Annotated in this window: 65 protein-coding genes (2 of these 65 cut by a window edge); 55 read left to right on the top strand and 10 right to left on the bottom strand. The window is 70.4% G+C overall.

Annotated elements, in window-relative coordinates:
* The 5 genes from ACGFXC_RS12700 to ACGFXC_RS12680 all read right to left on the bottom strand — a co-directional run.
* A protein-coding gene (locus tag ACGFXC_RS12700) for a hypothetical protein (protein WP_393712114.1) crosses the window boundary here: on the bottom strand, positions 1 to 180 show its 5' end (the start). It extends 852 nt beyond the left edge of the window; 180 of the gene's 1,032 nt are visible here — the first part of the coding sequence; the start codon lies at positions 178 to 180; its stop codon lies beyond the left edge, outside the window.
* A 16-nt stretch (positions 181 to 196) separates the two neighbouring features.
* A complete protein-coding gene (locus ACGFXC_RS12695) occupies positions 197 to 2,338 on the bottom strand; it encodes a hypothetical protein (RefSeq protein ID WP_393712112.1) in 2,142 nt (713 codons plus the stop codon).
* A complete protein-coding gene (locus ACGFXC_RS12690) occupies positions 2,335 to 3,108 on the bottom strand; it encodes a hypothetical protein (RefSeq protein ID WP_393712111.1) in 774 nt (257 codons plus the stop codon). The genes ACGFXC_RS12695 and ACGFXC_RS12690 overlap by 4 nt, the downstream gene beginning before the upstream one ends.
* 110 nt (positions 3,109 to 3,218) lie before the next feature.
* The gene (locus ACGFXC_RS12685; RefSeq protein WP_393712109.1) at positions 3,219 to 3,926 is read right to left on the bottom strand and encodes a Crp/Fnr family transcriptional regulator; all 708 of its coding nucleotides are present in this window, start codon (positions 3,924 to 3,926) and stop codon (positions 3,219 to 3,221) included.
* A gap of 104 nt (positions 3,927 to 4,030) precedes the next feature.
* A complete protein-coding gene (locus ACGFXC_RS12680) occupies positions 4,031 to 6,523 on the bottom strand; it encodes a YfhO family protein (protein ID WP_393712107.1) in 2,493 nt (830 codons plus the stop codon).
* 400 nt (positions 6,524 to 6,923) lie between these two features.
* On the opposite strand from ACGFXC_RS12680, the gene rpsL reads away from it, so the two are divergent.
* The 41 genes from rpsL (at position 6,924) to glmM (ending at position 35,955) form a co-directional block, all read left to right on the top strand.
* Entirely contained in the window at positions 6,924 to 7,295 is a 372-nt protein-coding gene (rpsL, locus tag ACGFXC_RS12675; RefSeq protein ID WP_007265893.1) for a 30S ribosomal protein S12, read from the top strand.
* Positions 7,296 to 7,297: 2 nt separating this feature from the next.
* The gene (gene rpsG / locus ACGFXC_RS12670) at positions 7,298 to 7,768 is read left to right on the top strand and encodes a 30S ribosomal protein S7 (protein WP_007265894.1); all 471 of its coding nucleotides are present in this window, start codon (positions 7,298 to 7,300) and stop codon (positions 7,766 to 7,768) included.
* A gap of 39 nt (positions 7,769 to 7,807) precedes the next feature.
* A complete protein-coding gene (fusA, locus tag ACGFXC_RS12665; protein WP_393712104.1) occupies positions 7,808 to 9,937 on the top strand; it encodes an elongation factor G in 2,130 nt (709 codons plus the stop codon).
* Positions 9,938 to 10,087: 150 nt separating this feature from the next.
* Positions 10,088 to 11,281, top strand: a complete 1,194-nt coding sequence (gene tuf / locus ACGFXC_RS12660; RefSeq protein ID WP_281204230.1) for an elongation factor Tu — start codon at positions 10,088 to 10,090, stop codon at positions 11,279 to 11,281.
* A gap of 222 nt (positions 11,282 to 11,503) precedes the next feature.
* A complete protein-coding gene (locus ACGFXC_RS12655) occupies positions 11,504 to 12,652 on the top strand; it encodes a hypothetical protein (protein WP_393712102.1) in 1,149 nt (382 codons plus the stop codon).
* 463 nt (positions 12,653 to 13,115) lie between these two features.
* Entirely contained in the window at positions 13,116 to 13,424 is a 309-nt protein-coding gene (gene rpsJ / locus ACGFXC_RS12650; protein ID WP_003948644.1) for a 30S ribosomal protein S10, read from the top strand.
* Positions 13,425 to 13,438: 14 nt separating this feature from the next.
* Positions 13,439 to 14,083, top strand: coding sequence for a 50S ribosomal protein L3 (gene rplC / locus ACGFXC_RS12645; RefSeq protein WP_007265899.1), 645 nt, complete (start codon positions 13,439 to 13,441; stop codon positions 14,081 to 14,083).
* A 4-nt stretch (positions 14,084 to 14,087) separates the two neighbouring features.
* Positions 14,088 to 14,738, top strand: a complete 651-nt coding sequence (gene rplD / locus ACGFXC_RS12640; protein ID WP_030008466.1) for a 50S ribosomal protein L4 — start codon at positions 14,088 to 14,090, stop codon at positions 14,736 to 14,738.
* On the top strand, positions 14,738 to 15,061 hold the full coding sequence (rplW, locus tag ACGFXC_RS12635; RefSeq protein WP_030154694.1) for a 50S ribosomal protein L23: 324 nt from the start codon (positions 14,738 to 14,740) through the stop codon (positions 15,059 to 15,061). Before rplD ends, rplW begins: the two co-directional genes overlap by 1 nt.
* Before the next feature lie 39 nt (positions 15,062 to 15,100).
* Entirely contained in the window at positions 15,101 to 15,937 is an 837-nt protein-coding gene (rplB, locus tag ACGFXC_RS12630) for a 50S ribosomal protein L2 (RefSeq protein ID WP_008739715.1), read from the top strand.
* Between the two features lie 12 nt (positions 15,938 to 15,949).
* Positions 15,950 to 16,231, top strand: coding sequence for a 30S ribosomal protein S19 (rpsS, locus tag ACGFXC_RS12625; protein WP_361913648.1), 282 nt, complete (start codon positions 15,950 to 15,952; stop codon positions 16,229 to 16,231).
* Between the two features lie 43 nt (positions 16,232 to 16,274).
* The gene (gene rplV / locus ACGFXC_RS12620; protein ID WP_214946990.1) at positions 16,275 to 16,622 is read left to right on the top strand and encodes a 50S ribosomal protein L22; all 348 of its coding nucleotides are present in this window, start codon (positions 16,275 to 16,277) and stop codon (positions 16,620 to 16,622) included.
* Entirely contained in the window at positions 16,622 to 17,461 is an 840-nt protein-coding gene (gene rpsC, locus ACGFXC_RS12615) for a 30S ribosomal protein S3 (RefSeq protein WP_007265905.1), read from the top strand. Before rplV ends, rpsC begins: the two co-directional genes overlap by 1 nt.
* Positions 17,462 to 17,466: 5 nt before the next feature.
* The gene (rplP, locus tag ACGFXC_RS12610) at positions 17,467 to 17,886 is read left to right on the top strand and encodes a 50S ribosomal protein L16 (protein ID WP_030026326.1); all 420 of its coding nucleotides are present in this window, start codon (positions 17,467 to 17,469) and stop codon (positions 17,884 to 17,886) included.
* On the top strand, positions 17,886 to 18,110 hold the full coding sequence (gene rpmC, locus ACGFXC_RS12605; RefSeq protein ID WP_008739703.1) for a 50S ribosomal protein L29: 225 nt from the start codon (positions 17,886 to 17,888) through the stop codon (positions 18,108 to 18,110). Before rplP ends, rpmC begins: the two co-directional genes overlap by 1 nt.
* A complete protein-coding gene (gene rpsQ, locus ACGFXC_RS12600) occupies positions 18,110 to 18,391 on the top strand; it encodes a 30S ribosomal protein S17 (protein WP_030008467.1) in 282 nt (93 codons plus the stop codon). Before rpmC ends, rpsQ begins: the two co-directional genes overlap by 1 nt.
* A gap of 106 nt (positions 18,392 to 18,497) precedes the next feature.
* Positions 18,498 to 18,866, top strand: coding sequence for a 50S ribosomal protein L14 (gene rplN / locus ACGFXC_RS12595; protein WP_008739701.1), 369 nt, complete (start codon positions 18,498 to 18,500; stop codon positions 18,864 to 18,866).
* Between the two features lie 2 nt (positions 18,867 to 18,868).
* The gene (gene rplX / locus ACGFXC_RS12590) at positions 18,869 to 19,192 is read left to right on the top strand and encodes a 50S ribosomal protein L24 (protein WP_351821600.1); all 324 of its coding nucleotides are present in this window, start codon (positions 18,869 to 18,871) and stop codon (positions 19,190 to 19,192) included.
* Positions 19,192 to 19,743: a 50S ribosomal protein L5 gene (gene rplE / locus ACGFXC_RS12585; protein ID WP_030154702.1), complete on the top strand. Its 552-nt coding sequence runs from the start codon at positions 19,192 to 19,194 to the stop codon at positions 19,741 to 19,743. Before rplX ends, rplE begins: the two co-directional genes overlap by 1 nt.
* 5 nt (positions 19,744 to 19,748) lie before the next feature.
* Positions 19,749 to 19,934 (top strand): type Z 30S ribosomal protein S14, encoded by a 186-nt coding sequence (locus ACGFXC_RS12580; protein ID WP_003956452.1) that lies wholly within the window; start codon positions 19,749 to 19,751, stop codon positions 19,932 to 19,934.
* A 222-nt stretch (positions 19,935 to 20,156) separates the two neighbouring features.
* On the top strand, positions 20,157 to 20,555 hold the full coding sequence (rpsH, locus tag ACGFXC_RS12575; RefSeq protein WP_007265911.1) for a 30S ribosomal protein S8: 399 nt from the start codon (positions 20,157 to 20,159) through the stop codon (positions 20,553 to 20,555).
* Between the two features lie 20 nt (positions 20,556 to 20,575).
* Positions 20,576 to 21,115: a 50S ribosomal protein L6 gene (gene rplF / locus ACGFXC_RS12570; protein ID WP_351821604.1), complete on the top strand. Its 540-nt coding sequence runs from the start codon at positions 20,576 to 20,578 to the stop codon at positions 21,113 to 21,115.
* A 2-nt stretch (positions 21,116 to 21,117) separates the two neighbouring features.
* Positions 21,118 to 21,501, top strand: coding sequence for a 50S ribosomal protein L18 (gene rplR, locus ACGFXC_RS12565; protein ID WP_030026334.1), 384 nt, complete (start codon positions 21,118 to 21,120; stop codon positions 21,499 to 21,501).
* 45 nt (positions 21,502 to 21,546) lie between these two features.
* Positions 21,547 to 22,149: a 30S ribosomal protein S5 gene (gene rpsE / locus ACGFXC_RS12560; RefSeq protein WP_351821608.1), complete on the top strand. Its 603-nt coding sequence runs from the start codon at positions 21,547 to 21,549 to the stop codon at positions 22,147 to 22,149.
* Positions 22,149 to 22,331 (top strand): 50S ribosomal protein L30, encoded by a 183-nt coding sequence (rpmD, locus tag ACGFXC_RS12555; protein ID WP_053682614.1) that lies wholly within the window; start codon positions 22,149 to 22,151, stop codon positions 22,329 to 22,331. The genes rpsE and rpmD overlap by 1 nt, the downstream gene beginning before the upstream one ends.
* A 2-nt stretch (positions 22,332 to 22,333) precedes the next feature.
* Positions 22,334 to 22,789, top strand: coding sequence for a 50S ribosomal protein L15 (gene rplO, locus ACGFXC_RS12550; protein ID WP_053682613.1), 456 nt, complete (start codon positions 22,334 to 22,336; stop codon positions 22,787 to 22,789).
* A 189-nt stretch (positions 22,790 to 22,978) separates the two neighbouring features.
* Positions 22,979 to 24,292 carry a preprotein translocase subunit SecY gene (gene secY / locus ACGFXC_RS12545; RefSeq protein WP_351821610.1) on the top strand — a complete coding sequence of 438 codons (1,314 nt, stop codon included), beginning with the start codon at positions 22,979 to 22,981 and terminating at the stop codon, positions 24,290 to 24,292.
* Positions 24,292 to 24,939, top strand: a complete 648-nt coding sequence (locus ACGFXC_RS12540) for an adenylate kinase (RefSeq protein WP_393712095.1) — start codon at positions 24,292 to 24,294, stop codon at positions 24,937 to 24,939. Before secY ends, ACGFXC_RS12540 begins: the two co-directional genes overlap by 1 nt.
* 93 nt (positions 24,940 to 25,032) lie before the next feature.
* Positions 25,033 to 25,884 (top strand): type I methionyl aminopeptidase, encoded by an 852-nt coding sequence (map, locus tag ACGFXC_RS12535; RefSeq protein ID WP_393712093.1) that lies wholly within the window; start codon positions 25,033 to 25,035, stop codon positions 25,882 to 25,884.
* A 142-nt stretch (positions 25,885 to 26,026) separates the two neighbouring features.
* Positions 26,027 to 26,248, top strand: coding sequence for a translation initiation factor IF-1 (gene infA, locus ACGFXC_RS12530; RefSeq protein WP_003956442.1), 222 nt, complete (start codon positions 26,027 to 26,029; stop codon positions 26,246 to 26,248).
* A 74-nt stretch (positions 26,249 to 26,322) separates the two neighbouring features.
* Complete coding sequence (gene rpmJ / locus ACGFXC_RS12525; RefSeq protein WP_003956441.1) at positions 26,323 to 26,436, top strand: 50S ribosomal protein L36; 114 nt, start codon at positions 26,323 to 26,325, stop codon at positions 26,434 to 26,436.
* 200 nt (positions 26,437 to 26,636) lie between these two features.
* The gene (rpsM, locus tag ACGFXC_RS12520; protein ID WP_351821620.1) at positions 26,637 to 27,017 is read left to right on the top strand and encodes a 30S ribosomal protein S13; all 381 of its coding nucleotides are present in this window, start codon (positions 26,637 to 26,639) and stop codon (positions 27,015 to 27,017) included.
* Positions 27,018 to 27,071: 54 nt separating this feature from the next.
* Positions 27,072 to 27,476 carry a 30S ribosomal protein S11 gene (gene rpsK, locus ACGFXC_RS12515; RefSeq protein ID WP_003956432.1) on the top strand — a complete coding sequence of 135 codons (405 nt, stop codon included), beginning with the start codon at positions 27,072 to 27,074 and terminating at the stop codon, positions 27,474 to 27,476.
* A gap of 137 nt (positions 27,477 to 27,613) precedes the next feature.
* Positions 27,614 to 28,636, top strand: a complete 1,023-nt coding sequence (locus tag ACGFXC_RS12510) for a DNA-directed RNA polymerase subunit alpha (protein WP_008739666.1) — start codon at positions 27,614 to 27,616, stop codon at positions 28,634 to 28,636.
* 97 nt (positions 28,637 to 28,733) lie between these two features.
* On the top strand, positions 28,734 to 29,225 hold the full coding sequence (rplQ, locus tag ACGFXC_RS12505; protein ID WP_393712090.1) for a 50S ribosomal protein L17: 492 nt from the start codon (positions 28,734 to 28,736) through the stop codon (positions 29,223 to 29,225).
* A gap of 104 nt (positions 29,226 to 29,329) precedes the next feature.
* Positions 29,330 to 30,181, top strand: a complete 852-nt coding sequence (gene truA, locus ACGFXC_RS12500; protein WP_393712088.1) for a tRNA pseudouridine(38-40) synthase TruA — start codon at positions 29,330 to 29,332, stop codon at positions 30,179 to 30,181.
* A gap of 53 nt (positions 30,182 to 30,234) precedes the next feature.
* Positions 30,235 to 31,854 (top strand): ABC-F family ATP-binding cassette domain-containing protein, encoded by a 1,620-nt coding sequence (locus tag ACGFXC_RS12495; RefSeq protein ID WP_393712086.1) that lies wholly within the window; start codon positions 30,235 to 30,237, stop codon positions 31,852 to 31,854.
* A 113-nt stretch (positions 31,855 to 31,967) separates the two neighbouring features.
* Positions 31,968 to 33,224, top strand: coding sequence for a glycosyltransferase family 87 protein (locus tag ACGFXC_RS12490; RefSeq protein ID WP_393712085.1), 1,257 nt, complete (start codon positions 31,968 to 31,970; stop codon positions 33,222 to 33,224).
* A 234-nt stretch (positions 33,225 to 33,458) separates the two neighbouring features.
* Complete coding sequence (gene rplM, locus ACGFXC_RS12485; protein ID WP_073912858.1) at positions 33,459 to 33,902, top strand: 50S ribosomal protein L13; 444 nt, start codon at positions 33,459 to 33,461, stop codon at positions 33,900 to 33,902.
* A 42-nt stretch (positions 33,903 to 33,944) separates the two neighbouring features.
* Entirely contained in the window at positions 33,945 to 34,460 is a 516-nt protein-coding gene (gene rpsI, locus ACGFXC_RS12480) for a 30S ribosomal protein S9 (protein ID WP_266574493.1), read from the top strand.
* A gap of 136 nt (positions 34,461 to 34,596) precedes the next feature.
* Entirely contained in the window at positions 34,597 to 35,955 is a 1,359-nt protein-coding gene (gene glmM / locus ACGFXC_RS12475; RefSeq protein WP_393712082.1) for a phosphoglucosamine mutase, read from the top strand.
* Between the two features lie 15 nt (positions 35,956 to 35,970).
* Here glmM and ACGFXC_RS12470 read toward each other — a convergent pair whose 3' ends face one another.
* On the bottom strand, positions 35,971 to 36,936 hold the full coding sequence (locus ACGFXC_RS12470; protein WP_393712081.1) for a DUF389 domain-containing protein: 966 nt from the start codon (positions 36,934 to 36,936) through the stop codon (positions 35,971 to 35,973).
* Between the two features lie 19 nt (positions 36,937 to 36,955).
* A complete protein-coding gene (coaA, locus tag ACGFXC_RS12465) occupies positions 36,956 to 37,975 on the bottom strand; it encodes a type I pantothenate kinase (RefSeq protein ID WP_393712079.1) in 1,020 nt (339 codons plus the stop codon).
* 270 nt (positions 37,976 to 38,245) lie between these two features.
* Between coaA and ACGFXC_RS12460 the strand changes: the two genes are divergently transcribed.
* The 7 genes from ACGFXC_RS12460 to tsaE all read left to right on the top strand — a co-directional run bounded on the left by ACGFXC_RS12460 (position 38,246) and on the right by tsaE (position 45,792).
* Entirely contained in the window at positions 38,246 to 39,031 is a 786-nt protein-coding gene (locus ACGFXC_RS12460; protein ID WP_393712077.1) for a hypothetical protein, read from the top strand.
* Positions 39,032 to 39,148: 117 nt separating this feature from the next.
* Positions 39,149 to 40,996: a glutamine--fructose-6-phosphate transaminase (isomerizing) gene (gene glmS, locus ACGFXC_RS12455; RefSeq protein WP_393712075.1), complete on the top strand. Its 1,848-nt coding sequence runs from the start codon at positions 39,149 to 39,151 to the stop codon at positions 40,994 to 40,996.
* A gap of 18 nt (positions 40,997 to 41,014) precedes the next feature.
* Positions 41,015 to 41,386 carry a holo-ACP synthase gene (locus tag ACGFXC_RS12450; protein WP_393712230.1) on the top strand — a complete coding sequence of 124 codons (372 nt, stop codon included), beginning with the start codon at positions 41,015 to 41,017 and terminating at the stop codon, positions 41,384 to 41,386.
* 56 nt (positions 41,387 to 41,442) lie between these two features.
* The gene (locus ACGFXC_RS12445; protein ID WP_393712074.1) at positions 41,443 to 42,843 is read left to right on the top strand and encodes an NAD(P)H-hydrate dehydratase; all 1,401 of its coding nucleotides are present in this window, start codon (positions 41,443 to 41,445) and stop codon (positions 42,841 to 42,843) included.
* Positions 42,844 to 42,935: 92 nt separating this feature from the next.
* Positions 42,936 to 44,072, top strand: a complete 1,137-nt coding sequence (gene alr / locus ACGFXC_RS12440; protein ID WP_393712073.1) for an alanine racemase — start codon at positions 42,936 to 42,938, stop codon at positions 44,070 to 44,072.
* Positions 44,073 to 44,090: 18 nt separating this feature from the next.
* Positions 44,091 to 45,272, top strand: coding sequence for an alpha/beta fold hydrolase (locus ACGFXC_RS12435; RefSeq protein ID WP_393712072.1), 1,182 nt, complete (start codon positions 44,091 to 44,093; stop codon positions 45,270 to 45,272).
* A complete protein-coding gene (gene tsaE / locus ACGFXC_RS12430; RefSeq protein WP_393712070.1) occupies positions 45,229 to 45,792 on the top strand; it encodes a tRNA (adenosine(37)-N6)-threonylcarbamoyltransferase complex ATPase subunit type 1 TsaE in 564 nt (187 codons plus the stop codon). Before ACGFXC_RS12435 ends, tsaE begins: the two co-directional genes overlap by 44 nt.
* Positions 45,793 to 46,263: 471 nt before the next feature.
* On the opposite strand, the gene ACGFXC_RS12425 is transcribed toward tsaE, so the two are convergent.
* Positions 46,264 to 46,821, bottom strand: a complete 558-nt coding sequence (locus ACGFXC_RS12425; RefSeq protein ID WP_393712068.1) for a hypothetical protein — start codon at positions 46,819 to 46,821, stop codon at positions 46,264 to 46,266.
* Between the two features lie 168 nt (positions 46,822 to 46,989).
* Between ACGFXC_RS12425 and tsaB the strand changes: the two genes are divergently transcribed.
* Genes tsaB through ACGFXC_RS12400 form a run of 5 tightly spaced genes read left to right on the top strand, consistent with a single transcriptional unit; the run spans position 46,990 to position 50,274 of the window.
* A complete protein-coding gene (tsaB, locus tag ACGFXC_RS12420) occupies positions 46,990 to 47,652 on the top strand; it encodes a tRNA (adenosine(37)-N6)-threonylcarbamoyltransferase complex dimerization subunit type 1 TsaB (protein WP_393712066.1) in 663 nt (220 codons plus the stop codon).
* Positions 47,649 to 48,158 (top strand): ribosomal protein S18-alanine N-acetyltransferase, encoded by a 510-nt coding sequence (gene rimI / locus ACGFXC_RS12415; protein WP_393712064.1) that lies wholly within the window; start codon positions 47,649 to 47,651, stop codon positions 48,156 to 48,158. The genes tsaB and rimI overlap by 4 nt, the downstream gene beginning before the upstream one ends.
* On the top strand, positions 48,151 to 49,290 hold the full coding sequence (gene tsaD / locus ACGFXC_RS12410; protein WP_393712063.1) for a tRNA (adenosine(37)-N6)-threonylcarbamoyltransferase complex transferase subunit TsaD: 1,140 nt from the start codon (positions 48,151 to 48,153) through the stop codon (positions 49,288 to 49,290). The genes rimI and tsaD overlap by 8 nt, the downstream gene beginning before the upstream one ends.
* Positions 49,287 to 49,559: a hypothetical protein gene (locus ACGFXC_RS12405; RefSeq protein WP_393712061.1), complete on the top strand. Its 273-nt coding sequence runs from the start codon at positions 49,287 to 49,289 to the stop codon at positions 49,557 to 49,559. The genes tsaD and ACGFXC_RS12405 overlap by 4 nt, the downstream gene beginning before the upstream one ends.
* 58 nt (positions 49,560 to 49,617) lie before the next feature.
* Positions 49,618 to 50,274 (top strand): hypothetical protein, encoded by a 657-nt coding sequence (locus ACGFXC_RS12400; protein WP_393712059.1) that lies wholly within the window; start codon positions 49,618 to 49,620, stop codon positions 50,272 to 50,274.
* 8 nt (positions 50,275 to 50,282) lie between these two features.
* Here ACGFXC_RS12400 and ACGFXC_RS12395 read toward each other — a convergent pair whose 3' ends face one another.
* Positions 50,283 to 51,461: a methyltransferase domain-containing protein gene (locus ACGFXC_RS12395; RefSeq protein ID WP_393712058.1), complete on the bottom strand. Its 1,179-nt coding sequence runs from the start codon at positions 51,459 to 51,461 to the stop codon at positions 50,283 to 50,285.
* Positions 51,462 to 51,551: 90 nt separating this feature from the next.
* Between ACGFXC_RS12395 and ACGFXC_RS12390 the strand changes: the two genes are divergently transcribed.
* Complete coding sequence (locus ACGFXC_RS12390) at positions 51,552 to 52,496, top strand: polysaccharide deacetylase family protein (protein WP_393712057.1); 945 nt, start codon at positions 51,552 to 51,554, stop codon at positions 52,494 to 52,496.
* Positions 52,493 to 53,377 (top strand): polysaccharide deacetylase family protein, encoded by an 885-nt coding sequence (locus ACGFXC_RS12385; RefSeq protein ID WP_393712056.1) that lies wholly within the window; start codon positions 52,493 to 52,495, stop codon positions 53,375 to 53,377. The genes ACGFXC_RS12390 and ACGFXC_RS12385 overlap by 4 nt, the downstream gene beginning before the upstream one ends.
* Before the next feature lie 79 nt (positions 53,378 to 53,456).
* On the opposite strand, the gene ACGFXC_RS12380 is transcribed toward ACGFXC_RS12385, so the two are convergent.
* A protein-coding gene (locus ACGFXC_RS12380; RefSeq protein ID WP_393712055.1) for an FtsW/RodA/SpoVE family cell cycle protein crosses the window boundary here: on the bottom strand, positions 53,457 to 54,186 show its 3' portion. 671 nt of this gene lie beyond the right edge of the window; 730 of the gene's 1,401 nt are visible here — the last part of the coding sequence; its start codon lies beyond the right edge, outside the window; the stop codon is at positions 53,457 to 53,459.

Below are 54,186 nucleotides of genomic sequence, written 5' to 3'. Positions count from 1 at the left end.
GGGCGGGCGGAACTCCACGTGATCGCCCTCGTGGGTCGCGTAAACCAGACAGTGGTCGAAGTGGGTGTGGCGCTTGCGGCGCAGGTCCCAGCGGGCGAGTTGGCGGACGCTGATGACCGGGTCGGTCAGCTCCGTGTGCCGGTCGGCGGCCTGCAGCCAGTCGAAATGTGCGGGGGACATCTGGGGCTCCTTGGGGTCAGGCCCGGTACAGGGCCGTGAGGAGGTCGTCGGCCGAGGCCGGGCGCGGGCCGCCGTCGTCGCCGCGGACCGTCCGCAGGAGGTGCTGGATGCGCTGTCGCGCCGTGGTGTCGTCCGCCAGCTTCGGAAGCAGGTCGGCGAGGGCCCAGGACGTGGCGACGTCCCGGTCTGCCGCGAGGATCCAGGCCCGGAGGACATCCAGCGCCTCGGTGGTGAACGACGGGTCGCCGAGGCAGGCCCTCCACAGCCTGGGGATCCCGTGGGCGGCGGGTGTTCCGTCGAGGCGGGCCTGCCGGTAGGTACGCAGGACGAGAGGCATGTCGGGTGCTTCTTCCGCCGTGCGCCGGCAGGCGCCGAGGAACCCGGCCACGGAGATCTGGAACACCGAGCGGTGGTCGTCCAGGGTCCGCAGGACTTCGCAGAGCACGTCCTCGGCCTTCTCGGAGAGCAGCAGGAGCTCGATCGACTGGGCGATCTCGCTCTCCAGCGGCCCCGGCCCGGACTCGTCGGGGACGTACTGTTTGCGGGCCTGCACGCGCAGCGCGGCGAGCGCCTCGCGGGCACGTTCGGCCCCCAGCAGGCCCTGTACGCGGATGCCCACCCAGGAGAGGTTCGGGTCGTTGTCGGCGGTCCAGCTGTCGGTGATCCGCAGGATGTTCGGTGCTCCCACACGGTGCGCCAGAGTCAGGGCGCTGACCGCGCCGACCCGCTGCTGGGCGTTGCGGGACACGGCCCAGGGCTCGATGACCAGGGCCATCGCGGACGGCAGGTCGGTGAAGGCGAGCGCCCCCACGGTGGCCGCGGCCCGGGTGCGGACGAAGGGCCGGCCGTCGACGATGAGCTTCCCGAGCCAGGCGACCAGCGCGGGACGGGCCGAGGGGTGCCCCGTCCAGACCTCGCGCAGCAGGACGAAGGCGGTGCGGCCGTCCAGGAACTCGGCCTTGAGCTGTTCCACGGGACCCCATTCGGTCATCTCCCGGTCGGGGTAGGGCCGGGCGCGGGCCGTCCTCAGCCGGTTGAGGATGTGGGTGCCGAACACGGGGACGGCCTTGGGCAGGCCGGAGTTGACGGTGGCCTGGAGCTCCTGGAACAGGAGGTCGCTGAGCTCGGCGGTCAGGGCGTACGGGCCGGCGTCGAAGGCGGCGAGAGCGATGAGGAAGGCCTTCTCCCGCAGGTGGAGCGTGTCCTCGTCCGCCTCGAACCATTCGCGCACCTGTTCGTCCAACAGTCCGGCCGTGGTGTCGCGGAGATCCTCTTCCCGGATCTCTCCTGACGCCAGGCGCAGGAGCTGACGGCTGAAGGCGACCACCTCGCGGGGCTGGTGGGCCCGGGGGAGGAACTGGCGTACCTCGGCCAGACACAGCAGTCTGCGAGCGGTGGCCTCACCGGCCGCCCGGTCCAGATGGGAACGCATCAGAGTCCCGGCATCGGGTGGGGTCCAGGGCCGGGTGCGGACGTCGTCCTCGGTCCAGGGCCGCAGACCGGTGGTGATCACGAGGTGGCCGTCGTGCGTGCGCAGGTGGTCGCGGAGCGACAGGACGTGCGTCTCGCGGAGCGGTGCGGTGCGGGAGGTGACCAGGTCGCACAGCACGTGACCGGGGGCCGCGCCCTTCTGGACCTGCTCCAGGAGCGCTCCCGGGGTCGTCTCGCGGTCGAGTGCGTGCACCGGGGTCGCACCTGCCCGTCGCAGCAGCATCAGGGCGGCGGTGCGGCGCCCGCTGAAGGGAACTCCGGTCAATACCAGGACTCGCTCTTCGCGGAGCCGCTCCAGGAGCTCCTCGAAGGGGGTGTCTCCGGCGACGAACGTGAGGGCCAGCCGGTCCAGCTCCGAGGCCGGGACTTCCCCCGAGGCACGGGTGGGTCCGGAGGAGCCGTGGTAGTGGTGTTCGGTCCTGGTGACGTTGCCGTTGATGGCGCCCGCCACGACCCCGCTGTTCCGTCCGGTGAACCGGGCGGAGGCCGGGGCGTGGCGGTCGATGTCCCGCCGGGTGTCCCAGGCCCGTTGTGGCGGGGCCTCTTCCGGGTGGAGGGCGCCCTTTTCGTCGGGGCCCTGCTTCGAGTCGTCCTGTTCCGCGGGCGCGGCCGGTCCGCCCGGGTCGGCCTTGGCCTCGGCCGCCCCGCCCGGGGCCGGGGTGCTCATCGGCCGTCACCCTTGGCCCCGTGGAAGGTGACGCCGCCGTTGATCACCCCGCCCTGGATCATCGGCCCGCTGATCTGACCCGTGACCACCCCGCTGTTCGTCCCGTGGAACTCCACCGAGCCGCCGCCAGCGGGGGACGTCCGGTCCTGTGCGGGTGCGGGCGCGAGGTCCTGCGCGGGCGCGGCGGCGCCGGCTGCCGCGGGCGGGCGGCCGTGGAGCCAGGCCTTCAGGGGACCGTTCTTGCTCTCCACCGTCACGGGGTGGAAGGAATCCGCCGGGACGCCCTGGTGGTCGTGGCGCACGATCCCCGCGTGCACGGATTCGGACACGCACAGGGCGATGTCCGAGCTCCCCTCCCGCAGCGCGGCCCGTAGGGCGTCCGCGTCCAGGAGGCGGCACGCCTGGTTGAGGTCGGTGCCGACCCAGCCGTCGATGGCGTCGACGCTGACGAATCCGGTGGCCACCACCGCACGCAGCCTGATCTGGGCCGTGCGCGAAGCCATCCGGTTGACCTCCCTCAGGCGCGCCGGAGCCTCGGTGAGCACGACGCGCAGCAGGAGCGGCAGCGAGGCGTTCGCATCGATCATCACGAGAACCCCGTCGCCCCGGTCGGCCCGCAGATGGAGGGTCTGGTCGATGCCGGCCGACTGCAGCACGCGTTCGACCACGTCGTAGAGCATGCGCCGCAGGTACGTCTGTTCCACGTCGTCGCGGTCGCTGAACTTCTCGATGTCGAGCAGGAGAAGAGTGCGGTTGAGCGGGTGCGTCATGGCTGCCTCTCGGGGGTTGCGTTCCGGGTGCCGCACCAGGGTGTGGGCGCAGGAGACCGCGGTGTGAGGGCAGATGACGCACTGCGACTGTGACCGTGTGCACTGAGGGCTCAGATGTCGAGCCGGCAGATCCTCCGCAGGACGTCCGGCCGGGCGATCACCACCGTGCGGCGTCCGGTGGCGACGACGCCCCGGTCGCGGAGTTCCTTGAGCGCGCGCTGGACCATCTCGCGTGACGCCCCGACCGCCCCCGCCAGCTCCTGCTTGGTCAGCGGCACGGCGATCTCCACTCCGTCCGTGCCGCGACGGCCGTGGGTACGGGCCAGGTCGAGCAGCAGCGTTGCCAGGCGCTCGCGCACGCTCATGGACGCGTGTGCCAGCTGCCGCCGGTCCGATGCCCGCGTGCGTTCGGCCGTCAGCCCGAGGAGCGTGAAGGCGGCCGCGGGGCAGCCGGCCAGGAACTCGCGGAACGCCCGGTGGTCGATGGCCACCGCCCGGACGTGTTCCAGCGCCGTGACCGTGGCCGACCGGGGCCCGCCCGTGACGGCGGCCGATTCCCCGACGATGTCACCGGGCCCGCGCAATGCCAGCAGGGCCTGGTATCCGGTGGCCGCCGAGGCGGTGACCTTGGTCCAGCCGGTGAGGAGGAGCAGGACGTGCGTGGACGGCTCGTCCTGCTGGATCAACGGGGAGCGTGGAGCGAACCGCAGCTCGCGGCCCAGTTTGCGTAACGCCGTGGCGTCCTCGTTCTCCAGGCGGGCCAGGAACGGGACGCGGTCGTCCAGTCCTCCCTCGCCCGGGAGGTATGCCGGATCCATGTGGCCCCCCGATCGATCGCGGGCGGTCAATCTACTCACCGGGGGGCCTGCGGTCTGCGCAAACGCCGGTATTGGGCTCCCGGCGGCTGGTCTCGGTCGGCGCCTCAGCGCCGGTGGCGCAGGCGGCGGCGGAGGTGGGGGGTCAGGGGGACGGCGAGGAGGGCGAGGAGGGCCAGGGCGGCGGCGGCGAGGCCGGGGGCGAGGCCCTTCGGGGTGAAGGTGCAGGAGACCTTGTCGGTGCCCGGGGTGAGGGGGACCGCGAGCAGGCCGTGGAAGGGGCGCAGCGGGGCGTTGCACTGCCAGCCCGGGACGGCGGTCGTGGCGAGGACGGCGGTGCCGGTGGCGCCCCGCGGGAGGGTGGCCTCGATGCCGTGGCCCCCCGCGGTGACCTTCGTGGCGCCGGTGTCGGTGAGGTGGGCCACCGCCGCGTCCAGGGCGGGCCGGTCCAGGCAGCCGATGGGGTGGGGGCCGGCGGTGGCGCCGCGGGTGTGGGTGTCGACGGTGACCTCCAGGCGGCCCGACGCGGGGACCGGGCCCAGCGGGAGGACGCCGCTCATGCGGTCCTCCAGGGGGCGCCGGTGGCCGTCGGTGCGCAGGGTTCCGAAGAGCTCGGGGGAGTACCAGTAGGCCTCGGAGCCCGGGGTGCACTGGGCGGCGTACGTCTGGGCGGTGCCGGTGCCGCCGCGGGTGACCTCGGGGACCCGGTAGACGGTGGCGCCGAGGACCGTCTCCTGACGGGCGTAGACGCTGTCCGCCGGGTTGGGGGAGGCGTACGGGGTGGCGGGGCGGACCGTGACCAGGGGCGGGGCCGGGAACTTCGAGCCCGTCCAGGTGCGCGGGGCGGTGCCGGGGCGGACGCGGGCGCCGATCGAGAAGATCGCGTCGAGCACCGGGTTGTCGGCGCCGAAGAAGGTCCGGCCGTCGTTCTTGAAGCCGTAGCCCAGCGGCTCCAGGGCCTGGTACGTGGCCTCCGGGAGGTAGCTGCTGTAGTACTGCGGGCCCTCCGCCCGCAGGGCGAGGGCGTCGTTGTACGAGGTCTGCGGCGCGCCCGAATCCGTCCGGTAGGCGGGCCAGCCGTCCACATCCCGGACCGCCTCGAAGTGCCGGGTGATCGACTGGCTGGAGGTGGCGGCGGGCTTGGCCCAGCGCTCGCGGGCCCGGCGGGCGTCGGCGTTGGCGGCCGCGGCGGTGGACTCGGCGAAGACGACGGCGACCATCAGGACGGCGGCGACGGGCACGAGGAAGCGCCGCTTCTCGCCGAGCGCGAGCAGGGTCAGGGCCAGCAGCGAGAGGGCGCCGCCGCCGAGGACGGCCGGCCAGGTCCAGCCGCCGAAGTCGTTGGTGTGGCGCAGCACGAACGTGGCCGCGACCAGCAGGGCGGCGGACAGCGCCAGGTGCAGCGGGCGCGGCCGGTGGGCCAGCGCCAGCCAGGCCACGATGACGACCATCGCGCTGAACACGAAGGTCTCGCGGTACGGGTTGCCGTTGGGGACGGCCAGCCCGTGCCACACGAACTGGGTCGGCGGGAACTGGAAGGAGACGGCCACGAGCACCGTCGCGGCCGCCCACACCAGCCGGGTGCGCTTCGCGACCGCCGCATTGAGCAGGAAGCTGCCCGCCAGGATCAGCCCCAGGGAGGCGACGTAGAGCCGGGGCCGGCCGCCCCAGAGGTGGGTGGCCGGGAGCATCCCGGCCAGGAACACCTCGATCCGCACTGGGTCGAAGGCGGCGGCCTTGGTGGGCTGCGCGGCGCCGCTGGAGAGGAACGACGGCAGGAGCAGCGGCAGGGTGAGCATGATGCCCACGGCCGCCGCGGAGGCGGCCCGCCACACGGCGCGCAGCCGCTGCGCGCCGGTCAGGTCCAGGGTGATCAGCCGGATGGCGAGCAGGACGCAGGCGGCCATCGTGGCCATCATCGCGGTGTAGAAGTTCCCGAACCAGGCGAGGGCGACGAACAGCGCGACCCCGGGCCAGCGCCGCTGCTCCAGGCACCATTCGACGGCGATCCCGAGCAGCGGCAGCGCGACCAGGCCCCACAGCCACATCGGGATGTACGAGGCGTCGCTCAGGGCCCATCCGCACAGCCCGTACGTGGCCCCGAGCACGCCCCGCTGCCACCAGGGGCCGGGGTGGAGCTTGCCGAGGTAGACGGTCATGAGGGCGGCGGCGGTGCCCATCGTGACCGGGGTGACGGCGAAGACGGCCAGGTCTACGTGGTCGCGGGGGACCAGCACGGCCAGCCAGGAGAACGGGTTGCCGAGGTAGGTGTAGTAGTCGGAGAGGAACTGCTGTCCGAAGCCGCCGCTCCAGGTGAACAGGACGTCACCGGAGGCCTGGCCGTGGACCAGGTCCCACAGGGCCCGGTGGAAGGGCACGTACTGGTTGGCCTGGTCGTTGATGGCCCGGCCGGCGGTCCCGAAGGGGAAGCTGCCGCGGGCCGCCCAGGCCGCGCAGAAGGCGCCCGAGGTGACGAGGAAGGCCAGCAGGGGCCCGTAGAGGCGGGCCAGCCGCCCCGCGCGGCGGTCGGGGGCGGGTGCCGGGCCGCCGCCGGGGGGCGGGGTGTCCGCCGTCGTCGGCTCCGTGCTGACCGTCCCCAATGTCCCGCTCCTGGCGCTCGTACGTATTTGGTCTGACTCGCTGGGATTCGCTGGAAGTGTAGTTCGCCCGCTCTACCACGCCGGTGCGCGGACCGCACGCCCGCCCCGGCTCGGGGGCCCCTCGCCCGTGCGGCGCCTGACCTCCGGGCCCTCCGGGGCCGGGGGGCCGGGGCTTATGTTTTGACCGGAGTGGATGCGGTGGGTACGCTCAGACCTTGTGCCTGGGGTGTGCCTGGGCTCCCGTGCGTGTCCATCAACCGCACGCGAGCCGCATCGGCCACCGCGATCCATGCGTTTCCGTGCTTGCGCGGAGGTCCGCCGGATCCGACACACCCGACCGCGTGGGTCGGCAAAGTTCCAGGTTAGCTTCACTACACGGCACACAGAAACCGGAGAAGTAGTGCCTACGATCCAGCAGCTGGTCCGGAAGGGCCGGCAGGACAAGGTCGAGAAGACAAAGACCCCCGCGCTTGAGGCTTCGCCCCAGCGTCGTGGCGTCTGCACGCGAGTGTTCACGACCACCCCGAAGAAGCCGAACTCGGCGCTCCGTAAGGTCGCGCGTGTGCGTCTGACCTCCGGCATCGAGGTCACGGCCTACATTCCGGGCGAGGGACACAACCTGCAGGAGCACTCGATCGTGCTCGTGCGTGGTGGCCGTGTGAAGGACCTGCCGGGTGTTCGTTACAAGATCATCCGCGGTGCGCTTGACACCCAGGCTGTCAAGAACCGCAAGCAGGCCCGCAGCCGCTACGGCGCCAAGAAGGAGAAGTAAGAATGCCTCGTAAGGGCCCCGCCCCGAAGCGCCCGGTCATCATCGACCCGGTCTACGCATCTCCTCTGGTGACGTCGCTCATCAACAAGATCCTGCTGAACGGCAAGCGCTCCACCGCCGAGCGCATCGTCTACGGCGCCATGGAAGGCCTCCGCGAGAAGACCGGCAACGACCCGGTCATCACGCTGAAGCGCGCGCTGGAGAACGTCAAGCCGTCCCTCGAGGTCAAGTCCCGCCGTGTCGGTGGCGCGACCTACCAGGTTCCGGTCGAGGTCAAGCCGGGTCGCCAGTCGACCCTGGCGCTCCGCTGGCTCGTGGGTTACTCCCGCGCCCGCCGCGAGAAGACCATGACCGAGCGCCTGATGAACGAGCTTCTCGACGCTTCGAACGGCCTCGGTGCGGCCGTCAAGAAGCGTGAGGACACGCACAAGATGGCCGAGTCCAACAAGGCCTTCGCGCACTACCGCTGGTAGTCCCACCCCACATCGAGACCGAGAGAAGACCGAAGCCTTATGGCTACCACTTCGCTTGACCTGGCCAAGGTCCGCAACATCGGGATCATGGCCCACATCGACGCGGGCAAGACGACCACCACCGAGCGCATCCTGTTCTACACCGGTGTGTCGTACAAGATCGGTGAGGTCCACGACGGCGCTGCCACGATGGACTGGATGGAGCAGGAGCAGGAGCGCGGCATCACGATCACGTCTGCCGCGACGACCTGCCACTGGCCGCTCGAGGACGTCGACCACACCATCAACATCATCGACACCCCGGGTCACGTTGACTTCACCGTCGAGGTGGAGCGTTCGCTCCGCGTCCTCGACGGCGCCGTCACCGTGTTCGACGGTGTCGCCGGTGTGGAGCCGCAGTCCGAGACTGTCTGGCGTCAGGCGGACCGCTACGGCGTGCCGCGCATCTGCTTCGTCAACAAGCTCGACCGTACCGGTGCCGAGTTCCACCGCTGCGTCGAGATGATCGAGTCCCGCCTCGGCGCGGTCCCGATCGTCATGCAGCTGCCGATCGGCGCCGAGGCCGACTTCCAGGGTGTCGTCGACCTCGTCACCATGAAGGCGTTCGTCTGGTCCGCCGAGGCGACCAAGGGCGAGATGTACGACATCGTCGACATCCCCGCCACGCACACCGAGGCCGCCGAGGAATGGCGCGCCAAGCTGGTGGAGCAGGTCGCCGAGAACGACGACCAGCTCATGGAGCTGTTCCTGGAGGGCGTCGAGCCCACCGTCGAGCAGCTGCACGCCGCCGTGCGTCGCATCATCATCGGTTCCGGCAAGGGCTCGGGCGCCACGATCACCGCGGTGTTCTGTGGCACGGCGTTCAAGAACAAGGGCGTCCAGCCCCTGCTCGACGCCGTCGTCCGCTACCTGCCGTCGCCCCTGGACATCGAGGCCATCGAGGGCCACGACGTCAAGGACGCGGAGCTGGTCGTGAAGCGCAAGCCGTCCGACGAGGAGCCCCTCGCGGCGCTGGCGTTCAAGATCATGAGCGACCCGCACCTCGGCAAGCTCACCTTCGTCCGGGTTTACTCGGGCCGCCTGGAGGCCGGCACCTCGGTGCTGAACTCCGTCAAGGGCAAGAAGGAGCGCATCGGCAAGATCTACCGCATGCACGCGAACAAGCGTGAGGAGATCGACGCGGTGGGCGCCGGCGACATCGTCGCCGTCATGGGCCTGAAGCAGACCACCACCGGTGAGACGCTGTGTGACGACAAGGCACCCGTGATCCTGGAGTCCATGGACTTCCCGGCTCCGGTCATCCAGGTCGCCATCGAGCCCAAGTCCAAGGGTGACCAGGAGAAGCTGGGTGTCGCCATCCAGCGTCTCGCGGAGGAGGACCCCTCCTTCCACGTTCACTCGGACGAGGAGACGGGCCAGACCATCCTCGGCGGTATGGGCGAGCTGCACCTCGAGGTGCTGGTCGACCGTATGAAGCGCGAGTTCAAGGTCGAGGCCAACGTCGGCAAGCCGCAGGTCGCCTACCGCGAGACCATCCGCGCGACGGTCGAGCGTCACGACTACACCCACAAGAAGCAGACCGGTGGTACCGGTCAGTTCGCCAAGGTGCAGATCGCGATCGAGCCGATCACGGACGCCGACGGTCCGGCGTACGAGTTCGTGAACAAGGTCACCGGTGGCCGTGTGCCGAAGGAGTACATCCCTTCGGTCGACGCCGGTGCGCAGGAGGCCATGCAGTTCGGCATCCTGGCCGGCTACGAGATGACGGGCGTCCGCGTCACGCTTCTCGACGGCGGCTACCACGAGGTCGACTCCTCCGAGCTCGCGTTCAAGATCGCCGGTTCGCAGGCCTTCAAGGAGGCCGCGCGCAAGGCGTCCCCCGTGCTCATGGAGCCGATGATGGCCGTCGAGGTCACCACGCCCGAGGACTACATGGGTGACGTCATCGGCGACATCAACTCCCGCCGTGGCCAGATCCAGGCCATGGAGGAGCGCCACGGCGCTCGCGTCGTGAAGGGCCTCGTGCCGCTTTCGGAGATGTTCGGCTACGTCGGAGACCTCCGCAGCAAGACCTCGGGTCGCGCCAGCTACTCGATGCAGTTCGACTCCTACGCCGAGGTTCCCCGGAACGTCGCTGAGGAGATCATCGCGAAGGCCAAGGGCGAGTAACTCTTCCGAGTACACGCTTTAGGCTTGCCACCGGAGCCTCAGGGGCAACAGGAGCAACCCTCCCGTTGCCCCGGGGGAACCGGCTATCCAGCAAAGATCACCTGGCGCCGATGATTCAAGGCGTACAGAACCACTCTCAGGAGGACCCCCGTGGCGAAGGCGAAGTTCGAGCGGACTAAGCCGCACGTCAACATCGGCACCATCGGTCACATTGACCACGGTAAGACGACCCTCACGGCCGCCATTACCAAGGTGCTGCACGACAAGTACCCGGACCTGAACGCGGCTTCGGCCTTCGATCAGATCGACAAGGCTCCTGAGGAGCGCCAGCGCGGTATCACCATCTCCATCGCGCACGTCGAGTACCAGACCGAGGCGCGTCACTACGCCCACGTCGACTGCCCGGGTCACGCGGACTACATCAAGAACATGATCACCGGTGCCGCGCAGATGGACGGTGCCATCCTCGTGGTCGCCGCCACCGACGGCCCGATGCCGCAGACCAAGGAGCACGTGCTCCTGGCCCGCCAGGTCGGCGTTCCGTACATCGTCGTCGCCCTGAACAAGGCCGACATGGTGGACGACGAGGAGATCCTGGAGCTCGTCGAGCTCGAGGTCCGTGAGCTCCTCTCCGAGTACGACTTCCCGGGCGACGACCTGCCGGTCGTCCAGGTCTCGGCGCTCAAGGCGCTCGAGGGCGACAAGGAGTGGGGCGACAAGCTCCTCGGCCTGATGGACGCCGTCGACGAGGCGATCCCGACCCCGCCGCGTGACACCGAGAAGCCCTTCCTGATGCCCGTCGAGGACGTCTTCACGATCACCGGTCGTGGCACCGTCGTCACCGGCCGCATCGAGCGTGGTGTCCTGAAGGTCAACGAGACCGTTGACATCATCGGCATCAAGCAGGAGAAGACCACCACCACGGTCACCGGCATCGAGATGTTCCGCAAGCTGCTCGACGAGGGCCAGGCCGGTGAGAACGTCGGTCTGCTCCTCCGTGGCATCAAGCGCGAGGACGTCGAGCGCGGCCAGGTCATCATCAAGCCCGGTTCGGTCACGCCGCACACCGAGTTCGAGGCCGCCGCGTACATCCTGTCGAAGGACGAGGGTGGCCGTCACACCCCGTTCTTCAACAACTACCGCCCGCAGTTCTACTTCCGTACCACGGACGTGACGGGCGTTGTGACCCTCCCCGAGGGCACCGAGATGGTCATGCCCGGTGACAACACCGACATGACGGTCAACCTCATCCAGCCCGTCGCGATGGAAGAGGGCCTGAAGTTCGCCATCCGTGAGGGTGGTCGTACCGTGGGCGCCGGCCAGGTCACCAAGATCACGAAGTAATTTCGTGCTCTGACCCGGTCGTCCGTGCGAGCGGACACCATGCATGACGGAAGGGCCCCTTCCCACCGCTCCGGCGGCGGGGAGGGGCCCTTTCCGCATGTCCGGGGCGCGTAGCGGCCGATGGGGACGACGAGGGTGTCAGTGGCGTGTGAGACGCTCGCACCGCATGTACAGGGGGCGCCTCCGGGCGCGGCAGGAACGTTTCACGGGGTGGGGCAGGGAATGGCACAGCAGGACGACGGACCGCGCGTGTCCGACGAGGAGTGGCAGCGGTTCGCCGAGCAGGCGGGGCAGCGGAGCGCGGACGCGCCGAAGGAACCGTCCGCGCGGGCGCGGATGGTGACGGAGCGGCTGCGGCGCGAGGACGAGGAACGGCGCCGGGCGGCGGGCCGCTTCGGCCGCGGCCGGGCCGCCGCGGCCGGGCCGCCGGGATGGCGCACCGGGCCGGACGCGCCGGGCCGCCGGAGCAAGGGGCGGCGGCTCAAGGCGGCCGCCGCGATCGTGCTCATCGCGGGGCTCGCGCTGGTCGCCCTCCGGCCGGAGCTGCTGATCGACCGGCTGACGGGCGAGAGCACGGCGCGCGAGCGGGCCGCGGCGGCCGGGCCGCTGCCGGCGGAGTCCGTACGTCCGACCGCGGCCCCGGGGGACGTCCGGGCGGAGCGGCCGACGCTCGCCGAGCCGTTCCGGGGGTCCCCGGCCCAGCGGTGGGCCGAGGGCGCCGCCGCCATCGAGGTGCCCGCGGCGGCCGCCGTGGCCGGGCTGGCGCCGGAGCGGGTCGCGGACGCGCTCGCGCGGGCGAAGGCCTTCCTGGTCTCCGCGAACCTGGACCCGGCGGTCCTGCGGGGCGGCCGGCCGCAGGCGGCGCTGGCGCTGCTGGACCCGGCGCAGCCCGATGTGGCGCAGAAGGCGGAGCGCTCGCTGGCGCAGTCCGGCTCCGGGGACGACGCCGCCAAGCTGTTCACCCGCTTCGACCCGGCCGAGGTCCGGCCCGTCGGCGACGTGGTCAAGGTGCGCGGCAGCATGCGCGCGGAGGCGGGGGAGCCGGGGGAGCTCCTGGTGGTCACCGACTACACCTTCGTGCACCCGATGACGCGGGCGGACGGCAGCGTGCAGCGCACGATCGTGCGCCGGCAGATCACCTTCTCGGTGCTCGACCCGGCGCGCTGGCGGGCCACGGCGGGGAAGCTCCAGCTGCACACGTACAAGGCGGAGTGGTCGAACGTGCGCTGCGGGGCGGCCGGGGGATTCATGCATCCGGACTTCGGGCAGGACGGGCCGGACGGAACGCCGGGCTCCGGACCGGCCGCGGACCCGTACGACCGCAGCGGCGAGATCCGCGGCGGGGACTGCGGGACCATCACGCGGTCCTGACCGGCCTGACCAGGGATCCCCGTCGCGCGCCGGGGTTTGACGTGATCGCGCGGCGGGGTATTCTCTTCGGCCCGATTGGCCAGGTACGTGTCTCGTATGGCAGACTACTCAAGTTGCTCGGTTGAGTGCCGATGCTGTGCGCCTCCCGCCGGGAGGACCGGAAGCGAGTCCCACAGTACTCGTCGTCCTTAATCTGCCCCTCGGGGCAGCAATGAGGACGGACGTACGGGAATCTTCTGGGAAGTGTCAGCACGGTGCCCACCAGGCACTCGGCGGGTGTTTCTCCCCCGATGCGCGGTCCGGGACCGCATCCCCTTGGACGAGGGAATTTCCGTATGGGAATTTTCTGTAGAGGGAGTGCGACACGCCCGACCGCGTGGGTCGGAGGAAAGACTGCGGGATCCATCCCGCGGCCCACCGGGAGCCAGAGCGTTCCACATACAGACAGGACTACGGAGTAGCCATGGCGGGACAGAAGATCCGCATCCGGCTCAAGGCCTACGACCACGAGGTCATCGACTCCTCGGCGAAGAAGATCGTCGAGACGGTGACCCGCACTGGTGCGTCGGTCGCAGGCCCGGTGCCGCTGCCCACTGAGAAGAACGTGTACTGCGTCATCAAGTCGCCGCACAAGTACAAGGACTCGCGCGAGCACTTCGAGATGCGCACGCACAAGCGCCTGATCGACATCCTCGACCCGACGCCCAAGACCGTTGACTCGCTGATGCGCCTGGACCTTCCGGCCGGCGTTGACATCGAGATCAAGCTCTGAGAGGCGTCGAGAAGATGGCAAAGCAGATCAAGGGCGTCCTGGGCGAGAAGCTCGGCATGACCCAGGTCTGGGACGAGAACAACCGTGTCGTCCCGGTCACCGTGGTCAAGGCCGGACCCTGCGTCGTTACCCAGGTCCGTACGAACGACATCGACGGCTACGAGTCGGTCCAGATCGCCTTCGGCGAGATCGACCCGCGCAAGGTGAACAAGCCCCTCAAGGGCCACTTCGCCAAGGCCGACGTCACCCCCCGCCGCCACCTGGTGGAGCTCCGCACCTCCGACGCCAGCGAGTACACGCTCGGCCAGGAGATCACTGCTGAGGTGTTCGAGTCCGGCGTCAAGGTTGACGTCACGGGCAACAGCAAGGGCAAGGGCTTCGCCGGTGTCATGAAGCGGCACAACTTCCGGGGCCTCGGCGCCGGTCACGGTGTGCAGCGCAAGCACCGCTCCCCCGGTTCGATCGGTGGCTGCGCCACCCCTGGGCGTGTCTTCAAGGGCATGCGCATGGCCGGTCGTATGGGCAACGAGCGCGTCACCACCCAGAACCTGACCATCCACGCGGTTGACGCGGAGAAGGGTCTGCTGCTCATCAAGGGCGCGGTCCCCGGTCCGAACGGCGGCCTCGTCCTGGTCCGTACCGCGGCCAAGGGGGCTTGAGGTAATGAGCACCATTGACATCCTTTCGCCGGCAGGCGACAAGGCCGGTACCGTCGAGCTCCCCGCGGAGATCTTCGACGCGAAGACCAGCGTTCCGCTGATCCACCAGGTCGTTGTCGCTCAGCTGGCTGCTGCCCGTCAGGGCACGCACAAGACCAAGCGTCGTGGCGAAGTCCGTGGTGGTGGCCGCAAGCCGTACCGCCAGAAGGGCACCGGCCGCGCTCGCCAGGGTTCGACCCGCGCTCCGCAGTTCGTCGGCGGTGGCGTCGTCCACGGCCCGCAGCCGCGTGACTACTCCCAGCGGACCCCGAAGAAGATGAAGGCCGCCGCCCTCCGCGGTGCCCTCTCGGACCGTGCGCGTCACTCCCGCATCCACGTCGTCACCGGCGTGGTCGAGGGTGCCGCCTCCACGAAGGCCGCCAAGACGCTGTTCGGCAAGATCTCGGAGCGCAAGAACCTGCTCCTGGTCGTCGAGCGCGCCGACGAGGCCGCGTGGCTGTCCGCCCGCAACCTGCCCCAGGTCCACATCCTGGAGCCGGGCCAGCTGAACACGTACGACGTGATCGTCTCTGACGACGTGGTCTTCACTCAGGCCGCTTTCGAGTCCTTCGTGTCTGGCCCCAAGGCCGATGAGACCGAAGGGAGCGACGCCTGATGTCTGAGGCGACCGTTACCAGCAAGACCTTCACTGACCCGCGCGACCTGCTGATCAAGCCGGTTGTCTCGGAGAAGAGCTACGCGCTGCTGGACGAGAACAAGTACACGTTCATCGTCGCGCCTGGCTCCAACAAGACCCAGATCAAGCAGGCCGTCGAGGCGGTCTTCGGGGTCAAGGTCACCGGGGTCAACACGATCAACCGTCAGGGTAAGCGCAAGCGCACCAAGACCGGTTTCGGCAAGCGCGCTGACACCAAGCGCGCCATCGTGACCCTCGCTGAGGGCGACCGAATCGACATCTTCGGCGGCCAGGCCTCCTAACGGAGGTCTAGTCGTCCGGAATCGGACGAGGACTGAGAAATGGGTATCCGCAAGTACAAGCCGACGACCCCGGGCCGTCGTGGCTCCAGCGTCGCCGACTTTGTCGAGATCACGCGGTCCACGCCGGAGAAGTCGCTGGTTCGCCCCCTGCACAGCAAGGGCGGCCGTAACAACACCGGTCGGATCACCGTTCGCCACCAGGGTGGTGGACACAAGCGCGCCTACCGCGTGATCGACTTCCGTCGTCACGACAAGGACGGCGTGCCGGCCAAGGTCGCGCACATCGAGTACGACCCCAACCGCACCGCGCGCATCGCGCTCCTGCACTACGCGGACGGCGAGAAGCGCTACATCATCGCGCCGAAGGCTCTGAAGCAGGGCGACCGGATTGAGAACGGCCCCACGGCCGACATCAAGCCCGGTAACAACCTCGCGCTCCGTAACATCCCGGTCGGTACCACGATCCACGCGATCGAGCTCCGTCCCGGTGGTGGCGCCAAGTTCGCCCGTTCCGCGGGCGCCTCCGTGCAGCTGCTGGCGAAGGAGGGCACCATGGCCCACCTCCGCATGCCGTCGGGCGAGATCCGTCTCGTCGACGCGCGCTGCCGCGCCACGGTCGGCGAGGTCGGCAACGCCGAGCAGTCGAACATCAACTGGGGCAAGGCCGGCCGTATGCGCTGGAAGGGCGTTCGCCCGTCCGTCCGCGGTGTCGCGATGAACCCGGTCGACCACCCGCACGGTGGTGGTGAGGGTAAGACCTCCGGTGGTCGCCACCCGGTCTCCCCGTGGGGTCAGAAGGAGGGTCGTACTCGCTCGCCGAAGAAGGCTTCGAGCAAGTACATCGTCCGCCGCCGCAAGACGAACAAGAAGCGCTAGGAGCGGGTTTAGATGCCGCGCAGTCTCAAGAAGGGACCCTTCGTCGACGGACACCTCCTGAAGAAGGTGGACGTCCAGAACGAAGCCGGTACCAAGAACGTCATCAAGACCTGGTCCCGTCGCTCGATGATCATCCCCAGCATGCTGGGTCACACCATCGCGGTGCACAACGGCAAGACCCACGTCCCGGTGTTCGTCACCGAGTCGATGGTCGGCCACAAGCTCGGCGAGTTCTCGCCGACTCGCACCTTCCGCGGCCACGTCAAGGACGACCGGAAGTCGAAGCGCCGCTAAAGGCGGGGTGGTTACGACTATGACTTACACCGAAGGGACAACCATGGAAGCCAGGGCCCAGGCGCGGTACATCCGCGTCACGCCCATGAAGGCCCGCCGAGTGGTGGACCTTATCCGTGGCATGGATGCCACGGAGGCTCAGGCGGTCCTGCGTTTCGCCCCGCAGGCCGCGAGCGTGCCGGTTGGCAAGGTGCTGGACAGCGCCATTGCCAATGCCGCACACAACTACAACCACCCGGACGCCACCACGCTGGTCATCAGCGAGGCGTACGTGGACGAGGGCCCGACCCTGAAGCGGTTCCGTCCGCGTGCCCAGGGCCGTGCCTACCGGATCCGCAAGCGGACCAGCCACATCACCGTGGTCGTCAGCAGCAAGGAAGGTTCCCGGTAATGGGCCAGAAGGTAAACCCGCACGGGTTCCGGCTCGGCATCACCACCGACTTCAAGTCGCGTTGGTACGCCGACAAGCTGTACAAGGACTACGTCAAGGAAGACGTCGCCATCCGCAGGATGATGACGTCCGGCATGGAGCGCGCCGGCATCTCGAAGGTTGAGATCGAGCGCACCCGTGACCGCGTGCGTGTGGACATCCACACCGCTCGTCCGGGCATCGTCATCGGCCGCCGTGGCGCCGAGGCCGACCGCATCCGCGGTGACCTCGAGAAGCTCACGGGCAAGCAGGTCCAGCTGAACATCCTCGAGGTCAAGAACCCCGAGCTCGACGCTCAGCTGGTTGCCCAGGCCGTTGCCGAGCAGCTTTCCTCCCGCGTCTCCTTCCGTCGTGCCATGCGCAAGAGCATGCAGGGCACCATGAAGGCCGGCGCCAAGGGCATCAAGATCCAGTGTGGCGGCCGTCTCGGCGGCGCCGAGATGTCCCGCTCCGAGTTCTACCGCGAAGGCCGTGTGCCGCTGCACACCCTGCGCGCGAACGTGGACTACGGCTTCTTCGAGGCCAAGACCACCTTCGGCCGTATCGGTGTGAAGGTCTGGATCTACAAGGGCGACGTCAAGAACATCGCCGAGGTTCGCGCCGAGAACGCTGCGGCCCGTGCGGGTAACCGCCCGGCCCGTGGTGCCGGCGCTGGCGACCGTCCCGCCGGCCGTGGTGGCCGTGGTGGCGAGCGCGGCGGCCGTGGTGGCCGCAAGCCGCAGCAGGCTGCTGGTGCCGAGGCCCCCAAGGCCGACGCTCCCGCCGCCGCTCCGGCTGAGAGCACCGGAACGGAGGCCTGACCGACATGCTGATCCCTCGTAGGGTCAAGCACCGCAAGCAGCACCACCCGAAGCGCCGCGGTATGGCCAAGGGCGGTACTGAGGTCTCGTTCGGCGAGTACGGCATCCAGGCGCTCACCCCCGCCTACGTGACGAACCGCCAGATCGAGGCGGCTCGTATCGCGATGACCCGCCACATCAAGCGTGGCGGCAAGGTCTGGATCAACATCTACCCGGACCGTCCGCTGACGAAGAAGCCGGCCGAAACCCGCATGGGTTCCGGTAAGGGTTCTCCCGAGTGGTGGATCGCGAACGTGCACCCGGGCCGGGTCATGTTCGAGCTGTCCTACCCGAACGAGAAGATTGCTCGTGAGGCGCTCACCCGCGCTGCTCACAAGCTTCCGATGAAGTGCCGGATTGTTCGGCGCGAGGCAGGTGAGTCGTGATGGCGACGGGAACCAAGGCGTCCGAGCTGCGTGAGCTCGGCAACGAGGAGCTCGTTGGCAAGCTGCGCGAGGCCAAGGAGGAGCTGTTCAAGCTCCGCTTCCAGGCGGCCACGGGTCAGCTGGAGAACAACGGCCGGCTCAAGTCCGTCCGTAAGGACATCGCTCGCATCTACACCCTGATGCACGAGCGTGAGCTCGGTATCGAGACGGTGGAGAGCGCCTGATGAGCGAGAACAACGTGACTGAGAAGACCGAGCGCGGTTTCCGCAAGACCCGTGAGGGTCTGGTCGTCAGCGACAAGATGGACAAGACCGTCGTCGTCGCCGTCGAGGACCGCGTGAAGCACGCCCTGTACGGCAAGGTCATCCGCCGTACGAACAAGCTCAAGGCGCACGACGAGCAGAACGCTGCCGGCGTCGGCGACCGCGTCCTCATCATGGAGACGCGTCCGCTGTCGGCGAGCAAGCGCTGGCGCATCGTCGAGATCCTCGAGAAGGCCAAGTAAGCACCTGAGGGGTTTCCCTTAGGTTCGTTCCGCCAGGCTCGGTGGGGGCCGCCGCTCTTCGGAGCGGAGCCCCCGCCGGGAACCGGCAGACAAACAGGAGATACACGTGATCCAGCAGGAGTCGCGACTGCGTATCGCCGACAACACTGGTGCCAAGGAAATCCTTTGCATCCGTGTTCTCGGTGGTTCCGGTCGCCGCTACGCGGGCATCGGTGACGTCATCGTCGCCACCGTCAAGGACGCGATCCCCGGTGGCAACGTGAAGAAGGGTGACGTCGTCAAGGCGGTCATCGTTCGCACCGTCAAGGAGCGTCGCCGCCAGGACGGCTCGTACATCCGCTTTGACGAGAACGCCGCCGTCATTCTGAAGAACGACGGCGACCCTCGCGGCACCCGTATCTTCGGCCCGGTGGGCCGTGAGCTGCGCGAGAAGAAGTTCATGAAGATCATCTCGCTCGCGCCGGAGGTGCTGTAAGCATGAAGATCAAGAAGGGCGACCTGGTTCAGGTCATCACCGGTAAGGACAAGGGCAAGCAGGGCAAGGTCATCGCGGCCTTCCCCGCCAACGACCGCGTCCTCGTCGAGGGTGTCAACCGGGTCAAGAAGCACACCAAGGCCGGCCAGACCGCTGGTGGCTCGCAGACCGGTGGCATCGTGATCACCGAGGCGCCGGTCCACGTCAGCAACGTTCAGCTGGTCGTGGAGAAGGACGGCCAGAAGGTCGTCACCCGCGTCGGTTTCCGCTTCGACGACGAGGGCAACAAGATCCGCGTTGCCAAGCGGACGGGTGAGGACATCTGATGGCTACCACTCCGCGTCTCAAGACGAAGTACCGCGAGGACATCGCGGGCAAGCTGCGTGAAGAGTTCTCCTACGAGAACGTCATGCAGATCCCCGGCCTCGTGAAGATCGTGGTCAACATGGGTGTGGGCGACGCCGCCCGCGACTCCAAGCTGATCGACGGCGCCATCCGCGACCTGACGACGATCACCGGTCAGAAGCCGGCCGTCACGAAGGCCCGCAAGTCCATCGCGCAGTTCAAGCTGCGCGAGGGTCAGCCGATCGGCTGCCACGTCACCCTCCGTGGTGACCGCATGTGGGAGTTCCTGGACCGTACGCTGTCGCTCGCGCTGCCGCGTATCCGTGACTTCCGTGGTCTGTCGCCGAAGCAGTTCGACGGCCGTGGCAACTACACCTTCGGTCTCACGGAGCAGGTCATGTTCCACGAGATCGACCAGGACAAGATCGACCGTACCCGGGGTATGGACATCACCGTGGTCACCACGGCGACCAACGACGCTGAGGGCCGCGCGCTCCTTCGTCACCTCGGCTTCCCCTTCAAGGAGGCGTAAGCGAGATGGCGAAGAAGGCTCTCATCGCGAAGGCTGCCCGCAAGCCCAAGTTCGGTGTGCGTGCGTACACCCGCTGCCAGCGCTGCGGTCGCCCCCACTCCGTGTACCGCAAGTTCGGCCTGTGCCGCGTCTGCCTTCGTGAGATGGCTCACCGTGGCGAGCTGCCGGGCGTGACCAAGAGCTCCTGGTAATTCCCTCTGTCCGCAAGGACTTGAGGAGTACCAGGCACTCTCGGTAAGCATCTGGTCGGCGGATGCCCGGCCGCGCATGCCTTAGGCTTGTGTGGTTGGGCGTCCGCCGCCCATAACGACTTACTACGCCGTAGGTCCCCGCGCCGCACCCGTCCCGCCTCTGAGTGGGGAGAGGGATGGCGCATACAGGAAACCCCGGCGAGAGAGGCCGAAGGCCACTTCATGACCATGACTGACCCGATCGCAGACATGCTCACTCGTCTGCGTAACGCTAACTCGGCGTACCACGACACCGTCGTGATGCCGCACAGCAAGATCAAGTCGCACATCGCGGAGATCCTCAAGCAGGAGGGTTTCATCACCGGCTGGAAGGTCGAGGACGCCGAGGTCGGCAAGAACCTCGTCCTCGAGCTGAAGTTCGGGCCGAACCGTGAGCGCTCCATCGCGGGCATCAAGCGGATCTCGAAGCCCGGTCTGCGCGTGTACGCGAAGTCCACCAACCTGCCGAAGGTCCTCGGCGGCCTGGGCGTGGCGATCATCTCCACGTCCCACGGTCTCCTGACCGGCCAGCAGGCAGGCAAGAAGGGCGTAGGTGGGGAAGTCCTCGCCTACGTCTGGTAGTCGGGAACGGAGGAAAAGCAATGTCGCGAATCGGCAAGCTCCCCATCCAGGTTCCCGCCGGTGTGGACGTCACCATCGTCGGCCAGACGGTCTCCGTGAAGGGCCCCAAGGGTGCCCTCGCGCACACCGTCAAGGCGCCGATCGAGATCGTCAAGGGTGAGGACGGCGTTCTGAACGTCACCCGCCCGAACGACGAGCGTCAGAACAAGGCCCTGCACGGCCTGTCCCGCACGCTGGTGGCGAACATGATCACCGGCGTGACCACGGGGTACGTCAAGGCTCTCGAGATCAGCGGTGTCGGTTACCGCGTCGCCGCGAAGGGCTCCGACCTGGAGTTCCAGCTTGGCTACAGCCACCCGATCCTGATCGAGGCGCCCGAGGGCATCTCGTTCAAGGTCGAGTCGCCCACCAAGTTCTCGGTCGAGGGCATCGACAAGCAGAAGGTCGGCGAGGTCGCCGCCAACATCCGCAAGCTGCGGAAGCCCGACCCGTACAAGGCCAAGGGTGTCAAGTACGCCGGCGAAGTCATCCGCCGCAAGGTCGGAAAGGCTGGTAAGTAGCCATGGCATACGGTGTGAAGATCGCCAAGGGCGACGCGTACAAGCGCGCTGCCAAGGCTCGCCGCCACATCCGCATCCGCAAGAACGTCTCGGGTACGGCGGAGCGTCCGCGCCTCGTCGTGACGCGTTCCAACCGCAACATCGTTGCTCAGGTCATCGACGACCTCCAGGGTCACACCCTGGCGTCGGCGTCGACCCTGGACGCTTCGATCCGCGGTGGCGAAGGCGACAAGAGCGCCCAGGCCCAGGCTGTCGGCGCGCTCGTCGCCGAGCGTGCCAAGGCCGCGGGTGTCGAGACCGTCGTGTTCGACCGCGGTGGCAACCGATACGCCGGGCGCATTGCCGCTCTGGCTGACGCCGCCCGCGAAGCCGGGCTGAAGTTCTAAGCCCCGGTTCCGGGACTCACGGACGTAACAGAGAGAGGTAATCCAATGGCTGGACCCCAGCGCCGCGGAAGCGGTGCCGGTGGCGGCGAGCGGCGGGACCGGAAGGGTCGCGACGGTGGCCCTGCCGCCGAGAAGACCGCTTACGTTGAGCGCGTCGTCGCGATCAACCGCGTCGCCAAGGTTGTCAAGGGTGGTCGCCGCTTCAGCTTCACCGCGCTGGTCGTGGTGGGCGACGGTGACGGCACCGTAGGTGTCGGTTACGGCAAGGCCAAGGAAGTTCCCGCGGCCATCGCCAAGGGTGTCGAGGAAGCCAAGAAGTCCTTCTTCAAGGTTCCGCGCATCCAGGGCACGATCCCTCACCCGATCACGGGCGAGCGTGCCGCGGGCGTCGTGCTGCTGAAGCCGGCTTCCCCCGGTACCGGTGTTATCGCCGGTGGCCCGGTGCGCGCCGTTCTGGAGTGCGCCGGCGTTCACGACATCCTGTCGAAGTCGCTCGGCTCTTCGAACGCGATCAACATCGTGCACGCGACCGTGGCGGCCCTCAAGGGCCTCCAGCGTCCCGAGGAGATCGCGGCTCGCCGTGGTCTGCCCCTCGAGGACGTTGCCCCCGCGGCGCTCCTTCGTGCACGTGCCGGGGCGGGTGTCTAATGGCCCGCCTCAAGATCACGCAGACGAAGTCGTACATCGGTAGCAAGCAGAACCACCGCGACACGCTGCGTTCGCTCGGGCTCAAGCGCCTGAACGACGTCGTCGTCAAGGAGGACCGCCCCGAGTTCCGCGGAATGGTGCAGACCGTCCGCCACCTCGTGACGGTTGAGGAGGTTGACTAATCATGGCTGAGAACAGCCCGCTGAAGGCCCACAACCTCCGTCCCGCCCCCGGTGCCAAGACCGCGAAGACCCGTGTCGGTCGTGGTGAGGCGTCGAAGGGTAAGACGGCCGGTCGTGGTACGAAGGGCCAGAAGGCCCGTTACCAGATCCCGCAGCGCTTCGAGGGTGGGCAGATGCCCCTCCACATGCGCCTGCCGAAGCTCAAGGGCTTCAAGAACCCGTTCCGCACCGAGTTCCAGGTCGTGAACCTGGACAAGCTCGGCGCTCTCTACCCCGAGGGTGGAGAGGTCACGGTGGCCGACCTGGTCGCCAAGGGCGCGGTGCGCAAGAACAGCCTCGTCAAGGTCCTGGGCCAGGGCGAGATCTCCGTGGCGCTGCAGGTTTCGGTTGACGCCGTCTCCGGCTCCGCCAAGGAGAAGATCGCCGCTGCCGGCGGCACCGTCACCGAGCTCGTCTAAGACGAAAAACTCGGTGACAAATAGCTAGAAACCCGACCGGGGATGCCTCACATATGGGGCATCCCCGGTTGGTCGTTCCACGGGGGGCGCAGACGCCGGTAAGGTGGCCTGCACCTTTGCTCGTACGTATTCGTCGATCCCTCAGACCGTCACCTCTGACGCAGTAGCGCGGGGGTCGCAGGAGGCACCGTGCTCACCGCGTTCGCCCGGGCGTTCAAGACGCCCGACCTGCGCAAGAAGCTGCTCTTCACGCTCGGCATCATCGTGCTGTATCGGCTCGGGTCCCACATCCCGGTACCCGGCGTGAGCTACAAGAACGTTCAGATCTGTGTCGACTCGATGGGCACCAGCAACAGCCTCTTCGGTCTCGTCAACATGTTCAGCGGCGGTGCGCTGCTGCAGATCACGATCTTCGCGCTCGGCATCATGCCGTACATCACGGCCAGCATCATCCTGCAGCTGCTGACCGTGGTCATCCCGAAGCTGGAGAACCTCAAAAAAGAGGGTCAGTCCGGCACGGCGAAGATCACTCAGTACACGCGCTATTTGACGGTCGCGCTCGCGATCCTTCAGGGCACCGGACTGGTCGCCACCGCGCGCACCGGCGCCCTGTTCGGTAGCTGCCCGGTCGCTCGGGAGATCGTCCCGAACCACTCGATCTTCACCACCGTCGTCATGGTGATCACCATGACCGCCGGCACTTGCGTCGTGATGTGGCTCGGTGAGCTCATCACCGACCGCGGCATCGGCAACGGCATGTCGATCCTCATGTTCATCTCCATCGCCGCCGGCTTCGTCGGCGCGCTGTGGACGATCAAGCTCCAGGGCAAGATCGCCGGAGGCTGGGTCGAGTTCGGCGTGGTCATCCTGGTCGGCCTCGCGATGGTGGCCCTGGTGGTCTTCGTCGAGCAGGCGCAGCGCAGGATCCCTGTTCAGTACGCCAAGCGCATGATCGGCCGCCGGGCTTACGGCGGTACGTCCACCTACATCCCGCTCAAGGTGAACCAGGCCGGTGTCATCCCGGTCATCTTCGCCTCGTCGCTGCTGTACATCCCGGCCCTGATCGTGCAGTTCAGCGGCTCGCAGGCCGGCTGGGCGGTCTGGATCCAGAAGCACTTCGTCAAGGGCGACCACCCGTACTACATCGCGGCCTACTTCCTCCTGATCGTGTTCTTCGCGTTCTTCTACGTGGCGATCTCGTTCAACCCCGAGGAAGTTGCGGACAACATGAAGAAGTATGGTGGCTTCATCCCGGGCATCCGCGCCGGCCGGCCCACCGCCGAGTACCTGAGCTACGTACTCAACCGCATCACGTGGCCCGGCTCGCTGTACCTGGGTCTGATCGCACTCGTGCCGACAATGGCGTTGGCGGGCTTCGGGGCGAACCAGAACTTCCCGTTCGGCGGGACGAGCATCCTCATCATCGTGGGTGTGGGTCTGGAAACCGTGAAGCAGATCGAGAGCCAGCTCCAGCAGCGCAATTACGAAGGGTTCCTCCGCTGATGCGAATCGTCCTCGTCGGACCTCCCGGTGCGGGCAAGGGAACGCAGGCCGCGTTCCTTGCCAAGAACCTGTCGATCCCGCACATCTCCACGGGCGACCTCTTCCGCGCCAACATCAGTCAGAACACGGAGCTGGGCCGTCGCGCGAAGGCGTTCATGGACGCCGGTGACCTCGTCCCCGACGAGATCACCATCGGGATGGCCAAGGACCGCATGGAGCAGCCGGACGCCGCGAACGGCTTCCTGCTCGACGGCTTCCCGCGGAACGTGTCTCAGGCCGAGGCCCTGGACGAGATGCTGGGGGGCGCGGGCATGAAGCTCGACGCCGTTCTCGACCTGGAGGTCGAGGAGGACGAGGTCGTCAAGCGGATCGCCGGCCGGCGGATCTGCCGCCTGGACTCCGCGCACGTCTTCCACGTGGCGTACGCGGCTCCGAAGGCCGAGGGTGTCTGCGACACCTGCGGCGGCGAGCTGTACCAGCGCGACGACGACTCCGAGTCGACGGTCCGCAACCGGCTGGAGGTCTACCACACGCAGACCGAGCCGATCATCGACTACTACCGGGCGCAGGGCCTCGTGGTGACGATCGCGGCCCTCGGTGAGGTGCACGAGATCACCAAGCGGGCGATGGACGCCCTGAAGAAGTAGTACCCCCGTTGTGCAGGTACGGCCGCGGTGTCCCCAGGGCATCGCGGCCGTACTGTTGAGAAGACCCGTTCCGAAGCTGGAAGGCACGCCCCCATGGTGCAGATCAAGACCCCCGAGCAGATCGCGAAGATGCGCGAGGCAGGGCTGGTCGTCGCCGCGATCCACGCGGCGACCCGTGAGGCGGCCGTTCCGGGTGCCACGACGCGGGATCTGGACATGGTGGCCCGGAAGGTGATCGCGGACGCGGGCGCCAAGTCGAACTTCCTCGGCTACGGCGGTTTCCCCGCGACCATCTGCACGTCGGTGAACGAGGTCGTCGTCCACGGCATCCCGGACGACAAGACGGTCCTCAAGGACGGCGACATCATCTCCATCGACGCCGGCGCGATCGTGGACGGCTGGCACGGCGACGCGGCGTACACGGCCTTCGTGGGCACGGGTCACGCTCCGGAGCTGGTCGAGCTGTCGCGGGTGACGGAGGAGTCGATGTGGGCCGGCATCGCGGCCATGAAGCTGGGCAACCGCCTGGTGGACATCTCCAAGGCGATCGAGACCTACATCCGGCGCCAGCCGCGTCCCTCCACCGGTGAGCACAGCCTCGGCAAGTTCGGGATCATCGAGGACTACGGCGGCCACGGCATCGGCTCCGAGATGCACATGGACCCGCACCTGCTGAACTACGTCTCGCGCAAGCGCGGCAAGGGCATCAAGCTCGCTCCGGGCGTCTGCCTGGCGATCGAGCCCATGGTCTCCCTGGGCACCGCCCAGACGGAGGTCCTGGCGGACGACTGGACGGTCATCACGACGGACGGCACCTGGTCCTCGCACTGGGAGCACTCCATCGCCCTGACCGAGGCGGGTCCGATCGTCCTGACCAGCCCCGACTGCGGCAAGGCGAAGCTGGCGGAGTACGGGGTCACCACGGCTCCCGACCCGCTGGCGTAATGATCTACACTCTGGGGCACACTTTCCGGATTCGTCTTTCTGGGTGCCCTGACGTAGACTGACTCGTCGGCTCTCGTGCACTTCCATGCCTGCATGTGTGGCGCACGAAGCCGATCAAGGTAGCCGATTCGAAGGGCGAAGCGTGGCCAAGAAGCAAGGTGCCATCGAAATCGAGGGCACCGTGATCGAGTCCCTCCCGAACGCGATGTTCAAGGTGGAACTGCAGAACGGTCACAAGGTCCTCGCGCACATCAGCGGCAAGATGCGCATGCACTACATCCGCATCCTCCCGGATGACCGGGTCGTCGTGGAGCTGTCTCCGTACGACCTGACGCGTGGCCGGATCGTCTACCGATACAAGTAGATCTTGTCTTCACTCCGGCCCGGACATCTCGTCCCGGCGCGGGTGGTGGCACTGACCCGGAGAACCTCACCAACATGAAGGTCAAGCCGAGCGTCAAGAAGATCTGCGACAAGTGCAAGGTGATCCGCCGTCACGGCCGGGTCATGGTCATCTGCGACAACCTGCGCCACAAGCAGCGCCAGGGCTGACGCACGCCGACCGACCTGCCTTCCGCAGTTCTTCGCGCGACGTAAGAAAACGTACATACGCAGAACCCGCCCAGCCCTGAGAGGGGCCGGCGGTACCTCCGGCGGGGGCCGGGGACCCGGGCGTACCATCACCCACTTTCGGGTGGTCGGCGGTCGGGGTCGGTTCTGCGGAAGACCCCCGAACACACAGGAGCCATTGAATGGCACGCGTTTCCGGTGTTGACATCCCGCGCGAAAAGCGTGTGGAGATCGCACTCACCTACGTCTTCGGTATCGGGCGCACCCGGTCCAAGGAGATCCTCGCCTCCACCGGCGTGAACCCCGACACCCGCGTTCGTGACCTGGCCGAAGAGGACCTGGTCAAGATCCGCGAGTACGTGGACGCCAACCTCCGTACCGAGGGTGACCTCCGCCGCGAGATCCAGGGCGACATCCGCCGCAAGATCGAGATCCAGTGCTACCAGGGCATCCGCCACCGTCGTGGCCTGCCGGTGCACGGTCAGCGCACCAGCACCAACGCGCGTACCCGCAAGGGCCCGCGTCGCGCGATCGCCGGTAAGAAGAAGCCGGGCAAGAAGTAGTCCTGTTCAGCGGTCTTGCGCTGTAGGACCGACCACCTCCCGTAGGAGATTTAGATGCCCCCCAAGGGTCGTCAGGGCGCTGCCAAGAAGGTGCGCCGCAAGGAAAAGAAGAACGTCGCTCACGGGCACGCCCACATCAAGAGCACGTTCAACAACACCATCGTCTCGATCACGGACCCCTCGGGCAACGTGATCTCCTGGGCCTCCGCCGGCCACGTCGGCTTCAAGGGCTCGCGCAAGTCCACCCCCTTCGCCGCGCAGATGGCCGCCGAGTCGGCCGCCCGCCGCGCGCAGGAGCACGGCATGCGCAAGGTCGACGTCTTCGTCAAGGGTCCCGGCTCCGGCCGTGAGACCGCGATCCGCTCCCTCCAGGCCACCGGCCTCGAGGTCGGCTCGATCCAGGACGTCACCCCCACCCCGCACAACGGCTGCCGCCCGCCGAAGCGCCGCCGCGTCTGACGCAGCGGACGCACCTGTGCGTCTTTGAGTGTCCGGGCGGTACGAACCCCTTCGGGGGGACGTGCCGCCCGTACCCTTGCTGTACGTAGTGCCCGTCGGACGTCAAATAGTGGGCGTCCACGACTGAAGGAACACACATGCTGATCGCTCAGCGTCCCTCGCTGACCGAAGAGGTCGTCGACGAGTACCGCTCGCGGTTCGTGATCGAGCCGCTGGAGCCGGGCTTCGGCTACACCCTCGGCAACTCGCTCCGCCGTACCCTCCTGTCCTCCATCCCGGGTGCCGCTGTCACCAGCATCCGCGTGGACGGCGTCCTGCACGAGTTCACCACCGTGCCGGGCGTCAAGGAAGACGTCACCGACATCATCCTCAACATCAAGCAGCTGGTCGTCTCCTCGGAGCACGACGAGCCGGTCGTGATGTACCTGCGCAAGCAGGGTCCCGGCCTGGTCACCGCTGCCGACATCGCGCCCCCGGCCGGTGTCGAGGTGCACAACCCGGACCTGGTCCTCGCCACGCTCAACGGCAAGGGCAAGCTGGAGATGGAGCTGACCGTCGAGCGCGGTCGCGGCTACGTCTCCGCCGTCCAGAACAAGCAGCTGGGCCAGGAGATCGGCCGCATCCCGATCGACTCCATCTACAGCCCGGTCCTCAAGGTCACCTACAAGGTCGAGGCGACCCGAGTCGAGCAGCGCACCGACTTCGACAAGCTGATCGTCGACGTGGAGACCAAGCAGGCCATGCGCCCGCGCGACGCCATGGCGTCCGCCGGCAAGACCCTGGTCGAGCTGTTCGGCCTGGCGCGCGAGCTCAACATCGACGCCGAGGGCATCGACATGGGCCCCTCGCCGACGGACGCGGCCCTGGCCGCCGACCTGGCGCTGCCGATCGAGGAGCTGGAGCTCACGGTCCGCTCGTACAACTGCCTCAAGCGCGAGGGCATCCACTCCGTGGGTGAGCTCGTGGCGCGTTCCGAGGCCGACCTGCTCGACATCCGCAACTTCGGTGCGAAGTCGATCGACGAGGTCAAGGCGAAGCTGGCCGGCATGGGCCTGGCCCTCAAGGACAGCCCGCCCGGATTCGACCCGACCGCCGCCGCCGACGCCTTCGGCGCCGACGACGACGCGGACGCCGGTTTCGTCGAGACCGAGCAGTACTGAGCTTCGGCTCGCAGAGAAGACTTTCCCGGGGCGTCCGCCCCGGGGGAACTGTCACCGGTACCTGACACGGCCGGTGCAGAAATGAAGGAGTAACACCATGCCGCGTCCCGCAAAGGGTGCCCGTCTGGGCGGCAGCGCCGCGCACGAGAAGCACCTCCTCGCGAACCTCGCGAAGGCGCTCTTCGAGCACGGCCGCATCACCACCACCGAGGCCAAGGCCCGTCGCCTGCGTCCCTACGCCGAGCGTCTGGTCACCAAGGCCAAGAAGGGCGACATCCACAACCGTCGCCTGGTGCTGCAGACGATCACGGACAAGAGCATCGTGCACACGCTGTTCACCGAGATCGCCCCGCGCTACGAGAACCGCCCCGGTGGTTACACGCGCATCACCAAGATCGGCAACCGTCGTGGCGACAACGCCCCGATGGCGGTCATCGAGCTGGTCGAGGCCCTGACGGTCGCCCAGCAGGCCACTGGTGAGGCCGAGGCCGCCACCAAGCGCGCGGTGAAGGAGGCGGAGGCCAAGGCCGAGGCCACCGAGACCGAGGCCGCCGAGGCGCCCGCCGCCGAGGAGACCAAGGAGGCCTGATCCCGCTCCGGGATCGAGCTTGCTTGATCGGCTCTGAACGGGCCCGCCCCCTTACCGGGGCGGGCCCGTTCTGCGTTTCCGCACGTTCTGAGAGGATCTGTCACGTGAGTGACGAGGTGGAGCCCGGACACGTCCGGGTCAGGCTGGACCTGAGCTACGACGGCAAGGACTTCTCCGGCTGGGCGAAGCAGCGCACGCTGCGGACCGTCCAGGGCGAGCTGGAGAGCGCGCTGGCGACGGTGATGCGGCTGAAGGAGCCCGTCGACCTGACCGTGGCCGGGCGCACCGACGCCGGGGTGCACGCGCGCGGCCAGGTGGCGCAGTTCGACCTCGCCGAGGAGGTGTGGGCCGAACACCACGACAAGCTGCTGCGCCGGCTCGCCGGGCGGCTGCCGCACGACGTGCGGGTGTGGCGGGCCGCCGAGGCGCCCGAGGGCTTCAACGCCCGGTTCTCGGCGATCTGGCGCCGCTACGCGTACCGCGTCGGCGACCACCAGGCCGGAGTGGACCCGCTGCGCCGCGGCCACGTGCTGTGGCACCAGTGGCCGCTGGACGTGGACGCGATGAACGAGGCCGCCGCCGCGTTGCTCGGCGAGCACGACTTCGCCGCGTACTGCAAGAAGCGCGAGGGCGCCACGACCATCCGTACGCTCCAGCAGCTCAGCTGGGAGCGTGCCGACGACGGGATCGTCACCGCGACCGTGCGGGCCGACGCCTTCTGCCACAACATGGTCCGCTCGCTCGTCGGAGCCCTGCTGCACGTGGGCGACGGGCACCGGCCGGTGGAGTGGCCCGGGCAGGTGCTGGCCGCCGCCGTACGGGATTCCTCGGTGCACGTGGTGAAGCCGCACGGGCTCACCCTGGAGGAGGTCGGCTACCCGGCGGACGAGCTGCTCGCCGCCCGCAGCAAGGAGGCCCGCAACCTGCGCACCCTGCCGGGCGCCGGCTGCTGCTGACCGGAGGGTAATCCGGTTGGGTGGATCGCGGCGGGACCGGGAGAATGCCCCGCATGGGACATCTCGAAGCCAGCCACCTGGAGTACTACCTTCCCGACGGGCGGGTCCTGCTCCCCGACGTCTCCTTCCGCGTGGGGGAGGGGTCGGTGGTGGCCCTGGTGGGGGCGAACGGCGCCGGCAAGACCACCCTGCTCAAGCTGATCTCCGGGGAGCTCCAGCCGCACGGCGGCGGGGTCACGATCAGCGGCGGCCTCGGCGTGATGTCGCAGTTCGTGGGCTCGGTCCGGGACGAGACGACCGTACGGGACCTGTTGGTGTCGGTGGCGCAGCCGCGGCTGCGGGAGGCCGCGAAGGCGGTCGACCGGGCCGAGCAGCTGATCCTGACGGTGGACGACGAGGCCGCGCAGATGGCGTACGCGCAGGCGCTCAGCGACTGGGCGGACGTACAGGGGTACGAGGCGGAGACGCTGTGGGACGTCTGCACCATGGCCGCGCTGGCGATCCCGTACGACAGCGCGCAGTTCCGCGAGGTGCGCACGCTGTCGGGCGGTGAGCAGAAGCGGCTGGTCCTGGAGGCGCTGCTGCGCGGGCCGGACGAGGTGCTGCTGCTCGACGAGCCGGACAACTACCTCGACGTGCCGGGCAAGCGCTGGCTGGAGGAGCAGCTCGCCGCCACCCGCAAGACGGTGCTGTTCGTCTCCCACGACCGGGAGCTGCTGACCCAGGCGGCGGAGAAGATCATCAGCCTGGAGGCCAGTCCGACGGGCAGCGACGTGTGGGTGCACGGCGCGGGCTTCTCCACCTACCACGACGCGCGCAAGGAGCGCTTCGCGCGCTTCGAGGAGCTCAAGCGGCGCTGGGACGAGGAGCACGCCCGGCTGCGGGCGCTGGTGCTGCGGCTGCGCAACCAGGCGGCGAGCAGCCCGGACATGGCCTCGCGCTACCGGGCTATGCAGACGCGCTTCCAGAAGTTCGAGGAGGCCGGCCCGCCGCCGGAGCCGCCGCGCGAGCAGGACATCCGGATGCGGCTCAAGGGCGGGCGCACCGGGGTGCGCGCGCTGACGGTGGAGAACCTGGAGCTGACGGGGCTGATGAAGCCCTTCTCGCTGGAGGTCTTCTACGGGGAGCGGGTCGCGGTGCTCGGCTCGAACGGTTCCGGCAAGTCGCACTTCCTGCGGCTGCTGGCGGGCGAGGACGTGCAGCACACGGGGACCTGGAAGCTGGGCGCGCGGGTGCTGCCCGGGCACTTCGCGCAGACGCACGCGCACCCGGAGCTCTTCGGGCGGACGCTCGTCGACATCCTGTGGACGGAGGCGGCCAAGCCGCTGGGGCAGGCGATGGGCGCCCTGCGCCGGTACGAGCTGGAGCGGCAGGGCGAGCAGCCCTTCGAGAAGCTCTCGGGCGGTCAGCAGGCGCGCTTCCAGATCCTGCTGCTGGAGCTGGCCGGAACCACGGCGCTGCTGCTGGACGAGCCGACGGACAACCTGGACCTGGAGTCGGCGGAGGCCTTGCAGGACGGGCTGGAGGCGTACGACGGGACCGTCCTGTGCGTCACCCACGACCGGTGGTTCGCGCGCACATTTGACCGTTACCTGGTCTTCGGTTCGGACGGTGTTGTGCGCGAGACTCAGGAGCCCGTCTGGGACGAACGCAGGGTCGACCGCAAGCGCTGACGCGCGGCCCGCGCGTGCGACGGACGGAGCGTGCCGATCGGAAGCGCCGGGGCCGTCACACCCCTGCGGGTCGAGGGGGAGGCGTCGTGGGGCTGCGGCCTAGCATCTGGCTCATGAAGTGGGATCGTCCGTCCGCCGCCGGACGCCGGTGCGCCCGGCTGATGGAGCCGGCTCCCCGGTCGTGGCGGGCGCTCTCGCTGGCGGTCCTGCTGACGGTCGCGGTGTCGACGAGCCTGCGGTCGAACTGGGGCTCGGACAACGCCTTCGTGGTCAAGGCGGCGGACGCGCTGCTGGCCGGGGTCTCGCCGTACGAGGACAAGCGGTTCCTGTACCTGCCGAGCGCCGTGATCATGGCGGTGCCGGAGGCGCTGCTGCCGCAGGCGGTGCTGCGCTGGCTGCTGCCGCTGGGGATGACGGGGCTGGTGGGGATCGGCTGGTGGGCCGCGCTGCGGTTGTTCGCGGTGCCGCTGTGCTCGCGCTTCGCGGTGGGGGGCCTGGGGCTGCTGGCCCTGGCCTACAAGCCGTACGCGAACCTCGTGCTGATCGGCAACTGGACGGCGATCTCCGCGGCCGCCCTGCCGGTGGCGCTGCTGCTCGCGCACCGGCGTTCGTGGGCGGCGGCGGGCCTGGTGGTGGGGCTGGCCATCGCCTGCAAGCCGATGCTGGTGCCGCTCGGGCTGCTGTTCGTCCTGGCCCGCCAGTGGCGGGGGCTGGCGGCGGCGGTGCTGGTGCCGGTGGTGTTGTCGCTGGTGGGGGCGTTGCTGATGCCGAGCCCGACGCTGTTCTTCACCAAGACGCTGCCCTTCCTCTTCCAGGGCCAGGACGCCTACGCGCTGCCCTGGGACGCCTCGCCGATCGCGGCGCTGCCGCGGCTGGGGGTGCCGGAGCCGGTGGCGGTGCTGCTGGCGGGCGCGGGGGCGGGCGCCGGGCTGTGGGGGGCGTGGGTGCGGTGGCGGCGTACGCGCGACGAGGCGGACGCGGGGGAGCTGAGGCTGGTGGAGACGGCCTGCATGGTGATGCTCGCCGCATTCCTGGTGTCGCGGCCGTCCTTCGACCACTACCTGCTGGTGGTGCTCCCGCTGCTGCTGGCGTCGGGGGTGCGGGAGGGCTCGGCGCCCCGGTCCCCCTGGTTCTGGGCGGCGTTGGGGCCCCAGCTGGCGGGGGTGCCGTGGCCCTCGGAGTTCGAGCACAAGAGACGGGCGTTCCGGGACATGACGGCCCTGTGCGCGCTCGCGGGACTGCTGGCGTGGCGCGTGCTGCGCCCGGGCCGGGTTACCCTGGAAGTCGTACGAACTACGGGGTCCCCACCCAGGACCGAACCGGAGTGCGCCGCGGCTCCCGTGCAGACGGGACAGCGGACCGCGTTTTGACCCTTCCAGGTCTTCAGGGGTACCCTGCTGGTTCGTTATGCGTATTGGCTTGCTCATTCTCACGTGAATTTGCCTTGCGCCGGTCCACCGGGCCGATGACCAGCGGTACACACGGGTTGCGTCCCCGATGTGAACCAGGGCTGTCGTGATCGTCCGTGGTGACCCATGTCAGGACCCGTCCCTCGGGCTCACCCCCCGGGGATGACCCACCACTGAAGAAGCGAAGGCATACGCGTGCGTACGTTCAGCCCCAAGCCCGGCGACATCTCGCGCCAGTGGCTCGTCATCGACGCCCAGGACGTTGTCCTCGGCCGTCTGGCGACCCAGGCCGCTGCCCTCCTGCGGGGCAAGCACAAGCCGACTTACGCCCCCCACATGGACATGGGCGACTTCGTCATCATCGTCAACGCCGACAAGGTTCACCTGTCCGGCAACAAGGCGACCCAGAAGATGGCGTACCGCCACTCCGGCTACCCGGGCGGTCTCCGCTCGGTGCGCTACGACGACCTCCTGGCGAACAACCCGGAGAAGGCCGTCGAGAAGGCCATCAAGGGCATGCTCCCCAAGAACACCCTGGGCCGTCAGATGCTCTCGAAGCTGAAGGTCTACTCGGGCGACCAGCACCCCCACGCTGCCCAGCAGCCGGTGCCGTTCGAGATCACCCAGGTCGCGCAGTAGTTCCGGCCACCCCCTAAGACGTAGAAAATTCTGAGGAGCATCGTGGCCGAGACCACCGCCGAGACCCCCGTCGAAGAGTTCGAGGGCGTCGAGGAGTACACCACCGAGTCTGAGGTCGTCGTCGAGGGCGACTACACCTCCGAGTCGCTTGCCGGCCGCTTCGGCGACCCCCAGCCGGCCGCCGGCCTGGGCCGTCGCAAGAACGCCATCGCCCGCGTCCGGATCGTTCCGGGCACCGGCAAGTGGAAGATCAACGGTCGCACCCTTGAGGACTACTTCCCCAACAAGGTGCACCAGCAGGAAGTCAACGAGCCGTTCAAGCTGCTCGAGCTGGACAACCGCTACGACGTCATCGCCCGCATCTCGGGTGGCGGCGTTTCCGGTCAGGCCGGTGCCCTGCGCCTCGGCGTGGCCCGTGCGCTGAACGAGGCGGACGTGGACAACAACCGCCCGGCGCTGAAGAAGGCCGGCTTCCTCTCCCGCGACGACCGTGCGGTCGAGCGCAAGAAGGCCGGTCTCAAGAAGGCCCGTAAGGCTCCGCAGTACAGCAAGCGTTAATCTGCGCCTGCTGTTCTGCAACGAAACCGCCCCGGCAGCACTCTCTGTGCTGCCGGGGCGGTTCGTTTACCGCCACAAGCGGCAAATACCTGTCACAAGCGGTCACATTGCGAAGCGTGAACTCGGGAGGACAACAGTGGGACGACTCTTCGGGACGGACGGTGTACGAGGCGTCGCCAACGCGGATCTGACGGCCGAGCTCGCGCTCGGCCTCTCCGTGGCGGCCGCGCACGTACTGGCCGAGGCGGGCACCTTCGCGGGCCACCGGGCCACCGCGGTCGTCGGCCGCGACCCGCGCGCGTCGGGCGAATTCCTGGAGGCCGCGGTCGTCGCGGGCCTCGCCAGCGCCGGCGTGGACGTCCTGCGCGTCGGTGTGCTGCCCACCCCGGCGGTGGCGTATCTCACCGGTGCGCTGGGCGCCGACCTCGGCGTGATGCTCTCCGCGAGCCACAACGCGATGCCCGACAACGGCATCAAGTTCTTCGCGCGCGGCGGCCACAAGCTGGCGGACGACCTGGAGGACCGCATCGAGTCGGTCTACGACGAGCACCGCACCGGCGCTCCCTGGGACCGCCCCACCGGCTCCGGCGTCGGCCGCGTCTCCGACTACACGGAGGGCTTCGACAAGTACGTCGCCCACCTCATCGGGGTCCTCCCGAACCGTCTCGACGGCCTCACGGTCGTCCTGGACGAGGCCCACGGCGCGGCCTCGTACGTCTCGCCCGAGGCCTTCACCCGGGCGGGCGCGCAGATCGTCACGATCGGCGCCGAGCCCGACGGCCTGAACATCAACGACGGCTGCGGCTCCACCCACCTGGGCCTGCTCAAGCAGGCCGTGGTCGAGCACGGCGCGGACTTCGGCATCGCGCACGACGGCGACGCCGACCGCTGCCTGGCCGTGGACCACACCGGCGCCGAGGTCGACGGCGACCAGATCCTCGCGGTCCTGGCGCTCGCCATGCGCGAGGCCGGCCAGCTGCGCGAGAACACCGTGGTCGGCACCGTCATGTCCAACCTGGGCTTCAAGCTGGCCATGGAGGCCGAGGGCATCCAGGTCGTGCAGACCGGGGTCGGCGACCGCTACGTGCTGGAGTCGATGAAGGAGCACGGCTACGCGCTCGGCGGCGAGCAGTCCGGTCACGTGATCATCCTCGACCACGCGACGACCGGCGACGGCACGCTGACCGGCCTGATGCTGGCGGCGCGCGTCGCGGCCACCGGACGCTCCCTGGCCGACCTGGCCGGCGTCATGACGCGGCTGCCGCAGATCCTGATCAACGTCCCGGACGTGGACAGGTCCCGGGTCTCGACCTCCGGGGAGCTGGCCGCGGCCGTCGCCGACGCCGAGCGGGAGCTGGGCGCCGCCGGCCGGGTGCTGCTCCGCCCGTCCGGTACGGAGCCCCTCGTACGGGTGATGGTGGAGGCCGCCGACATCGAGCAGGCCCGCGCGGTCGCCGGGCGGCTGGCCGACGTGGTGAAGTCCGCGCTGGGCTGATCGGGCCGGCCCGGCTCAGCGGCCGGGGGCCTTGGAGCCCCTGGCCCGGCGGATCCAGCGGCCCCGCTGGGTCCGCCACAGTGCTTTCTGGGCGGTCAGGGTCACGATGCCCGCGAGCATGATCCCGCCCAGGTTCAGCAGCAGCTGTTCGGCCGAGCCCCACATCTGGGCGAACTCCCCGTAGCTCAGCGCCACGGCGGCGTTCGCGGCAGCCGGGACGGTGGTGACCGAGATGGCGACGCCGACCAGCGCCCCCGACTTCGCGGAGGTCAGGGAGAGCACTCCGGCCATGCCCGCCAGCAGGGAGACCACGAAGGAGAACGGGTCCGGCTGCCAGATGAAGCCGGTGTTGGGCCGGGGCCGTTCCAGCATGCCCGCGTGGAACTGGCCGATGGCGTCCATGCCCAGGCTGAAGACGGTGGTGGCGACCAAGGCCGCCGCGAAGCCGGCCAGCAGGGCGGTCAGGGAGCGCAGCGCGAGCCGCGGCTCGCGCTGCACGACCCCGATGGACACCCCGGCGAGCGGGCCGAACTCCGGGCCGACGGCCATCGCGCCGACGATGAGGACCGCGTTGTCGAGGACCACGCCGCACGCCGCGATCATGGTCGCGAGGATCATGAACGCGCAGTAGGTGATGCTGAGCGTGGACTCCTCGTGGGTGGCTCCGGTGAGCTGCTCCCACAGCACCGCGTCCGCGGCCTCGCCGGGAGCCTCCTCCTCGGCCGCCTCGGCCCGCTCGGACAGCGACAGGTCGATGTTCTCGACGGCGATCGAGCCGTCCTTGTCGATGCCCAGGTGCTGGAGCTCCCGCAGCAGCTCGTCGCCGGCCTCGCGGGCGACGTCGCACAGTACGAGGTCGCCCGCCGGGACGCGGGCCGCGCCGGGCAGGACGACGAGGTGCGTGGTGCCGACCGTCCGTTCGACGACGGCGACCACGTCCTCCGTCCGCTCCGGCGGCGTGATCATCCGTAGGTGCAGCATGGCCGCACCCTAGCGGGGCTCAGAGCTTGCGCAGGCTCAGCTTCTGCACCTTGTGGTCGGGCCCCTTGCGCACGACGAGGGTGGCGCGGCCGCGGGTGGGGGCCACGTTCTCCAGCAGGTTGGGCTTGTTGATGGTCCGCCACATCGTCTGCGCGTACTCCAGGGCCTCCTCCTCGGAGACCTGGGTGTACTTGCGGAAGTAGGAGAACGGATTCTGGAACGCGGTCTCGCGCAGCTTCCGGAAGCGGTTGAGGTACCAGCGCTCGATGTCCTCGGGGCGGGCGTCCACGTACACGCTGAAGTCGAAGTAGTCGGCCAGGCCGACCCGGGTGCGGCCGTCCTTGCCGGGCAGGGCCGGCTGCAGGACGTTCAGGCCCTCGACGATCAGGATGTCCGGGCGGCGCACGACGAGCTGCTCGCCGGGGACGATGTCGTAGATCAGGTGCGAGTACACCGGAGCGGTGACCTCGTCCTTGCCCGCCTTGATGTCCGCGACGAAACGGGTCAGCGCACGGCGGTCGTAGGACTCGGGGAAGCCCTTGCGCGAGGTCAGGCCGCGCCGCTGGAGCTCCTTCATCGGGTACAGGAAGCCGTCCGTGGTGACCAGCTCCACCCGCGGGTGCTCCGGCCAGCGGGCCAGCAGGGCCTGGAGCAGACGGGCCACCGTGGACTTGCCGACGGCGACCGAACCGGCGACCCCTATGACGAAGGGGGTGCCCTGCTGGGCGCCGTGACCGTTCCCGGCGTCGCCGAGGAAGGTGTTCAGGGTGCCGCGGAGGTTGCTCGTGGCGCCGACGTACAGGTTGAGCAGGCGGGAGAGCGGCAGGTAGACGTCCCGCACCTCGTCGAGGTCGATGACGTCGCCGAGGCCGCGCAGCCGCTCGACCTCCGCGGCCGTCAGGGGCAGCGGCGTCCGCTCGCGCAGGGCGCTCCACTCGGCCCGCGTGAGATCGACGTAGGGGGAGGCATCGGGCACCCGTCGGGGGCCGGAGCGCTCCGGCCCGGAGCCCGGCGTGCAACGCGTCGGCGATGTGATCACACAGCCATTGTCGGGGCTGGGCGTCGCGCGTGGGTCGCGCGCGGGTCGTGGGGTCGGTCACGTGCGGGCCCGGGCGCGGCGGACGGCGCGGGCGGTCCGGGGTTGTACGCACCGGGGTATCGATCGGACGGACGTCCCGTCTCATCCGGATCACGATTGGCCGCGGCGCGCCGGGCGCCGGGTGTGCGGCGGGGCGCGGACCGTAGATTGATCGTTACCGCCGCGCCGATCCGGGTCCCGGCGGTGTTCATTTTCTGGGGGAGATCCATCGTGCGCACCGCACTCGTCCGTCGTACCGTCCTGACCGCCTCCGCGGTGTCCCTGACCCTGCTCGCCACCGCCTGCGGGTCCGACAAGGCCGACGGCAAGGACGGCGCCAAGCCGGACGCGCGGCCCTCCGCGGCGTCGAGCGCCCCGGTGGCGGCCAAGGGCAAGACGGACGCCGACCTGACGGCCCTGCTGGTCACGCAGGCGGAGGTCCCGGACTACCTGCTGAAGGCCGACGCGGGCGCCAAGCTCGCCCAGTCGGACCAGGTCGCGATCAGCACCGACAAGCCCGCCTGCAAGGTCCTGGCACAGACCCAGTCCCTGCAGAAGATCGGCAAGCCGACCGGCGTCGCCCGCACCGCGCTGGGCGCCAAGCCGAAGGACGTGGCCGCGGGCGCGTCCGCCGAGGAGAAGGCGGAGGCCATCAAGAAGGCGCTGGGCATCACCACCACGATGACCGGTCTGGCCTCCTACGACGGCCAGGGCGCCCAGGAGACCCTCGCGGCCTTCAAGTCCGCCGGGCAGATGTGCGCGGGCGGCTTCTCCGCCACCGCGGAGGGCGAGACCACCAAGTACCAGAGCGTCGCCGCGGGCCCGGCCGTCAGCGCCGGTGACGAGGCCGTCAGCCTCGCCGTCACCATGGACCTGGAGGACGGCGACAAGGCCACCCTGCTGATGGCGATGGCGCGCAAGGGCTCCACCGTGGCCACCTTCAGCTCCATCAGCCTCACCGGCACCGCCGAGTCCCCGAAGACCCTGATCGACACGCAGGTCAAGAAGCTCGGCTGACCCGCGGGCCGGCACCGCCCGGCTCGGACGCCAGCCCCGCCCGGCGGTTTCGCCGGGCGGGGTTTCGTCTTGTTCAGGTGCGGGGCACGGAGCCAACTACGGCGTACGCTGCGGCCTATGTGCGGAATTGTGGGTTACGTGGGAGCGCAGTCTGCGCTCGATGTGGTCATCGCCGGACTGAAGCGGCTGGAGTACCGCGGCTACGACTCGGCCGGGATCGCGGTGCTCGCCGACGGGCGGCTCGCCAACGTCAAGAAGGCCGGGAAACTGGTCAACCTGGAGAAGGAGCTCGTCCAGCGGCCGCTGCCGGCCGGCTCCACCGGGCTCGGGCACACCCGGTGGGCGACCCACGGGGGGCCCACCGACGTCAACGCCCATCCCCACCTGGACAACTCCGGCCGGGTGGCCGTCGTGCACAACGGCATCATCGAGAACTTCGCCGCGCTGCGCGCCGAACTCACCGAGCGCGGCCACCGGCTGGAGTCCGAGACGGACACCGAGGTCGTCGCGCACCTGCTCGCCGAGCGGTTCGCCGCCGCGGGCGGCCTCGCGGAGGCGATGCGGCAGGTGTGCCGGCGGCTGGAGGGAGCCTTCACGCTGGTCGCGGTGCACGCCGACGAGCCGGACGTGGTGGTCGGCGCCCGCCGCAACTCCCCCCTCGTGGTGGGCGTGGGGGAGGGCGAGAACTTCCTCGCCTCCGACGTGGCCGCCTTCATCGCCCACACCCGTTCCGCGATCGAACTCGGCCAGGACCAGGTCGTCGAGCTGCGCCGCGACGGGGTCACGGTGACCGGCTTCGACGGGGCGCCCGCGGACGTGCGGGCGTACCACGTGGACTGGGACGCCTCGGCGGCCGAGAAGGGCGGCTACGACTACTTCATGCTCAAGGAGATCGCCGAGCAGCCGAAGGCCGTCGCCGACACCCTGCTGGGCCGCATCGACGCGAGCGGCCTGCTGACCCTCGACGAGGTGCGCATCCCCGCCGCGGTGCTCCGGGAGGTGGACAAGGTCGTGATCGTGGCGTGCGGGACGGCCTACCACGCGGGCATGATCGCGAAGCTGGCCATCGAGCACTGGACCCGCATCCCGTGCGAGACCGAGCTGGCCAGCGAGTTCCGCTACCGGGACCCGATCCTCGACCAGCGGACGCTGGTGATCGCGATCTCGCAGTCCGGCGAGACCATGGACACCCTGATGGCACTGCGCCACGCGCGCGAGCAGGGCGCGAAGGTGCTGGCCGTCTGCAACACGAACGGGTCGACGATCCCGCGCGAGTCGGACGCCGTGCTGTACACGCACGCCGGGCCGGAGGTGGCCGTCGCCTCGACGAAGGCGTTCCTGACGCAGCTCGTCGCCTGCTACCTCGTCGCGTTGTACCTGGGTCAGGTGCGGGGCACGAAGTGGGGCGACGAGATCGAGTCGGTGATCCGGGAGCTGTCGGAGATCGCCGGGGCCGTGGACACCGTGCTGGAGACGATGGAGCCCGTACGCGAGCTCGCGCGGTCGCTGGCGGGCAAGAACACCGTGCTGTTCCTGGGGCGGCACGTGGGCTACCCGGTGGCCCTGGAGGGCGCGCTCAAGCTCAAGGAGCTGGCGTACATGCACGCCGAGGGCTTCGCGGCGGGGGAGCTCAAGCACGGGCCGATCGCGCTGATCGAGCAGGACCTGCCGGTGGTGGTCGTCGTCCCGTCGCCGCGCGGCCGTTCGGTCCTGCACGACAAGATCGTCTCGAACATCCAGGAGATCCGGGCGCGCGGTGCGCGCACCATCGTGATCGCGGAGGAGGGCGACGAGGCCGTCGTCCCGTACGCCGACCACCTGATCCGGATCCCGGCGACCCCGACGCTGCTCCAGCCGCTGGTGGCGACGGTGCCGCTGCAGGTGTTCGCCTGCGAGCTGGCGACGGCGCGGGGCAACGAGGTGGACCAGCCGCGTAACCTCGCCAAGTCGGTGACCGTGGAGTAGCGGGCTAGTGGGGTTGTTCTGGTGATTGTCGGTGTGGGGATCGACGTGGCGGAGATCGAGCGGTTCGGCGCCGCGCTGGAGCGGACGCCGAACCTGGCGCGGCGGCTGTTCCTCGACGCCGAGCTGATGCTGCCGAGCGGCGAGCGGCGCGGAACCGCCTCGCTCGCCGCCCGGTTCGCGGCGAAGGAGGCCCTGGCCAAGGCGCTGGGCGCGCCCGGCGGGCTGCTGTGGACGGACGCCGAGGTGTACGTGGAGGAGTCCGGGCAGCCCCGGCTGCGGGTGTCCGGGACGGTCGAGGCGCGGGCGCGGGTGCTCGGGGTGAGGTCGTGGCACATTTCGCTGAGCCATGACGCCGGGGTCGCGTCCGCGGTGGTGATCGCGGAGGGCTGAGCGCCCCGGCCGGCCCCCGCCCGGCCCGGGCCGCCGGTTTCGGGCAGGCTGGGGGCATGCGTACCGCTTACAGCGTGGAGACCGTACGGGCCGCCGAGCGCGAGCTGATGGCGCGGCTGCCGGAGGGCGCCCTGATGGCGCGGGCCGCGGCGGGGCTGGCCGCCGTGTGCGCGGGGCTGCTGGGGCGGGTGTACGGCGCCCGGGTGGTCGTGCTGACCGGCTCCGGGGACAACGGCGGCGACGCGCTGTACGCGGGCGCGCGGCTGGCGCGGCGCGGCGCCCGGGTGACGGCGGTGCCGGTGGATCCGGCGCGGATGCACCCCGGTGCCCTGGCCGCGCTGCGGGCCGCCGGGGGCCGGGTCGAGGAGTCGGTGCCGCGGCGGGCGGACCTCGTCCTGGACGGGCTGGCCGGGATCGGCGGCCGCGGCGCGCTGCGCCCGGCGGCGGCGGCGCTGGTGGAGCGGATCCCGCGGGGCGCCCTGGTGGTCGCGGTGGACCTGCCGAGCGGGGTGGACGCGGACACCGGTGAGGTGGCCGGAGCGGCGGTGCGCGCCGATGTGACGGTGACCTTCGGGGCGTACAAGCCGGGGCTGCTGATCGACCCCGGGGCCTCGCGGGTGGGTGCGGTGCGGCTGATCGGGCTCGGGCTGGAGCTGCCCGCGCCGGAGCTGGAGGCCCTCCAGCACGCCGACGTGGCGGGGCTGCTGCCGGTGCCGACGGCATCCAGCGACAAGTACCGGCGGGGCGTGGTCGGGATCGTCGCCGGGTCGCGGCAGTACCCGGGCGCGGCGGTGCTGGCCGTGGCGGGCGCGCTGCGGGGCGGCGCGGGCGCGGTGCGGTACGTGGGCCCGGCGGCGGACGCCGTGCTCGCCCGCTACCCGGAGGTGCTGGTCGGGCGGGGGCGGGTGCAGGCGTGGGTGGTCGGCCCGGGCCTCGGGGACGGGCGGGGGGCGGAGGTCGCCCGGGCGCTGGCCGACCGGGACGTGCCGGTGCTGGTGGACGCGGACGGGCTGCGGGGGCTGGACCCCGAGGTGGTGCGGGGGCGGCGGGCCGCGACCTTGCTGACCCCGCACGCGGGGGAGGCGGCGGCGCTGCTCGGGGTGGAGAGGGAGTCGGTGGAGGCCGGGCGGCTGGCCGCCGTACGGAAGCTGGCCGGGCGGTACGGGGCCACGGCGCTGCTGAAGGGGTCGACGACGCTGGTCGCCCCCGACGCCGGTGGGCGGCCGGTCCGGGTGAACCCGACCGGCACCCCGTGGCTGGCCACCGCCGGGAGCGGGGACGTCCTGTCGGGGCTGGCGGGGGCGCTGCTGGCGGGCGGGCTGCCGGGGCCGGACGCGGGCTCGGTGGCGGCGTACCTGCACGGCCTGGCGGGACGGCTGGCCGCCGACGGAGCCCCGGTCGTGGCGCACGAGGTGGCCGCCGCCCTCCCGCGGGCCTGGCGCGCCACCGCCGGCTGACCCGGCGGCCCCGCCCGCCCGCGCCGGTCCGGCGCCGTGGCCGCGGGCGGTCGGAGGGGAGGCGGGGCGGGGGTTCTGAGAGACTGTGGGCGATGAACGAGAGAGCGCCGCGCGTGTACGCCGAGATCGATCTTGACGCAGTACGGGAGAACGTACGCGCACTGCGCGCGCGGGCGCCCCGGGCCCAGCTGATGGCCGTCGTCAAGGCGAACGCCTACGGGCACGGGGCCGTCCCGTGCGCCCGCGCCGCCCAGGAGGCCGGGGCCACCTGGCTCGGTACCGCCACCCCCGAGGAGGCGCTCGCCCTGCGCGCCGCCGGCATCGAGGGCCGCGTCATGTGCTGGCTGTGGACCCCCGGCGGGCCCTGGCGGGAGGCCGTCGAGGCCGACATCGACGTGTCCGTGAGCGGCCTGTGGGCGCTGGACGAGGTGCGCGAGGCCGCCCGCGCGGCCGGCCGGACCGCCCGGATCCAGCTGAAGGCCGACACCGGCCTCGGCCGCAACGGCTGCCAGCCCGCCGACTGGGCCGAACTCGTCGGCGCGGCCGTCGCGGCCGAGGCGGAGGGCACGGTCCGGGTCACCGGCGTCTGGTCGCACTTCGCCTGCGCCGACGAGCCCGGCCACCCCTCGATCCAGCTCCAGCTCGACGCCTTCCGCGACATGCTCGCGTACGCGGAGAAGGAGGGCGTCGACCCCGAGGTCCGGCACATCGCCAACTCGCCGGCCACCCTCACGCTCCCCGAGAGCCACTACGACCTCGTCCGTACCGGCCTGGCCGTCTACGGGGTCTCGCCCGCGCCCGAGCTCGGCACCCCCGCGCAGCTCGGCCTGCGGCCCGCCATGCGGCTCAAGGCCTCCCTGGCCCTGGTCAAGTCCGTCCCCGCCGGGCACGGCGTGAGCTACGGCCACCACTACGTCACCGAGTCCGAGACCCGGCTCGCCCTGGTCCCGGCCGGTTACGCGGACGGGCTGCCGCGGGCCGCCTCGGGCCGCGGGCCGGTGCTCGTCGGCGGCCGCGTCCGGCGGGCCGCCGGACGGATCGCCATGGACCAGTTCGTCGTCGACCTCGGCACCGACGAGGCCCGCGCCGGCGACGAGGCGGTCCTCCTCGGGGACGCCGAGCTGGGCGAACCCACCGCCGAGGACTGGGCTCAAGCGGCACACACGATCGCGTATGAGATCGTCACCCGTATCGGAGGTCGGGTCCCCCGGGTGTACCTGGGCGGCTGAGGTGAGGACGGTGAGGTCGTGAGCGAGAACTGGCGCAAGGCGGGCTGGGCCGGCGCCGCCATCGGTGTCATAGCGGCGGGAGCCGCGGCCGGTGTCGCGGTCGAACGCATCACCGTGGGGCGCGGCATCCGCATGAAGGCGCGCCTCGCGCTGGACGCGGCGGGCGACTACGGCGCGCTGCGCGGCACCGAGGGCACCTGCCGGGCGGAGGACGGCACCGAGCTCCACTACGAGATCGACGAGCCCCCCGCCGAGCCGGCCGGCAAGAAGCGCCGGCTCAGCCGCACGTCCCCGGCCGCCGGGACCACCGTCGTCTTCTGCCACGGCTACTGCCTCTCCCAGGACGCCTGGCACTTCCAGCGCGCCGCCCTGCGCGGAACGGTCCGGGCCGTCTACTGGGACCAGCGCAGCCACGGCCGCAGCGACCGGGGCCTGGCCCAGGCCGACGGCGAAGCGGTGACCATCGACCAGCTCGGCCGCGACCTGAAGGCCGTCATCGACGCCACCGCGCCCGAGGGGCCGCTGGTGCTGGTCGGCCACTCCATGGGCGGCATGACCGTGATGGCCTTCGCCGAGCAGTACCCCGCCCTGGTGCGCGAGCGCGTGCGCGGGGTGGCGCTGGTGGGCACCTCCAGCGGGCGGCTCGACGAGGTCACGTACGGACTGCCCTCCGTCGGGCTGGGCGCGGTGCGCCGGCTCCTGCCGGGGGTGCTCAAGGCGCTCGGCTCGCAGGTGGAGCTGGTGGAGAAGGGCCGCCGGGCCACCGCCGACCTGTTCGCCGGGATGATCAAGCTGTACTCGTTCGGGTCCCGGGACGTGGATCCCGGTGTCGCCCGCTTCGCCGAGCGGCTGATCGAGGCGACCCCGATCGACGTGGTCGCGGAGTTCTACCCGGCCTTCCAGACCCACGACAAGGGCGCCGCGCTCCAGCTGTTCGCGGACATCCCGGTGACCGTCGTCGCCGGGGACCGGGACATGATCACCCCGGCCGAGCACAGCGTGGCGATCAAGGAGGCGCTGCCGGCCGCCGAGCTGGTCGTGCTGGAGAACACCGGGCACCTGATGATGCTGGAACGCCCGGAGATCGTGAACGGGCTGCTGACCGGGCTGCTGGCGCGCACCGGAGCCGTCCCCGCAGCGGCTAACGTGGGGACGCATGGAAGAAGTACCGCGGGAAGCACCGCGCAGCCCGGCGGCTGAGGCCCTGGCCGAGGCCGCCGCCGAAACCCTGATCACCGTCGACTCGCCCGCCTCCATGCAGGACCTGGGCCGCCGCATCGCGGGCCTGTTGCGCCCCGGCGACCTCGTGCTGCTGACCGGCGAGCTCGGCGCGGGCAAGACCACCCTGACCCGGGGGCTGGGGGAGGGGCTCGGCGTGCGCGGGGCCGTGACCTCGCCGACCTTCGTGATCGCCCGGGTGCACCCGTCCCTGACCGGCGGACCGGCGCTGGTGCACGTGGACGCGTACCGGCTGGGCGGCGGGCTGGACGAGATGGAGGACCTGGACCTCGACGTCTCGCTGCCCGAGTCCGTGGTCGTCGTGGAATGGGGCGACGGCAAGGTCGAGGAGCTCTCCGACGACCGGCTGCACGTGGTGATCGGGCGGGCGGTCGGCCACGAGGAGGTCCTGGACGACGTGCGCGAGGTCGCGCTGCGCGGCGTCGGGGCGCGCTGGGCCGGAGCGGAACTGGCGGAGCTGGCCCGGGCGGCCGCGCGGTAGGCGGCCCTGGGGGGCGGGGCGGGGCGGGCCGGGGCGGGGCGGGCCGGGACCGTACCGCTCTCGTACGTACCGGAAGCGCTCTCGTACGTACCGACAACGTACCGACAAGGTGTCGGGAAAATATTGCGCTGGTGCGGGCCGCCGTGGTGACATGGTACCGAGCGCTGGTTAGGTCTGCCTAAGTTCGGGCTGGAGCCGGTGTCCCGGGGTCTCAGGAGGCAGCCATGCCGGCAGCAGGAGCAGAACGAGCGCCCGTCGTGTCCATGTGGGCCCTCTTGGCGGCCGGCGCGGCCGCCACGGCCGTCTCGACGCCGCCCGCGCGTACGGACCGGGGTCCGTGCCCGCGGGCGCACAGCGGCGCGGCCGGGCACGACGCGGATCAGGCCGCCCCGGAGTCGGAAGCGGCCTGATCACCCGTCCGGGTGAAGCTGGTGTGGTGCGGGGTGGGGCGCCCGGTACGTCGGAGGGCCGTCAGAGGACGACGACGACCTTCGAGTTGATCGTGGCGAAGGCCCACATCGCGTCGCCGTCGGCCCGCGCCATCCGGATGCCGCCCGCCTTCTTCGCCGGATCCGGCGCCGGCATCGTGCCGTCCACGCGGGCGCTGAAGCCGACCGTGATGCCGTCCGTGGTGGCGAACCGCACGACGTGCTCGATCGGCACTCCGTCCGTACCGGTGACCGTGCCCGAGCGCGAGCCGACCACGTAGGTGCCCGGCAGCGGGTGCACCGTGCTCGGGACCACCGCGAACGACCGCGGGTCCCGGCCGTCCTCCGCCACCAGCCACACCCGCTTCTGGGACACCGAGTACACGACCCGCGTCCCGGTCCCGGAGTCGGCCGGCAGCGCCGTCGCCTTCGCAGGGTCCTGCTTGGCGGGGGCCTGGTTCTGGTCCGCGGCCGGGGCCTTCGGAGCCGTCCGGACCGGGTGCGCGGGCGCCGTCGCGGAGGCCTGCCAGCCCAGGAAGCCGATGGCGGCGATCGCCGCGGCGGTGAGCCCGGCCACGATTCCCGAGCTGCTGCGTGCCACCTTGCTCCACCTCTCCGCGCCTGCGCCGTCGACCGGGGGACGCCCGGCCGTGAGCCGGTTCGCACACCGGGTCGAGTCCCGGTCGTGTCCCCGGGTCGAAAGGTAGCAGCCGGGTCCCCTCGTGACCGGCCGCAAGGCCCCGGGGCCGGGGAGTCGTAGGCTGTTCGCGTGCTCTTGCTCGCCGTAGATACCGCCACGCCCGCCGTCACCGTCGCCCTGCACGACGGGGAGTCCGTCCTCGCCGAGTCGAACCAGGTCGACGCCCGCCGCCACGGGGAGCTGCTGCTGCCCTCCGTCGACGCGGTCCTCGCCGACGCCGGGGTGAAGCTCGAAGCCGTCACCGGCATCGTCGTCGGCGTCGGCCCCGGCCCCTACACGGGGCTGCGCGTCGGCCTCGTCACCGCCGCGACCTTCGCCTCCGTCCTCGGTGTCCCCGTGCACGGCCTGTGCACCCTCGACGGCCTGGCGTACGCCGCCGGAGCCGCCGGGATCGAGGGCCCCTTCACCGTCGCCACCGACGCGCGGCGCAAGGAGGTGTACTGGGCGCGCTACGAGGACCCCCGCACCCGCACCGGCGAGCCCGCCGTGGACCGCCCCGCCGACATCGCCGAGCGCGTGGCGGGCCTGCCCGCCGTCGGCCAGGGCGCGCAGCTCTACCCGGAGGTCTTCACCGACGCCCGCGTCCCCGTCCACCAGTCGGCGGCGGCGCTGGCCGCCCTGGCCGCGGAGCGGCTCGCCGAGGGCGCGGAGTTCCTGCCGCCCACCCCCCTCTACCTGCGCCGGCCCGATGCCGAGGTGCCCAAGAACTACAAGGTGGTCACCCCCAAGTGACGGCCGCGACCGCCGTGCTCCGCGAAATGCGCTGGTGGGACATCGAACCGGTGCTGGAGCTGGAGCACGAGCTGTTCCCCGACGACGCCTGGTCGGCCGGCATGTTCTGGTCCGAGCTCACCCACGCCCGCGGCCCGCACGCCACCCGCCGCTACCTCGTCGCCGAGACCCCGGACGGCCGCCTGGTCGGCTACGCCGGGCTGGCCGCCGCCGGAGACCTGGGCGACGTACAGACCATCGCGGCCGCGCGCGACCAGTGGGGCACCGGGCTCGGCGGCCGGATGCTCACCGAACTGCTGCGCGCCGCGACCGACTTCGAATGCGCCGAGGTGCTGCTGGAGGTCCGGGTCGACAACACCCGGGCCCAGAAGCTGTACGAGCGCTTCGGCTTCGAGCCGATCGGCTTCCGGCGCGGCTACTACCAGCCGGGCAACGTCGACGCGCTCGTGATGCGCCTTTCCGATCCTGCAAGCTCCGTACCCGTACAAGGTGAGACCCATGGCTGACGAACCGCTCGTCCTCGGCATCGAGACCTCCTGCGACGAGACCGGCGTCGGCGTCGTCCGCGGCACCACCCTGCTCGCCGACGCCATCGCGTCGAGCGTCGACGAGCACGCCCGCTTCGGCGGTGTCGTGCCCGAGGTGGCCTCCCGGGCCCACCTGGAGGCGATGGTCCCGACGATCGAACGCGCCCTGAAGGAGGCCGGGGTCAGCGCCCGCGACCTCGACGGCATCGCGGTCACGGCGGGCCCCGGCCTCGCGGGCGCGCTGCTCGTCGGCGTCTCGGCGGCCAAGGCGTACGCGTACGCGCTCGGCAAGCCGCTGTACGGGGTCAACCACCTGGCCTCGCACATCTGCGTCGACCAGCTGGAGCACGGCCCGCTGCCGGAGCCGACCATGGCCCTGCTGGTGTCGGGCGGGCACTCCTCGCTGCTGCTGGCCCCCGACATCACCAGCGACGTACGGCCGCTCGGCGCGACCATCGACGACGCGGCGGGCGAGGCGTTCGACAAGATCGCCCGCGTGCTGCAGCTGGGCTTCCCCGGCGGACCGGTCATCGACCGGCTCGCGCGCGAGGGCGACCCCAAGGCCATCAACTTCCCGCGCGGGCTGACGGGCCCGCGCGACGCGGCGTACGACTTCTCCTTCTCCGGCCTCAAGACGGCGGTGGCCCGCTGGATCGAGGCCAAGCGCAAGGCGGGCGAGGAGGTGCCGGTGCGCGACGTGGCGGCGTCCTTCCAGGAGGCCGTGGTGGACGTGCTGACGCGCAAGGCGGTCCGCGCCTGCAAGGACGAGGGCGTGGACCACCTGATGATCGGCGGCGGCGTGGCGGCCAACTCGCGGCTGCGCTCGCTCGCGCAGGAGCGCTGCGACGACGCCGGGATCATCCTGCGGGTGCCCCGTCCGAAGCTGTGCACGGACAACGGCGCGATGGTCGCGGCGCTGGGCGCGGAGATGGTCCGGCGGGGCCGGCCGGCCTCCGACTGGGACCTGTCCGCGGACTCCTCGCTGCCGGTGACGGACCCGCACGTGCCGGGCAGCGGGCACGGCCACGGCGAGGGCGACGGGCACGGCCACGGCCACGCGCACGATCACGACCACGTGCACGAGCTCAGCAAGGACAACCTCTACTCATGAGCACCGTCGCGCTGATGTGGGAGGCCCGGGCCGCCGACGGCCGCGGCAACGAGCTCCTGGAGTGGGCCCGCGGCCAGGTCCTGGCCCGGGAACCGGTGCGCCGCGAGGTGTTCCGGGCCCCCCAGGACCGGGTCCTGGTGATCACCTGGTGGGAGGCCCCCGAGGGCGTGCGGGCGGAACTGCCCGAGCTGCCCGAGCCCGCCGCGGACCTCATCACCCGGGCCGTGCACCGCTGGCGGTTCGCATCGGTCGAGGTCACGGGCGGCTGAAGCGCGCGTCGAGCGGGACTGCGGCGGGGCTGGACCGGCCGCCCCTAGGGTCATCGGCATGCCTAGCCGTGAGCTCCCGCCTCCGCCGCCGCCCGCGCACCTGCGCGAGTGGCTGGACGAGTCCGTCGTACGGGCCGACCGCGCGCGCTTCCTCGCCGAGCTGAGCCGGCGCGGCCTGGGCCTGCGGCGGCTCGCCCTGCTGTGGGCGGTCGCCGCGGCCTTCGCGCTCGGCTGCGCCTTCGCCGGGCTGGCCGTGGCCTCCTTCGAGGCCGGTGATGCCGTGCGGTCCCTCTTCGGGGTGGTCTACGCGGCGTTCGGGCTGGGCGTGCTGGTCCCCGCCGGGATCTGGTTCGTCCGGGGCGCCCGCCGCGAGCGGCACGAGCACGAGCTGCTGTGCGCCTGGGTCGGGGCCGGCCGGGAGGCCGTCGCCGACCCCGCCCTGCACGCCCCCGTACGGCGCCTCGTCTGGCTGGCCGCCTCCCTGGCGCTGGGCGCCTGCGGGCTCTGGGTGGCCTTCGCGGCGGCGGCCGGGAGCCGCCCGGGCGTGACCGCGTACGGGCAGGTCTTCGGCCTCGTGGGAATCGGCATGATCCTGTGGATCACCGGACTGCTGGGCGCCGCCAAGGCCGCCACCCACCACCGCTGGACGGCCCGCGCCGGCCGCCCCGCCCCCGCGCCGGCGGGCCGCCGGGCACTGAACGACCTCGCGGCGTAGGCCCGGCCCTACGAGGCCCGGGCCGGCGACCCGATCAGCATCGAGGGGGCGCCCGCGACCCGGGTCAGGAAGACCGTCGCCGCGTTCGGGCCCTGCGGCTTCACCTTCCGGCGCAGCTCCTCCGGCTCGATCGCCGACCCGCGCTTCTTCACCGTCAGGATGCCGACCTCGCGCTCGCGCAGCAGCGCCTTCAGCTTCTTCAGCCCGAACGGCAGCACGTCGGTGATCTCGTACGCGGTCGCGTACGGGGTCGCGCGCAGCTCGTCGGCGGTGATGTAGGCGATGGTCGGGTCGATCAGCCGGCCGTCCAGGGCCTCGGCCACCTCGGCGACGAGGTGTGCGCGGATCACGGCCCCGTCCGGCTCGTAGAGGTAGCGCCCGACCGGGCCCGCCTCCGGGTCCGGCAGCGGCGCGGCCGTCAGCAGCTCGCGCGGGCCGGGCAGCAGGGTGGCGCGCACGGTGCCGGGGGCGGTGCCGAACCACAGCACGGCCTCCTTCACGTCCCCCTGGTCGGAGATCCACTCGGCCTCGGCCTCCGCCGGAACGGCCTCGTGCGGGATCCCGGGGGCGATCTTGATCGCGGCGTACCGGGCCGCGCGGGCCCGCTCCACCGCCCAGGACAGCGGCGGGGAGTACGACTCCGGGTCGAAGATCCGCCCGCGGCCGCCGCGGCGCGCCGGGTCGATGAAGACGGCCTCGTACGCGGACACGTCGACCCCGGTCACGTCCGCCTCCCGGACCTCGATCAGGTCCGCCAGCCCCAGCGCATCGGCGTTGGCCCGCGCGACGGCCACCGTCAGCGGGTCGACGTCCACCGCCAGCACCCGGATCCCGAGCCGGGCCAGCGCCAGGGCGTCCCCGCCGATGCCGCAGCACAGGTCCGCGACGCTCCGTACGCCCAGCGCCGCGAGCCGCCCGGCGCGGTACGAGGCCACCGACGCGCGGGTGGCCATCTCCCCGCCGCCGGGGGTGAAGTACATCCGGAACGCGTCCTCGGCCCCGAACTTCGCCACCGCGCGCTGCCGCAGCCGGGCCTGCCCCAGGGCCGCCGACACCAGCGGGGCGGGGTGTTCGCGGCGCAGCCGGGTGGCGAGGGCCAGCTCCTGGGCGGGGTCGTGGTCGCGGAGGGAGTCGAGGAGCGCGCGGCCCTCGGGGGTGAGCAGCGCGGCGAAGTCTTCGGGGGTCACCGTCCCATTGTCGGCCAGTCGGTGGAAGGGCGGACTCCGGCCGTGGTGTCGCCCGCTCCGGGGCGCCGCGCGGTGTAAGGATCCGCAGCTATGCAGCTAGTACGACAAAAGGGAAATACTGCGCAACATGGTCACCGGCTCGCGGCGCGCCCGCGCGGCCGGTACGGCGTGGCACTGGCCGCACTGCTCGTCGCCGCCCTGGGCACGGGGTGCGGGGCCGGGGACTCGGGAGCGCCGGCCAAGGCGAAGCCGGCCGGCGAGGCGGGCCCCGGAGCGGCCGGCGCCCTCGCCAACGCCGCCGAGCAGGCCAAGGCCGCCCAGCAGGCCCGGATCGCCGCCGCGAAGAAGTGGGGTCTGCTCAAGACGCCGCTCATGGCCCCGGCCGGCCCGAAGACGAAGCCCGAGATCACCACGCGCGACGGCTTCGAGGTCGAGGACCAGGACGAACTGCCCCCGGTCTTCACCACCGTCCCGACGGAGGACAAGGTCGTCTTCCTCACCATCGACGACGGCGCGGAGAAGGACCCCGAGTTCGTCAAGATGATGCAGGAACTGAAGATCCCGTACACGGCGTTCCTCAGCGACTACCTCGTCCGCGACAACTACCCGTACTTCAAGGGGATGCAGGACGCGGGCGTCACCCTGAACAACCACACGCTGAACCACCGCTACATGCCCGCGCTCTCCTACGAGAAGCAGCGCGAGGAGATCTGCGGCCAGCAGGACACGATCCAGAAGCAGTTCGGCAAGCGCCCGACGCTCTTCCGGCCGCCCTACGGCAACTACAACCAGGACACGCTGCGCGCGGCGAAGTCCTGCGGCATCAAGGCCGTACCGCTGTGGAACGCCGAGGCGTTCGTGAACCGGATGGACTACCGCGAGTGGGACCGCGACATCCACCCCGGCGACATCATCCTGACTCATTTCCGGGGCCGGGAGGACTGGAAGGGCACGATGCCTGACATGATCCGTCATGTCATGAAGACCGTCACGGACAAGGGATACGCCGTGGCACGCCTGGAGGACTACCTGTGAAGTACGCGCGTCGGTTGGTAGCCGGGACGCTGACGGCCGGCGCGCTCGCGCTGTCCCTGACGGGGTGCGGGAACAGCGTGGATCCCATCGAACGGCTCGGCCGCAAGACCGCGCAGGAGACGGGGACGGCCTCGGCCTCCCCGTCCGCGCGGTCTTCCGCGGCTCCCTCGGCCGCCACTTCCGCGGGGGACGACGCGTACCGCAAATGGGGCCTGACCGCCCCCCTCCAGTACGCCCCCAAGCCCGCGCAGAAGCCCCAACTGCCCAAGGCGGCCCCGGGCAAGCCGGTCGTGGTGGACCGAATACCCGTCGCGCCGACGGACAAGGTCGTCTTCCTGACCTTCGACGACGGCGCGGAGAAGGACCCCGAGTTCCTGAAGATGGCGGCCGATCTGAAGCTGCCGATCAGCATGTTCCTGACCGACAACATCGCCTCGGCGGACTACGCGCACTTCGAGAAGCTCCGGGGCAACGGCTCGGGCAGCACGATAAACAACCACACGCTGACCCACCCGAACCTGCGCACGCTGTCCTTCGCGGCGCAGAAGAAGGAGATATGCGGCCAGCAGGAACGCCTGGAGAAGCGCTTCGGCAAGCGCCCGGCGCTGTTCCGCCCGCCGTACGGCAACTACAACGACGACACCCTCAAGGCCGCCTCCGAGTGCGGAATCTCCTCGGTCGTCCTGTGGCGCGCGTCGATGCAGATCAACAACTTCCAGTACGCCGAGGGCTCCGCCCTCAAGCCGGGCGACATCATCCTGGCCCACTTCCGCGGCCCCTCGGAGCTCAAGGGCGCGACGGAGATCCAGATGACGACCCGCATGCTCCAGCGCATCCAGGAACAGGGCTACAAGATCGCCCGCCTGGAGGACTACCTCTAGCGGCACCGGGACCGGGGGGCGGGCCCGGTGCCCCAGGCCCTGCTGTGGTCCGGAGGCGGCGGAGTTCCGCCTCCGGGCCTCAGTGCCCCGCCGTGACCAGCGGGGTGATCGTGGTTTCCGCCGGGCCCCGGGCGTCCGCTTCGCGTTGGCGTTCGGCGCTGTCGCTGATCCGCAACAGCAGGGCGATCATGATCCAGTTGGCCAGCAGCGAGGAGCCGCCCTTCGCCAGGAAGGGCAGCGCCTTGCCCGTCAGGGGGATCAGGCCCGTGACGCCGCCCGCCACCACGAAGACCTGGAGCGCCAGCGCCGAGGCCAGCCCGACCGCCAGCAGCTTGCCGAAGGGGTCCCGCGCGGCCAGCGCCATCCGCAGGCCCCGCTGCACGAGGAGCGCGTAGAGGATCAGTACGGCCATGACGCCGGCCAGGCCGAGCTCCTCGCCGACCGTGGTCAGGATGAAGTCGCTGCGCCCCGCGAACTTGATCAGCTCCGGGTGGCCCAGCCCCAGGCCGGTGCCCGAGACGCCGCCGGTGCCGAAGCTGAACAGCGCCTGCGCCGACTGGTCGGAGGTGACGCCCGGCGGCCGGTCCTTCCAGTAGTAGGACAGCGGCTCCAGCCAGGCCGCCACGCGCGCCTTCACGTGCGGTTCGGTCGAGCCCACCACGAAGGCGCCCACGGAGGCCATGAGCAGCCCGCACACGATCCAGCTGGTGCGCTCGGTGGCCACGTAGAGCATCACCACGAAGACGCCGAAGAAGATCAGCGAGGTGCCGAGGTCGCGCTCGAAGACCAGGACGAGCATGGACACGATC

Origin of the sequence: Streptomyces sp. NPDC048507, from assembly GCF_043199995.1 — a bacterium.
Taxonomy (GTDB): domain Bacteria; phylum Actinomycetota; class Actinomycetes; order Streptomycetales; family Streptomycetaceae; genus Streptomyces.
This window is presented reverse-complemented; position numbering and strand designations above follow the sequence as displayed.

What these genes read in the sequence shown, in the direction of transcription:
- ACGFXC_RS12695 (WP_393712112.1), bottom strand. Translation starts at nt 2,338, where the DNA reads ATGAGCACCCCGGCCCCGGGCGGGGCGGCCGAGGCCAAGGCCGACCCG.
- ACGFXC_RS12690 (WP_393712111.1), bottom strand. Translation starts at nt 3,108, where the DNA reads ATGACGCACCCGCTCAACCGCACTCTTCTCCTGCTCGACATCGAGAAG.
- ACGFXC_RS12685 (WP_393712109.1), bottom strand. Translation starts at nt 3,926, where the DNA reads ATGGATCCGGCATACCTCCCGGGCGAGGGAGGACTGGACGACCGCGTC.
- rpsG (WP_007265894.1), top strand. Translation starts at nt 7,298, where the DNA reads ATGCCTCGTAAGGGCCCCGCCCCGAAGCGCCCGGTCATCATCGACCCG.
- fusA (WP_393712104.1), top strand. Translation starts at nt 7,808, where the DNA reads ATGGCTACCACTTCGCTTGACCTGGCCAAGGTCCGCAACATCGGGATC.
- ACGFXC_RS12655 (WP_393712102.1), top strand. Translation starts at nt 11,504, where the DNA reads ATGGCACAGCAGGACGACGGACCGCGCGTGTCCGACGAGGAGTGGCAG.
- rpsJ (WP_003948644.1), top strand. Translation starts at nt 13,116, where the DNA reads ATGGCGGGACAGAAGATCCGCATCCGGCTCAAGGCCTACGACCACGAG.
- rplC (WP_007265899.1), top strand. Translation starts at nt 13,439, where the DNA reads ATGGCAAAGCAGATCAAGGGCGTCCTGGGCGAGAAGCTCGGCATGACC.
- rplD (WP_030008466.1), top strand. Translation starts at nt 14,088, where the DNA reads ATGAGCACCATTGACATCCTTTCGCCGGCAGGCGACAAGGCCGGTACC.
- rplW (WP_030154694.1), top strand. Translation starts at nt 14,738, where the DNA reads ATGTCTGAGGCGACCGTTACCAGCAAGACCTTCACTGACCCGCGCGAC.
- rplB (WP_008739715.1), top strand. Translation starts at nt 15,101, where the DNA reads ATGGGTATCCGCAAGTACAAGCCGACGACCCCGGGCCGTCGTGGCTCC.
- rpsS (WP_361913648.1), top strand. Translation starts at nt 15,950, where the DNA reads ATGCCGCGCAGTCTCAAGAAGGGACCCTTCGTCGACGGACACCTCCTG.
- rplV (WP_214946990.1), top strand. Translation starts at nt 16,275, where the DNA reads ATGGAAGCCAGGGCCCAGGCGCGGTACATCCGCGTCACGCCCATGAAG.
- rpsC (WP_007265905.1), top strand. Translation starts at nt 16,622, where the DNA reads ATGGGCCAGAAGGTAAACCCGCACGGGTTCCGGCTCGGCATCACCACC.
- rplP (WP_030026326.1), top strand. Translation starts at nt 17,467, where the DNA reads ATGCTGATCCCTCGTAGGGTCAAGCACCGCAAGCAGCACCACCCGAAG.
- rpmC (WP_008739703.1), top strand. Translation starts at nt 17,886, where the DNA reads ATGGCGACGGGAACCAAGGCGTCCGAGCTGCGTGAGCTCGGCAACGAG.
- rpsQ (WP_030008467.1), top strand. Translation starts at nt 18,110, where the DNA reads ATGAGCGAGAACAACGTGACTGAGAAGACCGAGCGCGGTTTCCGCAAG.
- rplX (WP_351821600.1), top strand. Translation starts at nt 18,869, where the DNA reads ATGAAGATCAAGAAGGGCGACCTGGTTCAGGTCATCACCGGTAAGGAC.
- rplE (WP_030154702.1), top strand. Translation starts at nt 19,192, where the DNA reads ATGGCTACCACTCCGCGTCTCAAGACGAAGTACCGCGAGGACATCGCG.
- ACGFXC_RS12580 (WP_003956452.1), top strand. Translation starts at nt 19,749, where the DNA reads ATGGCGAAGAAGGCTCTCATCGCGAAGGCTGCCCGCAAGCCCAAGTTC.
- rpsH (WP_007265911.1), top strand. Translation starts at nt 20,157, where the DNA reads ATGACCATGACTGACCCGATCGCAGACATGCTCACTCGTCTGCGTAAC.
- rplF (WP_351821604.1), top strand. Translation starts at nt 20,576, where the DNA reads ATGTCGCGAATCGGCAAGCTCCCCATCCAGGTTCCCGCCGGTGTGGAC.
- rplR (WP_030026334.1), top strand. Translation starts at nt 21,118, where the DNA reads ATGGCATACGGTGTGAAGATCGCCAAGGGCGACGCGTACAAGCGCGCT.
- rpsE (WP_351821608.1), top strand. Translation starts at nt 21,547, where the DNA reads ATGGCTGGACCCCAGCGCCGCGGAAGCGGTGCCGGTGGCGGCGAGCGG.
- rpmD (WP_053682614.1), top strand. Translation starts at nt 22,149, where the DNA reads ATGGCCCGCCTCAAGATCACGCAGACGAAGTCGTACATCGGTAGCAAG.
- rplO (WP_053682613.1), top strand. Translation starts at nt 22,334, where the DNA reads ATGGCTGAGAACAGCCCGCTGAAGGCCCACAACCTCCGTCCCGCCCCC.
- ACGFXC_RS12540 (WP_393712095.1), top strand. Translation starts at nt 24,292, where the DNA reads ATGCGAATCGTCCTCGTCGGACCTCCCGGTGCGGGCAAGGGAACGCAG.
- map (WP_393712093.1), top strand. Translation starts at nt 25,033, where the DNA reads ATGGTGCAGATCAAGACCCCCGAGCAGATCGCGAAGATGCGCGAGGCA.
- rpmJ (WP_003956441.1), top strand. Translation starts at nt 26,323, where the DNA reads ATGAAGGTCAAGCCGAGCGTCAAGAAGATCTGCGACAAGTGCAAGGTG.
- rpsM (WP_351821620.1), top strand. Translation starts at nt 26,637, where the DNA reads ATGGCACGCGTTTCCGGTGTTGACATCCCGCGCGAAAAGCGTGTGGAG.
- rpsK (WP_003956432.1), top strand. Translation starts at nt 27,072, where the DNA reads ATGCCCCCCAAGGGTCGTCAGGGCGCTGCCAAGAAGGTGCGCCGCAAG.
- ACGFXC_RS12510 (WP_008739666.1), top strand. Translation starts at nt 27,614, where the DNA reads ATGCTGATCGCTCAGCGTCCCTCGCTGACCGAAGAGGTCGTCGACGAG.
- rplQ (WP_393712090.1), top strand. Translation starts at nt 28,734, where the DNA reads ATGCCGCGTCCCGCAAAGGGTGCCCGTCTGGGCGGCAGCGCCGCGCAC.
- ACGFXC_RS12495 (WP_393712086.1), top strand. Translation starts at nt 30,235, where the DNA reads ATGGGACATCTCGAAGCCAGCCACCTGGAGTACTACCTTCCCGACGGG.
- ACGFXC_RS12490 (WP_393712085.1), top strand. Translation starts at nt 31,968, where the DNA reads ATGAAGTGGGATCGTCCGTCCGCCGCCGGACGCCGGTGCGCCCGGCTG.
- ACGFXC_RS12470 (WP_393712081.1), bottom strand. Translation starts at nt 36,936, where the DNA reads ATGCTGCACCTACGGATGATCACGCCGCCGGAGCGGACGGAGGACGTG.
- glmS (WP_393712075.1), top strand. Translation starts at nt 39,149, where the DNA reads ATGTGCGGAATTGTGGGTTACGTGGGAGCGCAGTCTGCGCTCGATGTG.
- ACGFXC_RS12445 (WP_393712074.1), top strand. Translation starts at nt 41,443, where the DNA reads ATGCGTACCGCTTACAGCGTGGAGACCGTACGGGCCGCCGAGCGCGAG.
- alr (WP_393712073.1), top strand. Translation starts at nt 42,936, where the DNA reads ATGAACGAGAGAGCGCCGCGCGTGTACGCCGAGATCGATCTTGACGCA.
- tsaE (WP_393712070.1), top strand. Translation starts at nt 45,229, where the DNA reads ATGGAAGAAGTACCGCGGGAAGCACCGCGCAGCCCGGCGGCTGAGGCC.
- tsaD (WP_393712063.1), top strand. Translation starts at nt 48,151, where the DNA reads ATGGCTGACGAACCGCTCGTCCTCGGCATCGAGACCTCCTGCGACGAG.
- ACGFXC_RS12405 (WP_393712061.1), top strand. Translation starts at nt 49,287, where the DNA reads ATGAGCACCGTCGCGCTGATGTGGGAGGCCCGGGCCGCCGACGGCCGC.
- ACGFXC_RS12400 (WP_393712059.1), top strand. Translation starts at nt 49,618, where the DNA reads ATGCCTAGCCGTGAGCTCCCGCCTCCGCCGCCGCCCGCGCACCTGCGC.
- ACGFXC_RS12390 (WP_393712057.1), top strand. Translation starts at nt 51,552, where the DNA reads ATGCAGCTAGTACGACAAAAGGGAAATACTGCGCAACATGGTCACCGG.